At 72.2% G+C, this 55,438-nt stretch carries 55 protein-coding genes and 2 pseudogenes (1 of these 57 cut by a window edge); 35 read left to right on the top strand and 22 right to left on the bottom strand.

The features are described 5' to 3' along the window. The 7 genes from AB0M39_RS24475 to AB0M39_RS24445 form a co-directional block, all read left to right on the top strand. Window positions 1-291: the 3' portion of an RNA methyltransferase gene (locus AB0M39_RS24475; RefSeq protein WP_365367807.1), read on the top strand. It extends 549 nt beyond the left edge of the window; only the last 291 of its 840 coding nucleotides appear in the window; its start codon lies off the left edge, out of view; its stop codon occupies window positions 289-291. Window positions 292-390: 99 nt separating this feature from the next. Further along, window positions 391-1,512, top strand: a complete 1,122-nt coding sequence (locus tag AB0M39_RS24470; RefSeq protein ID WP_365367805.1) for an ATP-binding protein — start codon at window positions 391-393, stop codon at window positions 1,510-1,512. Window positions 1,513-1,627: 115 nt separating this feature from the next. Next, window positions 1,628-2,755 (top strand): phenylalanine--tRNA ligase subunit alpha, encoded by a 1,128-nt coding sequence (gene pheS, locus AB0M39_RS24465; protein WP_365367803.1) that lies wholly within the window; start codon window positions 1,628-1,630, stop codon window positions 2,753-2,755. Further along, window positions 2,755-5,265: a phenylalanine--tRNA ligase subunit beta gene (gene pheT / locus AB0M39_RS24460; RefSeq protein ID WP_365367801.1), complete on the top strand. Its 2,511-nt coding sequence runs from the start codon at window positions 2,755-2,757 to the stop codon at window positions 5,263-5,265. Before pheS ends, pheT begins: the two co-directional genes overlap by 1 nt. A gap of 244 nt (window positions 5,266-5,509) precedes the next feature. Next, on the top strand, window positions 5,510-6,544 hold the full coding sequence (locus AB0M39_RS24455) for a PP2C family protein-serine/threonine phosphatase (protein ID WP_365367799.1): 1,035 nt from the start codon (window positions 5,510-5,512) through the stop codon (window positions 6,542-6,544). A gap of 303 nt (window positions 6,545-6,847) precedes the next feature. Next, window positions 6,848-8,188 (top strand): transcriptional regulator, encoded by a 1,341-nt coding sequence (locus AB0M39_RS24450; protein WP_365367798.1) that lies wholly within the window; start codon window positions 6,848-6,850, stop codon window positions 8,186-8,188. A 51-nt stretch (window positions 8,189-8,239) separates the two neighbouring features. Continuing rightward, window positions 8,240-8,770: an NUDIX domain-containing protein gene (locus tag AB0M39_RS24445; RefSeq protein ID WP_365367796.1), complete on the top strand. Its 531-nt coding sequence runs from the start codon at window positions 8,240-8,242 to the stop codon at window positions 8,768-8,770. Between the two features lie 72 nt (window positions 8,771-8,842). On the opposite strand, the gene AB0M39_RS24440 is transcribed toward AB0M39_RS24445, so the two are convergent. Both AB0M39_RS24440 and AB0M39_RS24435 read right to left on the bottom strand, forming a co-directional pair. Beyond that, window positions 8,843-9,100 carry a hypothetical protein gene (locus AB0M39_RS24440; protein WP_365367794.1) on the bottom strand — a complete coding sequence of 86 codons (258 nt, stop codon included), beginning with the start codon at window positions 9,098-9,100 and terminating at the stop codon, window positions 8,843-8,845. A gap of 132 nt (window positions 9,101-9,232) precedes the next feature. Then, complete coding sequence (locus AB0M39_RS24435) at window positions 9,233-10,093, bottom strand: 3-hydroxybutyryl-CoA dehydrogenase (protein WP_365367792.1); 861 nt, start codon at window positions 10,091-10,093, stop codon at window positions 9,233-9,235. A 197-nt stretch (window positions 10,094-10,290) separates the two neighbouring features. Between AB0M39_RS24435 and AB0M39_RS24430 the strand changes: the two genes are divergently transcribed. After that, on the top strand, window positions 10,291-11,508 hold the full coding sequence (locus tag AB0M39_RS24430; RefSeq protein ID WP_365367790.1) for a family 10 glycosylhydrolase: 1,218 nt from the start codon (window positions 10,291-10,293) through the stop codon (window positions 11,506-11,508). Between the two features lie 155 nt (window positions 11,509-11,663). On the opposite strand, the gene AB0M39_RS24425 is transcribed toward AB0M39_RS24430, so the two are convergent. Continuing rightward, window positions 11,664-11,855, bottom strand: a complete 192-nt coding sequence (locus AB0M39_RS24425; protein ID WP_365367788.1) for a DUF1918 domain-containing protein — start codon at window positions 11,853-11,855, stop codon at window positions 11,664-11,666. 139 nt (window positions 11,856-11,994) lie between these two features. After that, entirely contained in the window at window positions 11,995-12,891 is an 897-nt protein-coding gene (locus AB0M39_RS24420) for a DMT family transporter (RefSeq protein WP_365367786.1), read from the bottom strand. On the opposite strand from AB0M39_RS24420, the gene AB0M39_RS24415 reads away from it, so the two are divergent. Both AB0M39_RS24415 and AB0M39_RS24410 read left to right on the top strand, forming a co-directional pair. After that, on the top strand, window positions 12,890-14,326 hold the full coding sequence (locus tag AB0M39_RS24415) for a PLP-dependent aminotransferase family protein (protein WP_365367784.1): 1,437 nt from the start codon (window positions 12,890-12,892) through the stop codon (window positions 14,324-14,326). The genes AB0M39_RS24420 and AB0M39_RS24415 overlap by 2 nt on opposite strands. Before the next feature lie 235 nt (window positions 14,327-14,561). Beyond that, window positions 14,562-15,137, top strand: a complete 576-nt coding sequence (locus AB0M39_RS24410) for a histidine phosphatase family protein (RefSeq protein ID WP_365367782.1) — start codon at window positions 14,562-14,564, stop codon at window positions 15,135-15,137. A gap of 43 nt (window positions 15,138-15,180) precedes the next feature. On the opposite strand, the gene AB0M39_RS24405 is transcribed toward AB0M39_RS24410, so the two are convergent. Together AB0M39_RS24405 and AB0M39_RS24400 are read right to left on the bottom strand one after the other, a co-directional pair. Continuing rightward, on the bottom strand, window positions 15,181-16,422 hold the full coding sequence (locus AB0M39_RS24405) for a sigma-70 family RNA polymerase sigma factor (RefSeq protein ID WP_365367780.1): 1,242 nt from the start codon (window positions 16,420-16,422) through the stop codon (window positions 15,181-15,183). Window positions 16,423-16,865: 443 nt separating this feature from the next. Continuing rightward, a complete protein-coding gene (locus tag AB0M39_RS24400; protein ID WP_365367778.1) occupies window positions 16,866-17,228 on the bottom strand; it encodes a YciI family protein in 363 nt (120 codons plus the stop codon). A 199-nt stretch (window positions 17,229-17,427) separates the two neighbouring features. Between AB0M39_RS24400 and AB0M39_RS24395 the strand changes: the two genes are divergently transcribed. Together AB0M39_RS24395 and AB0M39_RS24390 are read left to right on the top strand one after the other, a co-directional pair. After that, window positions 17,428-19,650, top strand: a complete 2,223-nt coding sequence (locus AB0M39_RS24395; protein ID WP_365367776.1) for an NADP-dependent isocitrate dehydrogenase — start codon at window positions 17,428-17,430, stop codon at window positions 19,648-19,650. A gap of 188 nt (window positions 19,651-19,838) precedes the next feature. After that, window positions 19,839-20,276, top strand: a complete 438-nt coding sequence (locus tag AB0M39_RS24390; protein WP_365367774.1) for a MerR family transcriptional regulator — start codon at window positions 19,839-19,841, stop codon at window positions 20,274-20,276. A 12-nt stretch (window positions 20,277-20,288) separates the two neighbouring features. Here the strand turns inward: AB0M39_RS24390 and AB0M39_RS24385 are convergent, their stop codons facing one another. Then, the gene (locus AB0M39_RS24385; protein ID WP_365367772.1) at window positions 20,289-21,131 is read right to left on the bottom strand and encodes a LysR substrate-binding domain-containing protein; all 843 of its coding nucleotides are present in this window, start codon (window positions 21,129-21,131) and stop codon (window positions 20,289-20,291) included. Between the two features lie 57 nt (window positions 21,132-21,188). On the opposite strand from AB0M39_RS24385, the gene AB0M39_RS24380 reads away from it, so the two are divergent. The 5 genes from AB0M39_RS24380 to AB0M39_RS24360 all read left to right on the top strand — a co-directional run bounded on the left by AB0M39_RS24380 (window position 21,189) and on the right by AB0M39_RS24360 (window position 25,332). Continuing rightward, a complete protein-coding gene (locus tag AB0M39_RS24380; RefSeq protein ID WP_365367770.1) occupies window positions 21,189-21,581 on the top strand; it encodes a DUF5997 family protein in 393 nt (130 codons plus the stop codon). A 180-nt stretch (window positions 21,582-21,761) separates the two neighbouring features. Next, window positions 21,762-22,643: a hypothetical protein gene (locus tag AB0M39_RS24375; protein WP_365367768.1), complete on the top strand. Its 882-nt coding sequence runs from the start codon at window positions 21,762-21,764 to the stop codon at window positions 22,641-22,643. A 212-nt stretch (window positions 22,644-22,855) separates the two neighbouring features. Continuing rightward, window positions 22,856-23,005, top strand: a complete 150-nt coding sequence (locus tag AB0M39_RS24370; protein ID WP_365367766.1) for a hypothetical protein — start codon at window positions 22,856-22,858, stop codon at window positions 23,003-23,005. Further along, window positions 23,005-24,735: an RNase A-like domain-containing protein gene (locus AB0M39_RS24365; RefSeq protein ID WP_365367764.1), complete on the top strand. Its 1,731-nt coding sequence runs from the start codon at window positions 23,005-23,007 to the stop codon at window positions 24,733-24,735. Before AB0M39_RS24370 ends, AB0M39_RS24365 begins: the two co-directional genes overlap by 1 nt. A 27-nt stretch (window positions 24,736-24,762) precedes the next feature. After that, window positions 24,763-25,332, top strand: a complete 570-nt coding sequence (locus AB0M39_RS24360; protein WP_365367762.1) for a hypothetical protein — start codon at window positions 24,763-24,765, stop codon at window positions 25,330-25,332. Between the two features lie 91 nt (window positions 25,333-25,423). On the opposite strand, the gene AB0M39_RS24355 is transcribed toward AB0M39_RS24360, so the two are convergent. The 4 genes from AB0M39_RS24355 to AB0M39_RS24340 all read right to left on the bottom strand — a co-directional run bounded on the left by AB0M39_RS24355 (window position 25,424) and on the right by AB0M39_RS24340 (window position 28,764). Then, window positions 25,424-26,527, bottom strand: coding sequence for a PP2C family protein-serine/threonine phosphatase (locus tag AB0M39_RS24355; protein ID WP_365367760.1), 1,104 nt, complete (start codon window positions 26,525-26,527; stop codon window positions 25,424-25,426). Between the two features lie 141 nt (window positions 26,528-26,668). Beyond that, window positions 26,669-27,286 (bottom strand): hypothetical protein, encoded by a 618-nt coding sequence (locus AB0M39_RS24350; protein ID WP_365367758.1) that lies wholly within the window; start codon window positions 27,284-27,286, stop codon window positions 26,669-26,671. Then, on the bottom strand, window positions 27,268-27,981 hold the full coding sequence (locus AB0M39_RS24345; protein WP_365367756.1) for a DUF6215 domain-containing protein: 714 nt from the start codon (window positions 27,979-27,981) through the stop codon (window positions 27,268-27,270). Before AB0M39_RS24345 ends, AB0M39_RS24350 begins: the two co-directional genes overlap by 19 nt. Window positions 27,982-28,176: 195 nt before the next feature. Next, window positions 28,177-28,764: a TIGR03086 family metal-binding protein gene (locus AB0M39_RS24340; RefSeq protein WP_365367754.1), complete on the bottom strand. Its 588-nt coding sequence runs from the start codon at window positions 28,762-28,764 to the stop codon at window positions 28,177-28,179. Window positions 28,765-29,088: 324 nt separating this feature from the next. Here AB0M39_RS24340 and AB0M39_RS24335 point away from each other — a divergent pair, with 324 nt between their 5' ends. Then, window positions 29,089-29,655 (top strand): hypothetical protein, encoded by a 567-nt coding sequence (locus tag AB0M39_RS24335; RefSeq protein WP_365367752.1) that lies wholly within the window; start codon window positions 29,089-29,091, stop codon window positions 29,653-29,655. 200 nt (window positions 29,656-29,855) lie between these two features. After that, entirely contained in the window at window positions 29,856-30,956 is a 1,101-nt protein-coding gene (locus tag AB0M39_RS24330) for a hypothetical protein (protein WP_365367750.1), read from the top strand. On the opposite strand, the gene AB0M39_RS24325 is transcribed toward AB0M39_RS24330, so the two are convergent. The 3 genes and pseudogenes from AB0M39_RS24325 to AB0M39_RS24315 form a co-directional block, all read right to left on the bottom strand. After that, the gene (locus AB0M39_RS24325) at window positions 30,953-31,168 is read right to left on the bottom strand and encodes a hypothetical protein (RefSeq protein WP_365367748.1); all 216 of its coding nucleotides are present in this window, start codon (window positions 31,166-31,168) and stop codon (window positions 30,953-30,955) included. The two genes, AB0M39_RS24330 and AB0M39_RS24325, sit on opposite strands and share 4 nt — an antisense overlap. Then, a pseudogene (locus AB0M39_RS24320) lies at window positions 31,149-31,496 on the bottom strand (transposase family protein); the annotation flags it as partial. The gene AB0M39_RS24325 and the pseudogene AB0M39_RS24320, both read right to left, overlap by 20 nt. A gap of 192 nt (window positions 31,497-31,688) precedes the next feature. After that, window positions 31,689-32,318 (bottom strand): helix-turn-helix domain-containing protein, encoded by a 630-nt coding sequence (locus AB0M39_RS24315; RefSeq protein ID WP_365367746.1) that lies wholly within the window; start codon window positions 32,316-32,318, stop codon window positions 31,689-31,691. Window positions 32,319-32,399: 81 nt separating this feature from the next. On the opposite strand from AB0M39_RS24315, the gene AB0M39_RS24310 reads away from it, so the two are divergent. Genes AB0M39_RS24310 through AB0M39_RS24300 form a run of 3 tightly spaced genes read left to right on the top strand, consistent with a single transcriptional unit; the run spans window position 32,400 to window position 35,056 of the window. Then, window positions 32,400-33,152: an MBL fold metallo-hydrolase gene (locus AB0M39_RS24310; RefSeq protein ID WP_365367744.1), complete on the top strand. Its 753-nt coding sequence runs from the start codon at window positions 32,400-32,402 to the stop codon at window positions 33,150-33,152. Window positions 33,153-33,175: 23 nt separating this feature from the next. Beyond that, window positions 33,176-33,820 carry an NAD(P)H-binding protein gene (locus tag AB0M39_RS24305; RefSeq protein ID WP_365367742.1) on the top strand — a complete coding sequence of 215 codons (645 nt, stop codon included), beginning with the start codon at window positions 33,176-33,178 and terminating at the stop codon, window positions 33,818-33,820. Window positions 33,821-33,823: 3 nt separating this feature from the next. Then, window positions 33,824-35,056, top strand: a complete 1,233-nt coding sequence (locus tag AB0M39_RS24300; protein WP_365367740.1) for a multidrug effflux MFS transporter — start codon at window positions 33,824-33,826, stop codon at window positions 35,054-35,056. Between the two features lie 23 nt (window positions 35,057-35,079). On the opposite strand, the pseudogene AB0M39_RS24295 reads toward AB0M39_RS24300, so the two are convergent. Beyond that, window positions 35,080-35,289: pseudogene (locus AB0M39_RS24295) on the bottom strand (hypothetical protein); the annotation flags it as partial. Window positions 35,290-35,405: 116 nt separating this feature from the next. Between AB0M39_RS24295 and argC the strand changes: the two are divergent. From argC to AB0M39_RS24270, 5 genes are read left to right on the top strand one after another with little or no spacing between them, the layout of a single operon-like run. Further along, complete coding sequence (gene argC / locus AB0M39_RS24290) at window positions 35,406-36,434, top strand: N-acetyl-gamma-glutamyl-phosphate reductase (protein ID WP_365367738.1); 1,029 nt, start codon at window positions 35,406-35,408, stop codon at window positions 36,432-36,434. Next, window positions 36,431-37,609: a bifunctional glutamate N-acetyltransferase/amino-acid acetyltransferase ArgJ gene (gene argJ, locus AB0M39_RS24285; protein WP_365367735.1), complete on the top strand. Its 1,179-nt coding sequence runs from the start codon at window positions 36,431-36,433 to the stop codon at window positions 37,607-37,609. The genes argC and argJ overlap by 4 nt, the downstream gene beginning before the upstream one ends. Then, the gene (gene argB / locus AB0M39_RS24280; protein ID WP_365367733.1) at window positions 37,606-38,511 is read left to right on the top strand and encodes an acetylglutamate kinase; all 906 of its coding nucleotides are present in this window, start codon (window positions 37,606-37,608) and stop codon (window positions 38,509-38,511) included. The genes argJ and argB overlap by 4 nt, the downstream gene beginning before the upstream one ends. Further along, entirely contained in the window at window positions 38,508-39,719 is a 1,212-nt protein-coding gene (locus AB0M39_RS24275) for an acetylornithine transaminase (RefSeq protein ID WP_365367731.1), read from the top strand. The genes argB and AB0M39_RS24275 overlap by 4 nt, the downstream gene beginning before the upstream one ends. A 7-nt stretch (window positions 39,720-39,726) precedes the next feature. Then, window positions 39,727-40,275, top strand: a complete 549-nt coding sequence (locus AB0M39_RS24270; RefSeq protein ID WP_365367729.1) for an arginine repressor — start codon at window positions 39,727-39,729, stop codon at window positions 40,273-40,275. 135 nt (window positions 40,276-40,410) lie between these two features. On the opposite strand, the gene AB0M39_RS24265 is transcribed toward AB0M39_RS24270, so the two are convergent. The 4 genes from AB0M39_RS24265 to AB0M39_RS24250 form a co-directional block, all read right to left on the bottom strand. Then, a complete protein-coding gene (locus tag AB0M39_RS24265) occupies window positions 40,411-41,145 on the bottom strand; it encodes an FAD:protein FMN transferase (protein ID WP_365367820.1) in 735 nt (244 codons plus the stop codon). Between the two features lie 38 nt (window positions 41,146-41,183). Beyond that, on the bottom strand, window positions 41,184-42,035 hold the full coding sequence (locus AB0M39_RS24260; RefSeq protein WP_365367727.1) for an FMN-binding protein: 852 nt from the start codon (window positions 42,033-42,035) through the stop codon (window positions 41,184-41,186). A 38-nt stretch (window positions 42,036-42,073) separates the two neighbouring features. Further along, entirely contained in the window at window positions 42,074-43,441 is a 1,368-nt protein-coding gene (locus tag AB0M39_RS24255; RefSeq protein ID WP_365367725.1) for a ferredoxin reductase family protein, read from the bottom strand. A 109-nt stretch (window positions 43,442-43,550) separates the two neighbouring features. Further along, complete coding sequence (locus tag AB0M39_RS24250; RefSeq protein WP_365367723.1) at window positions 43,551-44,288, bottom strand: L,D-transpeptidase family protein; 738 nt, start codon at window positions 44,286-44,288, stop codon at window positions 43,551-43,553. Window positions 44,289-44,567: 279 nt separating this feature from the next. On the opposite strand from AB0M39_RS24250, the gene AB0M39_RS24245 reads away from it, so the two are divergent. Both AB0M39_RS24245 and argH read left to right on the top strand, forming a co-directional pair. Continuing rightward, entirely contained in the window at window positions 44,568-45,761 is a 1,194-nt protein-coding gene (locus AB0M39_RS24245; protein WP_365367721.1) for an argininosuccinate synthase, read from the top strand. Between the two features lie 112 nt (window positions 45,762-45,873). Further along, window positions 45,874-47,301, top strand: a complete 1,428-nt coding sequence (gene argH, locus AB0M39_RS24240; protein ID WP_365367719.1) for an argininosuccinate lyase — start codon at window positions 45,874-45,876, stop codon at window positions 47,299-47,301. Window positions 47,302-47,339: 38 nt separating this feature from the next. On the opposite strand, the gene AB0M39_RS24235 is transcribed toward argH, so the two are convergent. Next, window positions 47,340-47,846 carry an HAD domain-containing protein gene (locus tag AB0M39_RS24235; RefSeq protein WP_365367717.1) on the bottom strand — a complete coding sequence of 169 codons (507 nt, stop codon included), beginning with the start codon at window positions 47,844-47,846 and terminating at the stop codon, window positions 47,340-47,342. Window positions 47,847-47,961: 115 nt separating this feature from the next. Further along, complete coding sequence (locus AB0M39_RS24230; RefSeq protein ID WP_365367715.1) at window positions 47,962-48,534, bottom strand: CGNR zinc finger domain-containing protein; 573 nt, start codon at window positions 48,532-48,534, stop codon at window positions 47,962-47,964. Window positions 48,535-48,572: 38 nt separating this feature from the next. Here AB0M39_RS24230 and AB0M39_RS24225 point away from each other — a divergent pair, with 38 nt between their 5' ends. From AB0M39_RS24225 to AB0M39_RS24215, 3 genes are read left to right on the top strand one after another with little or no spacing between them, the layout of a single operon-like run. Next, a complete protein-coding gene (locus AB0M39_RS24225) occupies window positions 48,573-49,814 on the top strand; it encodes an MFS transporter (RefSeq protein ID WP_365367713.1) in 1,242 nt (413 codons plus the stop codon). Between the two features lie 34 nt (window positions 49,815-49,848). Next, the gene (locus AB0M39_RS24220) at window positions 49,849-50,400 is read left to right on the top strand and encodes a TetR/AcrR family transcriptional regulator (RefSeq protein WP_365367711.1); all 552 of its coding nucleotides are present in this window, start codon (window positions 49,849-49,851) and stop codon (window positions 50,398-50,400) included. Then, window positions 50,397-51,938, top strand: coding sequence for an MFS transporter (locus AB0M39_RS24215; RefSeq protein ID WP_365367709.1), 1,542 nt, complete (start codon window positions 50,397-50,399; stop codon window positions 51,936-51,938). The genes AB0M39_RS24220 and AB0M39_RS24215 overlap by 4 nt, the downstream gene beginning before the upstream one ends. Window positions 51,939-52,077: 139 nt before the next feature. Here AB0M39_RS24215 and AB0M39_RS24210 read toward each other — a convergent pair whose 3' ends face one another. Then, window positions 52,078-52,749 carry a lysophospholipid acyltransferase family protein gene (locus tag AB0M39_RS24210; protein ID WP_365367707.1) on the bottom strand — a complete coding sequence of 224 codons (672 nt, stop codon included), beginning with the start codon at window positions 52,747-52,749 and terminating at the stop codon, window positions 52,078-52,080. Between the two features lie 241 nt (window positions 52,750-52,990). On the opposite strand from AB0M39_RS24210, the gene AB0M39_RS24205 reads away from it, so the two are divergent. The 3 genes from AB0M39_RS24205 to AB0M39_RS24195 all read left to right on the top strand — a co-directional run bounded on the left by AB0M39_RS24205 (window position 52,991) and on the right by AB0M39_RS24195 (window position 55,321). Continuing rightward, entirely contained in the window at window positions 52,991-54,145 is a 1,155-nt protein-coding gene (locus AB0M39_RS24205; protein WP_365367705.1) for a glycerophosphodiester phosphodiesterase, read from the top strand. An 84-nt stretch (window positions 54,146-54,229) separates the two neighbouring features. After that, on the top strand, window positions 54,230-54,781 hold the full coding sequence (locus AB0M39_RS24200) for a sigma-70 family RNA polymerase sigma factor (RefSeq protein WP_365367703.1): 552 nt from the start codon (window positions 54,230-54,232) through the stop codon (window positions 54,779-54,781). A 36-nt stretch (window positions 54,782-54,817) separates the two neighbouring features. Then, window positions 54,818-55,321 carry a GNAT family N-acetyltransferase gene (locus AB0M39_RS24195; protein WP_365367701.1) on the top strand — a complete coding sequence of 168 codons (504 nt, stop codon included), beginning with the start codon at window positions 54,818-54,820 and terminating at the stop codon, window positions 55,319-55,321. Window positions 55,322-55,438 lie beyond the last annotated feature (117 nt).

Genomic DNA, 55,438 nt, shown 5'->3' with positions numbered 1-55,438 from the left:
GTGGAGCAGGCCGTGCAGGGGCTGCGCGCCGCGGGCGTGCGGGTGCTCGCCGCCGACGGGGCGGGCGAGGACGACCTGGACGACGAGCTCGACGCCGGCACCATGGGCGGGCCCACCGCGTGGATCTTCGGCAACGAGGCCTGGGGACTGCCCGAGGAGACCCGCGCGCTCGCGGACGCGGTCGTACGCGTCCCGATCCACGGAAAGGCCGAGAGCCTGAACCTGGCGACCGCCGCGGCCGTATGCCTCTATGCCTCGGCGCGCGCCCAGCGCGCGGGCAGTGCCCGCTGAACGGGGAGTACTCGCTCAGGGGGTCCGCTCGGTCACTTCCAGCTAGTAGGGTGACGGGCTCGGGGGCCCACTGCGCCGGCGGAGAGGTGGGAGACGGGGATGGCTGTCGGGACGAGCAGACCCGCGGAGACACACGGGTCGTCGCTGCGCCCTGACGACGGCGGCGAAGTCTTCGGCATCGACCCCGACGAGCTCCCCGACGGCCTGGTGGTCGCCGACGAGACGGGCCGGGTCGTCTGCTTCAACGACGCGGCCGTGCGCATCACCGCCGTGACCAAGGCCGACGCGCTGGGACTGCCGCTGGAGCGCGTCCTGCCGCTGGAGGACCTCAAGGGCCGCCGCTGGTGGACGCTGACCGACCCGTACGGCGGTCTCGCCACCCGGGTGGGCCAGCCCGAGCGCAATCTGCTGCTCCCCGGCGGCCGGGAGGTCCTCGTCTCCGCCCGCTACGTCCGTGAGCGGCCCACCGGCCCGATACGCCGCCTCGTCGTCAGCCTGCGCGGCACCGAGGCCCGCCGCCGCAACGAGCGCAGCCACGCCGAGCTCATAGCCACCGTCGCCCACGAGCTGCGCTCGCCGCTCACCTCGGTGAAGGGCTTCACGGCGACGCTGCTCGCCAAGTGGGAGCGGTTCACCGACGACCAGAAGCGGCTGATGCTGGAGACCGTCGACGCCGACGCCAACCGGGTCACCCGGCTGATCGCCGAGCTGCTCGACATCTCCCGCATCGACTCCGGACGGCTCGAGGTGCGCCGGCAGCCCGTCGACGTCGCGGCGGCCGTCGGACGCCACATCCAGGCGCAGATAGCCAGCGGCCAGCGCCCCGACCGCTTCTTCGTGCGCATCGATCGCCGGCTCCCCGATCTGTGGGCCGATCCCGACAAGATCGACCAGGTGCTCGGCAACCTGCTCGAAAATGCGGTGCGCCACGGCGAGGGAACCGTCACCATCGAGGTGGCGCCGGCAGCGGCGAAGGACGACGAGGAAGGCACGGCCGTCACCGTGAGCGACGAAGGCCCCGGCATCCCCGAGGAGTCGATGGGCCGTGTCTTCACCCGCTTCTGGCGGGGGAGCAAGCGCGGCGGCACGGGCCTGGGCCTGTACATCGTCAAGGGCATCGTCGAGGCGCACGGCGGGACCATCACGGTCGGTCGCGGCCCCGGCGGCGGCGCCGAGTTCCGATTTATTCTGCCCGTCGGCGCCCCGGCCTATCTCGGCTAGGCGGCCCACGGGCGCATTCGCCTCCCCACACCCCGTTAGACTCGTCCTTTGGCACCTTTGCGTCCTCGGTCGACGAGCGGGGGCCCCAGCCAGCCCATCGGAAGTACGGGAAGAGATGTCCGCACCCAATAAGTCGTACGACCCTGTTGAGGTCGAGGCACTGAAACCGGAAGAGATCGAGCGCATGCGGGACGAGGCGCTCGCCGCCTTCGCGGCCGCCGCCGACCTCGAAGAGCTCGCTCACGCGAAGGTCGCGCACACCGGCGGCGCCTCGCCGCTCGCGCTCGCCAACCGGGAGATCGGCGCCCTGCCCCCGCAGGCCAAGGCCGAGGCCGGCAAGCGCGTGGGCCAGGCCCGCGGCGCCGTCAGCAAGGCCCTGGCCGCCCGGCAGGCCGAGCTCGAGGCCGACCGCGACGCCCGGGTGCTGGTCGAGGAGGCCGTGGACGTCACGCTGCCTCACGACCGCGTCCCGGCCGGCGCCCGCCACCCGCTGACCACCCTCATGGAGCGGCTCGAGGACATCTTCGTGTCCATGGGCTACGAGGTCGCCGAGGGTCCCGAGGTCGAGGCGGAGTGGTTCAACTTCGACGCCCTGAACTTCGTGCCCGACCACCCCGCGCGCCAGATGCAGGACACCTTCTTCGTCCAGGGCCCCGAGGGCACCACGGACGACGAGTCCGGCGTGGTGCTGCGCACGCACACCTCCCCGGTCCAGGCGCGCACGCTGCTCGACCGCGAGCCGCCGGTCTACGTCGTCGTGCCCGGCCGCGTGTACCGCACCGACGAGCTGGACGCGACGCACACCCCGGTCTTCCACCAGATCGAGCTGCTCGCCGTGGACGAGGGCCTGACCATGGCCGACCTCAAGGGCACGCTGGACCACATGGTCCAGGCGCTCTTCGGCCCGGACATGAAGACCCGGCTCCGCCCGAACTTCTTCCCGTTCACCGAGCCGTCCGCCGAGATGGACATGGTCTGCTACGTCTGCCGCGGCGAGTCCGTCGGGAACCCGGACCGGCCCTGTCGCACCTGCGGCAGCGAGGGCTGGATCGAGCTCGGCGGCTGCGGCATGGTCAACCCGAAGGTGCTCGTCGCCTGCGGCGTCGACCCCCAGAAGTACAGCGGATTCGCCTTCGGGTTCGGCATCGAGCGGATGCTGATGTTCCGCCACAACGTCGAGGACATGCGAGACATGGTCGAGGGCGACGTCCGGTTCACCCGGCCGTTCGGGATGGAGATCTGATGCGGGTCCCGCTTTCCTGGCTGCGGGAGTACGTCGACCTGCCGGCGACGGAGACCGGCCGCGACGTCCAGGCCAAACTCGTCTCCGCCGGCCTCGAGGTCGAGACCGTCGAGCAGCTCGGCGCCGGGCTCAAGGGCCCCCTCGTCGTCGGCAAGGTCCTCACCATCGAGGAGCTGACGGAGTTCAAGAAGCCCATCCGCTTCTGCACCGTCGACGTCGGCATGGCCAACGGCACCGGCGAGCCGCAGGAGATCGTCTGCGGCGCGCGCAACTTCTCCGTCGGCGACAAGGTCGTCGTGGTCCTGCCCGGCGCGGTCCTGCCCGGCGACTTCGCGATCGCCGCGCGCAAGACGTACGGCAAGACCTCGCACGGCATGATCTGCTCCGGCGGCGAGCTCGGCATGAGCGACGACGGCGCCGGAATCATCGTGCTGCCGCCCGAGCACGAGGTGGGTACGGACGCCATCGAGCTGCTCGAGCTGGTCGACGAGGTCCTCGACATCGCGGTCACTCCCGACCGGGGCTACTGCCTGTCGATGCGCGGCGTCGCCCGCGAGGCGGCCATCGCCTACGGCCTGCCGCTGCGCGACCCGGCGCTCCTCGACGTGCCCGCCCCGAACTCGTACGGCTACGGCGTGCAGATCTCCGACCCGATCGGCTGCGACCGCTTCACCGCGCGCACCGTCGTCGGTCTCGAGCCCGAGGCCCGCTCCCCGATCTGGCTGCAGCGCAGGCTGCAGAAGGCCGGGATGCGCCCCATCTCGCTCGCCGTCGACGTCACCAACTACGTGATGCTCGAGCTCGGCCAGCCGCTGCACGCCTACGACCGCTCCCGTCTCGACGGGCCGATCGGGGTGCGCCGCGCCGCGCCCGGCGAGAAGCTCACCACGCTCGACGGCGCCCTGCGCGTGCTGGACGCCGAAGACCTGGTGATCACCGACAACCGCGGGCCCATCGGCCTCGCGGGCGTCATGGGCGGCGCCAACACCGAGATCGCCGACCACGACGACACCGCCGGCGCCACCACCGAGGTCGTCGTCGAGGCGGCGCACTTCGACCCCATCTCCATCGCCCGCACCGCGCGCCGCCACAAGCTGGCCTCCGAGGCGTCCAAGCGCTTCGAGCGCGGCGTCGACCCGCAGGCCGCGGCCGCCGCGGCGCAGCGCACCGTCGACCTGCTGGTGCTGCTCGCGGGCGGCACCGCCGAGGCCGGCGTCACGGAGGTCCTCGCGCCGTCCGCGCCGCGCACGATCGCCATGCCGGCCGACCACCCGGACCGCGTCGCGGGCGTCGAGTACGGCCGCGAGACCGTCGTACGCCGTCTCCAGCAGGTCGGCTGCGACGTCTACGGGCAGGACGAGCTGGTCGTCACCGTCCCGTCCTGGCGTCCCGACCTGGGCGAGCCGAACGACCTCGCCGAGGAGGTCATCCGCCTCGAGGGGTACGAGAACCTCCCCTCGACGCTGCCCACGCCGCCGTCCGGCCGCGGGCTCACCGAGCGCCAGCGGCTGCACCGCCGCGTCGGCCGCGCGCTGGCCGGCGCCGGCTTCGTCGAGGCGCTGAACTACCCGTTCCTCGGCGAGCAGATCCTCGACCAGCTGGACATCCCGGCGGACGACGAGAACCGCCGGCTGGTCACGCTGGTCAACCCGCTCTCCGACGAGGAGCCCGCGCTGCGCACCACGCTGCTGCCCGGGCTGCTCGGCGCGCTGCGCCGCAACGACGGGCGCGGCAGCCACGACCTGGCGCTCTTCGAGACCGGACTGGTCTTCCGCGCTCCCGCGCAGGAGGGCATCGCGGTACGGCTGCCGGTCCACCGCAGGCCCACCGACGAGGAGATCGCCGGACTGAGCGGAGTGCTGCCCGTGCAGCCCCGCCATGTCGCGGCCGTCCTCGCCGGCGCCCGCGAGCAGGCCGGCTGGTGGGGCAAGGGCCGTCCGGCCGACTGGGCCGACGCGGTCGAGGCCGCCCGGACCGTCGCCCGCGAGGCCCAGGCGGAGCTGATCGTCCGCCAGGGCCAGTACGGGCCATGGCACCCGGGCCGCTGCGCCGAGCTCGCCGTCGTGATCGACGGTGCCGAGGAGGTCGTCGGCTACGCCGGCGAGCTGCACCCGCGCGTCGTCAAGGCGCTGGGCCTGCCCGCGCGCAGCTGCGCGATGGAGCTGGACCTGGACCGTCTCGAGCGGTCCGCCCAGGGCGCGCTCCAGGCGCCGCGGATCTCCGCGTTCCCGGTCGCCACCCAGGACGTCGCCCTGGTCGTGGCCAAGGACGTGCCGGCCGCCGAGGTCGAGAAGGCGCTCGCCGAGGGCGCAGGCGAACTGCTCGAGTCCATCCGGCTGTTCGACGTCTTCGAGGGCGAGCAGATCGGCGAGGGCAAGAAATCGCTGGCGTACGCGCTGCGGTTCCGCGCCGCCGACCGCACGCTGACGGTCGACGAGGCGTCGGCCGCCCGCGACGCGGCGGTCGCGCTCGCGGCCGAGCGCTCGGGGGCCGCGCTGCGCGGCGCCTGACCGTTCCTGCGCAGCTGAGGGGAGCATCCGGACCACCGGATGCTCCCCTCACTCATTTGGGTGAGATCTCCTGACGTCGTTCCGTTCGGCCCGTGCCGGTGTACAGAATCGACGCGGCTGCCAAGGGCGGGCCGCCACGACGGACCGGGCCTATGAGGGGACCATCCGCATGATCCGAATCAGGGCTCGGGGTCCCCTTCGGACCTCATCGTGGAACAGGCCCGCGCGGGCGGAGCGATCGCGGGTGCGCCGGCTGCTCCCGGTGGTGCTGCCCGCCGCGTGGGGCGCGGCCGCTCTCACCTGGAAGATCGCCTGCCCGCCCCACTATCCGGAGAGCCTGGGGGAGCGGGTGTTCACCGGCGTCGTCTTCTTCACGGCCGGCAGCGGTCTGGTGCTGGGAGTGCGCCATGGACTGAACCGCGAGCTCAGAAGGGTCCGCGAAGTCGCCGACGCCGCCCAGCGGGTGCTGCTGCGCCCGCTGCCGCCCCGCCTCGACGGTCTGACGCTCGCCGCGAACCAGCTGTCGGCCAGCCGGGAGGCGTCGGTCGGCGGGGATCTGTACGAGGCGGTGGCCACCGCGTACGGCGTCCGCCTGGTCATAGGGGACGTACGAGGCCATGGCCTGGCGGCGATCGGGGCGGTGGCCGCGGTGCTGGGCAGCTTCCGCGAGGCGGCGCACGACGAGCCGGAGCTGACCGGCGTGCTGAGGCGGCTGGACCGGGCGGTGCAGCGGCATGTGCGGGAGCGGGCGACGGGCGAGCACCCCTCGGCCGGCGGGGGCGAGCCCGAGGGCCCGTCGGCGGAGGAGTTCGTCACCGTGCTGCTGCTGGAGATCGGTGCCGACGGCAGCGTGCTGGCGCTCAACTGCGGGCACCCCTGGCCGTATCGGCTGAGCCAGGGCGCGACACCGTTGGCCTCGGCGGACCCGCTGCCGCCGCTCGGGATGTTCCCGCTCCCGGCCGAGCCGCCGCTCCACCGGTGTGCCCGGCTCCAGCCCGGCGAGGCGCTGTTCCTGCACACCGACGGCGCGGCGGACGCCCGGGACGCGACGGGGAAGTTCTTCGCGCTCGAGGCCGTGCTCGGCGAGGCCGCGCTCGGCCCTCCGGTGTCGCCCGCCGCCGTGATCGCCACGGTGCACTCGCAGTTGCTGCGCCACACCGGCGGGCGGCTCGCCGACGATGTGGCGCTCGTGGTGCTGCGCAATGACCGCCCGCGGGCGCCGACGCAGTCCGGGGACACCGCCCCGCGCCGTACCCGGCCACAACCCTCCCATCGCTAGCCTTCGGCAGTATCTGTTCAGCCATGCGCGGCAATCGGCAACCGGGGGATTGCCTTACGGCCGGCGCCGCCCGCCCTGCCGCGGAGTGTCGGGCAGATCAGCAGGGCAGACGACGCGAGTGAGGGCCGCCGTACTGTACGAGGGGGAGCCGGCGGCCCGGCCGCCTCCTTGAGAGGCATTTCAGTCAATCGGTGTGAGCCGCGCGGCGGCAGAGCGCGCGCGGCACAGATGAGGGCATTCGGTTCACACCCCGTGCGAATCGTCCTCCACTAGGCTGAACCCACCGAGCCAACGGAGGGGCCCATGCAGCCCAACACCCTGCTCGACGCCCTCCTCGACGAGGCCGGCATCTCCAACGCGGGCCTCGCCGTCCGCGTCAACCACGCCGGCCGGGCCAGAGGTCTGTCGCTGCGGTACGAACACACGGCCGTGGCACGCTGGTTGAAGGGCCAGCGCCCGCGCGGCCAGGTGCCCGACCTGATCTGCGAGGTGCTCGCGAGCCGGCTGCACCGGGCCATCACGCTCGGGGACATCGGCTTCGGGGCCCCGGGAGAGTCGGAGTCGGCCCCCGGCTCGCCGCTCTCCGGCTTCGTCGAGCGGGCCACCGCGCTGTGGCGCTCCGACGAGCAGCAGCGCCCGCACATCATCGAGGCGCCGGCGGTCACCGGCACCCCCGCCGTGATGCCCGTATGGGAGTGGGAGAACCCTCCGGAGGACGCGGACGTCTCCCGCAGCGGCCAGACGCGGGTCTCGATGGCGGACATCAAGATGCTCCGGGCAGCCAGGGCGCACTACGAGCTGATGTACCGCAAGGCGGGCGGCATAGCGACCCGTTCGCGCGTCGTCGGCTTCCTGAACGCCGAGACCGCGCCCCTGCTGCGCGGCGGCTACAGCGACGCCATGGGCCGCCAGCTGCACCGGGCGACCGGCGGCCTGGTCTCGGTCGCCGGCATCTGCGCGTACGACTCCAACGCCCACGGCCTGGCCCAGCGCTACTTCCACCAGGCGCTGAGACTGGCGAAGGCCAGCGGGGACCGGGGACTTGGCGCCTATGTCATCGCGCTGCTGGTCAACCAGTCGCTGTTCATGGCCGAGCACCGGCAGGCGGTGGCCTTCGCGGAGGCGGCGCTGCGGGCCGCCGGGCGGCAGATCACCCCGGCGCTGGCCGCCGATCTGTACGCGATGCAGGCGAAGGCGTACGCGCATCTCGGCGACGGCAGCGGGGCCCTGCGGTGCATCCGGCGGGCCGAACTGGAGGCGGAGCGAATCCGTCCGGGATACGAGCCGGACGAGACGGGCTACGTCCAGCCGGGCCTGGTCAACGTACAGGTCGCCGAAGCCTTGCTCAGCCTGGGTGATCTCGCGGGGGCCCGCGAGCACGCCGACGCGGCCGTTGACACCCCCGCGCACGACCGCGGCCGGGTCCACCGCCTCGCCATGCTCAGCCAGATCGAGCTGCGCCAAGGAGACGTGGACAGGGCCGCGCAGACCGCTGCGGAGATGGTCGAGCGGGCCCGGGGGATGGAGTCGCAGCGGCTGCGGGACCGGCTGCGCGCGGTGCGCGAGCATCTGGTGGCGAGCGGCTGCACCGGCGCCGAGGAGGCGGCCGAGCTCATCGACGGAGCACTGCGCGTTCCCCTCTGACCTAGCTCCTGCTGCGATATTGCCATCTACTTGTCGGAAGGTGGCAGAAAAGTGCAGTGGACGAAATTAAGCGAACAAACTGTGTATGAAAACCGCTGGTTCAGGGTCAACCTGGCCGACGTCGAGCTCCCCGACGGGCGGCATCTGGACCACTTCCTCATCCGGCTACGACCCGTCGCCGTCGCGACCGCGGTCAACCGGGCCAACGAGGTGCTGATGCTCTGGCGCCACCGCTTCATCACCGACAGCTGGGGCTGGGAGCTCGCGGCCGGCGTCGTCGAGGACGGCGAGGACATCGCGGCCGCGGCGGCGCGCGAGATGGAGGAGGAGACGGGCTGGCGCCCCGGCCCGCTCCAGCACCTGCTGACGGTCGAGCCCTCCAACGGGCTGACCGACGCCCGGCACCATCTCTACTGGTCCGAGGACGCGACGTACATCGGGCACCCCCAGGACGACTTCGAGTCCTCGCGCCGCGAGTGGATTCCGCTGAAACTCGTGCCCGACATGATCGCCCGCGGTGAGATCCCGGCCGCCAACATGGCGGCCGGGCTGCTCATGCTCCACCATCTGCGCCTGGGCTGAACGAGGCGGCCAGGGGGTGTCATCGGTCCTGCCGGCGCCCCCTGGCGGCGAGCGGTCCGCGGGGAACGCCCGCTAGTGGCCGAGAGCCTGCCAGACCGTCACCGCCAGCGCTCCCAGCGCGGTCAGTGCGGCCATGGCGGGCAGCGGCCACCTGGTCTGCTCCATCGCCCCGACGCGTGCGGCCAGATCGTTCAGATCGCGGTCGACCTGGTCGTTGCGGTGGGCGAGCAGCGCCAGTTGCCCGTCGATGCGGGCGAGGCCGACGTCGAGGCTGCGACGCAGTTCTGCGAACTCTTCGACGACCACTAAGTGATCAGAGTCGGTGGTCACGGTGTGGCTCCTCCGGGGGAGAGTTGGGCAACGGGCCCTTGACTGAGCGGGACCGAGTCAACTCTCCCTGGTCACAAGGCGGGAGCGTGTGCGCACGGCATATGCGAGCACGCCCCGCACACTCCGTGTGAATCAGGAGTACGAGTAGAAGCCGGAGCCCGTCTTGCGGCCGAGGCGTCCCGCGTCCACCATCCGCTGCAGCAGCGGGGGAGCGGCGTACAGCGGCTCCTTGAACTCCGAGTACATCGAGTCGGCGACCGAGGCGACGGTGTCCAGGCCGATCAGGTCGGAGAGCTTGAGCGGACCCATGGGGTGGGCGCAGCCCAGCTCCATGCCGTTGTCGATGTCCTCGCGGCTCGCGATGCCCGACTCGAACATCCGGATCGCGGAGAGCAGATACGGAATGAGCAGGGCGTTCACCACGAAGCCCGAGCGGTCCTGGGCGCGGATCGGGTGCTTGTCCAGCACCTGCTGCACCACGGCCTCGGAGCGCTTGATCGTCTCCTCGGAGGTGGTGAGCGCCGGGATCAGCTCGACGAGCTTCTGGACCGGGGCCGGGTTGAAGAAGTGGATGCCGATGACCTGGTCGGGCCGGGAGGTCGCGACGGCCAGCTTCACCAGCGGGATGGACGAGGTGTTCGACGCGAGGATCGCGTCCTGGCGGGTCACCACCTGGTCGAGCACCTGGAAGATCTCGGTCTTGACCTGCTCGTTCTCCACGACGGCCTCGATGACGAGATCGCGGTCGGCGAACTCCCCGAGGTCGGTGGTGAAGCTCAGCCGCGCCAGCGTCGCGTCGCGCTCCTCCTCGGAGATCTTCCCGCGTTCGGCGGCCTTCGAAAGAGAGTTGTAGAGCCGGGTGCGACCGATCTCCAGGGCCTCGCCCGTGGTCTCGGCGACCTTCACCTCGAGGCCGCTGCGGGCGCACACCTCCGCGATGCCCGCGCCCATCTGGCCGCAGCCCACCACCCCGACGCGTGCAATGTCGGCCATTGAGTCCGTCACCTCGTGCCTTTCGCTGATCCTTCGTGCGGCAGGTCCCCCGTGTGATCCCGGCGCCCGCCTCGACCCCACGACGTTACTCCGCTTGCGCCGATGCAGGAGGGCCAGGGGCGGGCATGCTCCTTCGGAACGCCCCTGGCCGACGGGCACAGAAGGGATGACAAATGCGGCATTTCTGTAGAAGAGGCATGGTCGTGACCGCCGTCGCGGCGCTGGCCGCGCTCGCGGCGACAGGGGACACGGCCGCGGGCGGAGCGGGCAGGGGCCGGCGCGCGGCCCGCCAGGAGTTCCGCGGGATGTGGCTGGCGAGCGTGGTCAACCGCGACTGGCCGTCCAAGCCGGGCCTGCCCGCCGCCGAGCAGCGCGCCGAGCTCCTCGCGCACCTCGACTGCGCCGTCGAGCGCAGGCTGAACGCCGTGGTCTTCCAGGTCCGGCCGGCCGCGGACGCCCTGTGGCCCTCACCACACGAGCCCTGGTCCGAATACCTCTCCGGCACACAGGGCAAGGACCCCGGCTGGGACCCGCTGGGCACCGCCGTGGAGGAGGCCCACAAGCGAGGGCTGGAGCTGCACGCCTGGTTCAACCCGTACCGCGTCGCGGTGCACGGCGACCCGTCCCGCCTGGTGGCAAGCCATCCCGCGCGGGTGCACCCGGAGTGGGTCCTCGCCTACGGCGGGAAGCTCTACTACAACCCCGGCATCCCCGCCGTCCGCAGCTTCGTCCAGGAGGCGATGCTCGACGCGGTCAGCCGCTACGACGTGGACGCGGTCCACTTCGACGACTACTTCTACCCGTATCCGATCCTCGGCCAGGTCTTCGACGACGACGCGACGTTCGTCGAGCACGGCGGGGACTTCCCCGACAAGGCCTCCTGGCGGCGCGACAACATCGACAAGCTGGTGCAGGAGACCGCCGCGGGGATCAAGGCCACCAGGAGCGGCGTCCGTTTCGGCATCAGCCCCTTCGGGGTCTGGCGCAACGCCTCCACCGACCCGCTCGGCTCGGCGACCCGGGCGGGCGTGCAGACCTACGACGATCTGCACGCCGACGTCCGCAAGTGGGTCACGGAGGGCTGGATCGACTACGTCACCCCCCAGCTGTACTGGAGCATCGGCTTCGAGCCCGCCGACTACGCCGAGCTGGTGCGGTGGTGGGACGCGGTGGCCGCGGGCTCCGGCGTCCACCTCTACATCGGCGAGGCGCTCTACAAGGCGGGCGACCCTGCCCAGAGCGCGCCCTGGAACGACCCGGCCGAGCTGTCCCGCCACCTCACGCTCGCCAAGACGTTCGCCGAGCCGCTCGGCCACTGCTTCTTCTCGGCGAAGGAGGTCAGGGCCGATCGCATCGGGGCGATGGCCAAAGTGGTGGCCGACCACTATCCGACCCCAGTGCTTCCGCCGAGCTGAGCGAGCCGGGCCGTGAGTCGAGCCGAGGCAGGTGGCCTGATCGCCGAGCTGGGTCAGACGGGCCGACTCAGACGGGCCGATTCAGATGGACTGATTCGGACGCGCTGAGCCGGCGACGGGCCGAGCCAGGACGGACGGCGGCGGGACAGGCTGTGTCAGACGGCTTCGTGCGGCTGTACGACGGTGTCCGGGCCGGGGGACATCACGGTCTCGTGCCCGTCCTCGAAACGGACGCGGAACGGGGGGTTGCCCTCGGGCCCCAGCACCTCGACGACTTCGGCGATCCGGTCGTGCTGGCCCACGGTCCTGCCGTGCGTCAGCAGATGGTCGCCCACGTTCGCATGCATCGGGAGTGACCTCCTCGATCGGGATGGTCCGTGTTCTGAGTCTAAGGCCGCAGCCTGGAGTTGCACCCTCACCGCAGCCCGGAGTCGCACCCGCACCGCAGCGGGAGTCACGCCCGCACTGCAGCCCGGAGTCGCGCCCTCACGATCGGGCTCGCTGGGTGACCGCGATGCACACCAGGACGGCTGCGGCGGCGACCGGGGCGGCCGGCGCGAGCTCCTCGTCCAGCAGTGACACCGACCACACCAGAGTGAGCAGCGGCTGGGCGAGCTGGAGCTGGCTGGCCTTCGCGATGCCGATCGAGGCCATGCCGCTGTACCAGACGTACAGCCCGAAGAAGGTGGACCCGGCCGCGACCCAGGCCAGCCCGATCACCCCGTGCGCGGTCAGCCGCACGGGCTCGAAGGCCAGGGCGACGGCCGAGCCGGCCATCGCCAGGGGGAGCGTGAGGACCAGCGCCCAGCCGATCACCTGCCAGCCGGGAAACTCCCGGGCCAGCCTGCCGCCCTCGGTGTAGCCGGCCGCGCAGACCACCAGCGCGCCGAAGAGGTAGACGTCGCCGCTGTGCAGCGCGCCGCCGCTCTGCTGGACGGTGAACGCGATCACCACGGCCGCCCCGGCGAGCGCGGCCAGCCAGAACGTGCGGGACGGCCTGCGCCCGGTCCGCACGGCGGCGAACGCGGCGGTCGTCAGCGGGACCAGCCCCACCACCACGGCCGCGTGGGAGGTGCTCGACGTCTGGAGCGCCAGCGTCGTCAGCAGCGGGAAGCCGACGATCACGCCCGCCGCCACCACCGCGAGGCCCGCCCAGTGCCGGCGCTCGGGCAGCGGCGCCCGCAGCGCCAGCAGGAAGCCGCCGGCGACGAGCGCGGCGAGCACGCTCCGTACGGCCACCAGACTCCACGGGCCGAAGCTCTCCAGGCCCCAGACGGTGGAGGGGAACGTGAGCGAGAAGGCGACGACGCCCAGCCCGGCGAGGAGGGTTCCGTTGCTCACCGCTATCGTGGTGGGGCGGGTAGCGCTATCCTGTGCTGTCATGCAAGAGCGTAGCAGTGTGGCTGACCTGGTGAATGCGCTGAAGCGCGAGCTGGACCGCTACTCACTGGGTGGAAAGCTGCCGTCCAGCCGGGCGCTGGTCGAGCGCTACCGCGTCTCCCCGGTGACGGTCTCCCGCGCGATCGCGCAGCTCGCCGCCGAGGGGCTGGTCGTCACCCGCCCGGGCGCGGGCGCCTTCCGGGCACAGCCTCGAGCCGCCGCCCCGCCCACGGGCGACACCTCCTGGCAGGAGGTCGCCCTCAGCGCCGACGCGGCGGCCGACGTCGTCCCGCGCGCCGTGGACGCCTCCGGGGTCCTGGTCACCCTTGCCGCGCCGGCGACCGGGGTCGTCGAGTTCAACGGCGGCTACCTCCACGCGTCCCTCCAGCCGGAGCGAGCGATGTCCGCCGCCCTCGCACGCGCCGGACGCCGGCCCGGGGCCTGGAGCCGGCCGCCCGTCGACGGGCTGCCGGAGCTGCGCGAATGGTTCGCCCGCGGTCTCGGCGACGGCGTCGGCCCCGCCGACGTGCTGGTCACCGCCGGCGGGCAGGCCGCCCTCGCCTGCGCCCTGCGCGCGCTGGCCCCGCCCGGCGCCCCCGCGCTCGTCGAGTCGCCCACCTACCCGGGCATGCTCGCCATCGCCCGAGCGGCCGGGGTGCGGCCGGTGCCGGTGCCCGCGGATGCCGGGGGAGTCCGGACCGACCTGCTCGCCGCCGCCTTCAAGGCCACCGGCGCCCGGGTCCTGGTCTGCCAGCCGCTGTTCCAGAACCCGACCGGCTCGGTGCTCTCGCCCGATCGGCGGGCCGAGGTGCTGCGCATCGCGCGGGAGGCGGGCGCGTTCGTCGTCGAGGACGACTTCGCCCGCCGGCTGGTGCACGAGGACGCGGGCCCGCTGCCGCCGGCGCTCGCCGCGGACGACCCCGACGGGGTGGTCGTCCATGTCAGCTCGCTCACCAAGGCGACCTCGCCGAGCCTGCGCGTGGGGATGCTGGCCGCCCGAGGGCCGGTCCTGGAGCGGCTGCGGGCCATCCATGTCGTCGACAGCTTCTTCGTGCCGCGCCCCCTCCAGGAGGCGGCGCTGGAGCTCGTGGGCTCCCCCGCGTGGAACCGTCATCTGCGCACCGTCGCCGCCGAGTTGAAGGCGCGCCGGGACGCGATGACCGCCGCGCTGCGGCTGTCGCTGCCCGAGCTCGCCCTCCCGCACATCCCGTCCGGCGGCTACCACCTCTGGCTGCGGCTGCCCGACGGCGCGGACGAGGCGGCGCTGGTCTCGGCGGCCCTGCGGGCGGGCGTCGCCGTCGCGCCCGGCCGCCCGTACTTCAGCGCGGAGCCCCCGGCTGGGCATGTGCGCCTCAGCTTCGCGGGCGTGGCGGGCCTGGCGGAGATCGCGGAGGGCGTGCGGCGGCTGCGGGTCGCGTGCGACGAGGCGCTGGGCTGAGGGCGCGATCGTCGACGGGGGCGGGGGAGGCCGTGAGCGAATCCCGGGGAGGGGAGGCGCGGGCGGCGAGTGGATCCGGCGGGGGAGGGGGCGGCGAGCGAATCCGGCGGAGGAGCGGGCGGCGAGCGAATCCGGTGGGTGAGATTCCGGTGGCGGAACGGCGTTCCGTCGTCGGTCTCCCCGGCGCCCAATTTCTCCCCTTGACCAGCGGAGCGTTCCCCTCCACGATCTCGCCATGAGTGTCCGGATCACGTTGGTGGCTGCCGCGCGCAGTTCCTCCCTGCTGGCCGAGCGCTTCGACGACGACCGGCCGCTCGACCAGGCCGGCTGGCACGAGGTGCAGCTCGCCGCGCACGCCTTGGTGCCGCTGAGCGCGGCCGAGCTGCGCTACTGCTCGCCCACCGCCCGCAGCCGCGCCACCGGCGAGGCCCTGGGCTACGCGCCGATGGCCCAGCCCGCCCTGCGCGACTGCGACATGGGCCGCTGGCGCGGCTACACCTTCGCGGAGGTGGCGGCCATGGAGCCCGACGCGGTCGACGCCTGGCTCGCCGACCCGCGCTCCGCCCCGCACGGCGGCGAGCCGCTGCTCGCCTTCATCTCGCGGATAGGGAGCTGGCTGGACACCCGGCCGGCCGACGACGGCGGGGTGATCGTGGCGGTCGCGGAGCCGGCGGTCGTACGGGCGGCACTGGTGTACGCGCTGAAGGCGCCGCCCGCCGCGTACTGGAGCGTGGACGTCCGCCCGCTGTCCACGGTCACGCTCACGGGGCTGAAGGGCCGCTGGAGCCTGCGCCTGGGCTCGGCGGCCTGAGGTGGCCTGAGGCGGCGTCGAACCGGGGGCGGCTAGGGGTGATCTAGGGAGCGTCCGGGGCGTCTGGGGGCGCCAGCGCGTCGCGGCGGCGCTGGAGGAAGTCCCGCTCCGCGTCGTTCCCGGCGAGGGCCGCCGCGGACGCGTACGCCTCGTACGCCTCCGCCGTGCGGTCCAGCCGGCGCAGCAGATCGGCGCGGACCGCGTGGAAGAGGTAGTAGCCGTCGAGCCGCGGCCCGAGCTCCTCGACCAGGGCGAGCGCGGCGACCGGGCCGTCGACCTCGGCCACCGCGACCGCGCGGTTGAGCGCGGCGACCGGGGTCGGGGCGAGGGCGAGCAGCTGGTCGTAGAGCTGGACGATCTGCCTCCAGTCCGTGGCGGACGCGGTCGGGGCATCGCTGTGCACGGCGTTGACCGCCGCCTGGATCTGGTACGGACCGGGCCGCTCCAGCCGCAGGCACCGCCGCACGATCGCCTGGCCCTCCGCGATCAGGGCGCGGTTCCAGAGAGTCCGGTCCTGCTCGGCCAGCAGGATCAGCCGGCCGTCCGGCGCGGTGCGGGCCGCCCGGCGGGCGTCGGTGAGGAGCATCAGCCCCAGCAGGCCCATGACCTCAGGCTCGTCCGGCATCAGCTCGGCGAGCAGCCGTCCGAGGCGGACGGCCTCCGCGCAGAGGTCCTCGCGGACGAGCTGTCCGCCGGAGCGGGCGGCGTACCCCTCGTTGAAGACGAGGTAGACGACGGCCAGCACGGCCCGCAGCCGGTCCGGCAGCTCCGCCTCGCTCGGAACGCGGTACGGGATCCCCGCGTCGCGGATCTTCCCCTTCGCCCGCACCAGCCGCTGCGCCATCGTCGGCTCGGCCACCAGGAACGCGCCCGCGATCTCCGCCGTGGTGAGGCCGCCCAGCAGCCGCAGCGTCAGGGCGACCTGCGCGGCCGGGGCGAGCGAGGGATGGCAGCAGGTGAAGATCAGGCGCAGCCGGTCGTCCTGCACGGGGTCCTCCTCGACCGTGTCGTCGCGCGCCTCGAGCAGCGCGGCGGCCTGGGCGTGCCGGTCGGCACGGGAGGCCTCGCGGCGGAGCCGGTCGACGGCGCGATTGCGGGCGGTGGTGATGATCCAGCCGGCCGGACTGGGCGGCGGCCCGGTCGCCGGCCACCGCTGAAGAGCGGAGGCGAAGGCGTCTTGGACCGCCTCCTCGGCGAGATCGATATCGCCGAACCGACGGACGAGCACGGCGACGGCACGCCCGTACTCCTCCCGAAAGACCCGCTCGACCCGAACGCCGGCCACGTCGCCGCCGCCACCTGCCTGCTGAACGCCGGCCCCCGGGCCCCCGACCGCCGCGGCGGTCTCGGCTGCGGCGGATTCGGACGCCACCGGCGACTCGGGCGTGTCTGGCCCATCGGGCGTCTCCGACACGCGCGGGCTCTCCGGCGCGCCGGAGCGGGAAGGCACCGGCCTGTCCGAGGCACCCGGCGTCTCAGGCGCAAGCGGTCGGTCCGGACCGTGCGGCGCGGCAGAGCCGGAAGGCTCCGGCGTCTTGGGCGTGCCCGGCCTCTCCGGCGCAGCGGGCCCCGAAGGCCCTGGCCCCTCCGACGCGCCCGACCCCTCCCGCCCCTCCGGCACCCCCGACCCCGCCGCGTTCCGCGCCGCCAGCCCGGAGCCCTCCCGGCCCCCGCCCCGGCCCACGCCCACCCCCTCCCCGCCCACCCCCTTCCGCCCCGACGCCCGGCTCATCCGCTGCTGCCGTGCTCCAGGGGGCGGACCTCGATCGGGAGGGTGATCGCCCGGGCGAGTTTTCGGCCCCATTCCAGCGCGGCGTCGAGATCCTCCGCCTGGATCACCGTGAATCCGCCGATGTGCTCCTTGCCCTCCACGTACGGGCCGTCCGTCGCGAGCACTTCGCCGCCCCCGCCGTCCTTCAGCCGCAGCACCGTCGCCGTGCTCGGCGGATGCAGGCCCCCGGCGAACACCCACGCCCCCGCCGCCCTGATCTCGGCGTTCACCGCCTCCAGGTCCCGCATGATCGGCTCCAGGAACTCGGGCGGCGGCGGGTCCCCGTCGGGCTGGTAGATGCTGAGCAGATACTGCTTCATGATCACTCCTCGGTCCGGCCGCCGGCCTCGTGCCCGCGTCTCACCCTCTATACGAACGCCTTCCGGCCGGATCGACACGCATCGCCGGGCGTATTGCCGACGTATTGCCGACACCCTGAGACGGGGGCCGGTCGAGTGATGTTCGATCAGGAGATATCTTGATGTCGAGCAATGTTGCAGACGTGGAGCGGAGCACCCGGTGACTGACTCGACCATCATCTACACACACACTGACGAGGCCCCGGCCCTGGCGACCCATTCGTTCTTGCCGGTGGTCCAGGCCTACGCCTCGACGGCCGGGGTCAGTGTGGAGACCCGTGACATCTCTCTGGCAGGGCGGATCATCGCCAGCTTCCCCGAGCGCCTCAAGGAGAGCCAGCGCATCGACGACGCCCTCGCCGAGCTCGGCGAGCTGGCCAAGACGCCCGGCGCCAACATCATCAAGCTGCCGAACATCTCGGCCTCCATCCCGCAGTTGAAGGCGGCCGTCGCCGAGCTGCAGGAGCAGGGCTACGCGCTGCCGGACTACCCGGACGACCCGCAGACCGACGAGGACAAGGACGTCCGCGCGCGGTACGACAAGGTCAAGGGCAGCGCCGTCAACCCGGTCCTGCGCGAGGGCAACTCCGACCGCCGCGCCCCCGCGTCGGTCAAGAACTACGCCAAGGCCCACCCGCACCGCATGGGCGCCTGGAGCGCCGACTCCAAGACCAACGTCGCCACCATGGGCGCCGACGACTTCCGCTCCACCGAGAAGTCCACCGTGATCGCTGAGGACGGCTCGCTCCGTATCGAGCTGGCGGCCGCCGACGGCACGACCACCGTGCTGCGCGAGTCCGTACCCGTCCTCGCGGGCGAGGTCGTCGACGCCTCCGTGATGCGTGTGGCCGCCCTGCGCGAGTTCCTGGCCGCGCAGGTCGCGCGCGCCAAGGCCGAGGGCGTGCTGTTCTCCGTGCACCTCAAGGCCACGATGATGAAGGTCTCCGACCCGATCGTCTTCGGTCACGTCGTGCGCGCCTTCTTCCCGCAGACGTTCGAGAAGTACGGCGAGGTGCTCGTCGCCGCCGGCCTGTCCCCGAACGACGGCCTCGGCACCATCCTGAACGGCCTGGGCGCGGTTCCCCACCTGGGCGACGAGATCAAGGCCTCCTTCGAGGCCGAGATCGCCCAGGGCCCGGCCCTGGCGATGGTCGACTCCGACCGCGGCATCACCAACCTGCACGTGCCGAGCGACGTCATCGTCGACGCCTCGATGCCGGCGATGATCCGCACCTCCGGCCACATGTGGGGCCCGGACGGCCAGGAGGCCGACACCCTCGCCGTCCTCCCGGACAGCAGCTACGCCGGCATCTACCAGGCCGTCGTCGACGACTGCCGTGCGCACGGCGCGTACGACCCGTCCACGATGGGCTCGGTGCCCAACGTCGGTCTGATGGCCCAGAAGGCCGAGGAGTACGGCAGCCACGACAAGACCTTCGAGATCGCCGCTGCGGGCGTCGTCCGCGTCGTCGACGCCGAGGGCGCCGTCGTCCTGGAGCAGCCGGTCGCCGTCGGCGACATCTTCCGGATGTGCCAGACCAAGGACCTCCCGATCCAGGACTGGGTCAAGCTGGCCGTCACCCGCGCCCGCGCGACCGGCGACCCGGCCGTGTTCTGGCTGGACGAGGGCCGGGCGCACGACGCCCAGCTGATCGCCAAGGTCAAGACGTACCTCGCGGAGCACGACACCGAGGGCCTGCAGATCGAGATCAAGGCGCCGGTCGACGCGATCACCTTCTCGCTGGAGCGCATCCGCCGCGGCGAGGACACGATCTCGGTCACCGGCAACGTCCTGCGCGACTACCTGACCGACCTGTTCCCGATCCTGGAGCTGGGCACCAGCGCCAAGATGCTCTCGGTCGTCCCGCTGATGAACGGCGGCGGCCTCTTCGAGACCGGCGCCGGCGGCTCCGCCCCGAAGCACGTCCAGCAGCTGGTCAAGGAGAACTACCTGCGCTGGGACAGCCTGGGCGAGTTCCTCGCCCTCGCCGTCAGCTTCGAGCACCTCGCGACGACCACGGGCAACGCGCGCGCCCAGATCCTCGCCGACACGCTCGACCGCGCGACCGGCTCGTTCCTGAACGAGAACAAGTCGCCCAGCCGCCGCGTCGGCGGTATCGACAACCGCGGCAGCCACTTCTACCTGGCGCTCTACTGGGCCCAGGAGCTGGCGAGGCAGACCGACGACGCGCAGCTCGCGGAGGCGTTCGCGGCCCTGGCCAAGACGCTCGCCGAGCAGGAGCAGACCATCGTCGACGAGCTGATCGCGGTACAGGGCTCGCCGGCCGACATCGGCGGCTACTACCAGCCCGACGTGACCAAGGCCTCGGCCGTCATGCGTCCGTCGGCGACGCTCAACCAGGCGCTGGCGACCCTCGCCTGAGGCGACGACCCGCGCGTTCCGCCCCGGCCGGCGTTCTGCTGGCCGGGGCGGACCCGTCTGCGCAGTCAAGCGGTCCGGGGCGGCCAGCACTTCGTACGGGGTTCGTCATACCGGTACGGTGGTAGAACCTGACATCAGTGTCAGGTTCAGACGCGTCGAGACGGCATGCGACGACAGGCGAGGTGGGCATGCGCATCGGAGAACTGGCTCAGCGCACCGGAGTGAGCGAGCGGTCGCTGCGCTACTACGAGAAGCAGGGGCTGCTGGCGGCCGACCGCACCCCCGGCGGCCAGCGCGAGTACCCCGAACGCGCGGTCGACCGGGTCATCCGCATCCAGGAGCTCTTCGCCGCGGGGCTGCACAGCGCCAAGATCGTGCAGCTGCTGCCCTGTATGCGGGACGCGGACGGCGGCCCCACCGAGATCGCCACCCCGATGCTGGTCGACGAGCTCACCGCGGAGCGCGAGCGCATCGACCGGATGATCACGGACCTGATCCGCTCGCGCGGCGTCCTGGACGACGTGATCGACGCGGCGTCGGGCGGTACGTCGTCAAGTGGCGCGTCGGGCACCACGTCGTCGGGTGGCGCCGGCCAGAGGGCGAGGGGCGCGCAGACGACCCCCTGACGCCCTCCCGGGTCACGGACGGCGGCGGGGCTTGCCTCGCTTGACGCTCTTAGAGCCGCCGGAGCCGCCGGAACCGCTCCGCGGGCTCTTGCCGGTCGACTTCCCGGCCGCGCCTCTGCCGCCCGGCTTCCCGGGCTGCCCAGGCTTTCCGGCCGACTTGCCGGCTCCGCCCTTGCCCGAGGCGGGCTTTCGCTGGGCGCCGCCCGCGTCGGGGCGCTTGTCCTTCGACGGCGCCGAGGCCAGGGGGCGGCCCCGCGAGCTGTTCACGGTCCGCCCGCGGACGATCCCGATGAACTGCTCCACCAGATCGGTGGTCTCCTCCTCCGGCCACGACAGCGCGACACGGGACTCGGGGGCGTTCAGGACCGGCCGGTACGTGAGGTCTTTGCGGTGGTGCAGACGGGCGAGCGACTGCGGGACGACGAGCACGCCCACGCCTGCCGCCACCAGTTCGATTGCGTCCGCCGTCGTCGGGGGGCGCTCGTTCGCCGGCAGCCCCGGGCGGCTCTCCCACTCGAGGGTGTCGTCGAGGGGGTGCAGCACGATGTCGTCGGCCAGGTCCTCGGGGGACACCTCCTCGACCGCCGCCACGACATGGTCCTTCGGGACCACGACCACGGTCGTCTCGGTGTAGAGGGGGATCGCGCTGAGGTGCGTCCGGTCGACCGGCAGCCGTACCAGTCCCGCGTCGGCGCCGCCGTCCCGCAGTACGTCGACGGCCTCTGCGGCGGGCACCGCGACGAGCGTCAGCGGTACGTCGGGCAGGCGCTCGTTCCAGATCCGCACCCACTTGGTCGGCGTCACACCCGGGACATACGCGAGCCGGAACGAAGGGGGTACTTCCGAGCCTGTCACCCCGCCAGGTTACCGGTCGTGGTCGGAGGTAGCGCACATGCTCGATACCCTTGGCGTATGACGTCGCACCAGACCGCCCAGACGATGAAGCCCGCGACCGCGGCGAAGAAGCTGGGTGTGTACCTCGAGGCCACCCCCGCAGAGTTCCAGGAGGGTGTCGTCTCGCGCACCGAGCTGAACGCACTCCAGACCGACCCGCCCGAGTGGCTGCAGGAACTGCGGCGCAACGGCCCGCACCCCCGGCCGGTGGTCGCGGCGAAGCTGGGCGTCTCCATCTCCGGTCTCGCGCGCGGCGGCGTCACGGACGCCCTCACCACGGAGCAGATCGAGGCGCTGAAGCAGGAGTCCCCCGAGTGGCTCCAGAAGGAGCGCGCCACCCAGGCCGAGGTCCGGAAGGAAGCGGCGCGCATCAAGGAGAAGAACGCGGAGCGCGACGACAAGGCGCGCTGACCGGCCGCCGCCTGCCCTGTACCCCTCGCCCCCCTCCCGCCGTCTCACGGTCCCTCGCCACCCTGCGCAGCAGGAGGTGAGAAATGCGTCGATGTGTTCGATGGGCTCGTTCTACGATCGGTGACAGCTCATCGGCCGGCTGCCGTTCCGGTCGTCGTCGAGGGGGAGCCGGGGGCGGCCATGAACTGGCGATGGGGCAGGAAGAGCAGCCGGGCGGAAGCTGAGGAGGCGCCGCCGCAGGTTGAGGTACAGGCCGAGGAGCCCGTGGAGCAGCCGGTCGCGCAGCAGGCGGAGCCGGTGATCACGCATCCGTGGGGGGAGCGGGGCGAGCAGTGGAAGCCATGGCTGCAGCGCTCGCAGGCCGGGGTGGACCTGTTCGTCTGGTGGACCGACCCCGGGAACCACATCCGCAGCCTGGTCGGCGAGGCCAGATACTGCGAGCACCTCGTCGAGCTGCTGTCCCGGGCGTCCCCGCGCGACTGCGCGGCCCTGGGGCTCGGCTGCACCCGTCGCACCGACCGCAGCTGCCGGGAGCCGGAGACCTGCCGGCTCGACCCCGTCGAGCGCACAGGCGCTGAGCTTCGCGGCCGGACGGGACCGATCCCGGGCGCCTGCGACTCGTTCTGGGACTGCTGGACCCCGTACGAGCTCAATGTGGACTTCACCGACGACGAGCGGCACCGGGCCGTGCATCTGCGCGACGACACGGGCGACCTCAGCGTGAGGCTCTGGGTGGACGGCGTGCCGGTGGCTCAGGACATCATGCTGGAACGGACCGGCCACTGGCTGGACGACCGGTTCTACGTGGTGGAGGCCGAGGGTCCGGAGGACCATCCGGAGCAGCGACTCGCGTTCGGACAGCTGGCCTGCCACATCATCTCGCTGGTCGTCCACGACGCCGAACGGGCCGCGACGCAGGTGTTCGTTCCCGGCCCCCAGGAGATATGGACCGACCCGCGGGTGCGGCGGGACGGCGACACATTGCGCCTGTACGCGGATCTGGCCGCCGCCGAGGCCGACCGCCCCGACCGCGTGGTCCCGGCGGCGCCGCCCTCGCCCTGACCGACGCCCCGTCAGACTCCGTCGGCCGCATCTCGAATTGGGTCATTGCGGAAGCACATGACGGAACCCTGGAGCTGCCGACCCCTGCTGAAAGCCGTCCTGACTCAGCGTTTCGCCCCGGCCCCCGTAATGAAGATCACGTTCCTCTTCGTTTTCGCAACTGCCGGGCAGTCGGGCGGCGTTGTTAGGGTCGGGTGACTCTAGGGGGAGTGATGGTGGAGACCGACGACCGCATAGGCGGCTGTACGAGCGGCGGCTGTACGAGTGGCGGCTTCACCGCGCCGCGCGAGGCCGTGACGGACGCTCATGCCGGCTGCGGCGCCGCCCGCCGTGCCGTCCTGCGAGGCTGGGGGGTCGTCTGATGGGCACCCCGCCCGCGCCGGCGAACGGCACGATCGACGTCAAGCCGTCCGATCTATTCCGGGTCTCCGGCGACTTCGCCACCGAGCAGTCGGACCTGCACAAGGCGGCGAACAAGCTGCTGGACGACCTCGGCGAGTACCAGGACGCCGGCGGCTTCGGCACCTCCGCCCAGGCGTTCTCCACGGCCTATATGGAGGTCGGCAACCGCTTCCTCGACGTGTGGGCGAAGAGCGTGGTGAGCGTCGGCGGCGCGGCCGTCGGCTTCACCGTCACGGCCAACAACTACGCCAAGGCGGACGCGGCGTCACACCCCTCGGGCACGCAGGCGCCGGTCACCAAGCCCCCGCCGCACGTCATCCAGACGCCCCCCGCCTACCGGAAGGTCACCGACCTCAAGTGGGGCGACGACGACGGCGGCGACGGCATCTGGGCCAGGATCCTGGAATGGGTCCCCGACGCGCTCATGGACGCGGTCCGCGCGGCCATCAAGCACGCCTATCGCATGGGCCGGGTCCCGGACGTCTATCCCTTTCCGCATCAGCACAACCTGAACACCCTGTCCGGGAACTGGGGGGCTGCCAACCGGTCCCTCGCCATCTTCGAGGGCGATCTGATCCGCTATATGAGCGGCATCACCACTCAGTCCAACAGCGAGTGGCACGACGCCATGCGGCAGTTCTGCAGCTCGCTGTGGGGCAGCACCGCCTGGGGCAAGTCCACCGCGGGCTACGAGTGGAAGCACGACAGCGCGTCGTCGCCGTCCGGGGCCACGCATCCCGTGTTCGCGGTGCTGTCCGACACCAGCAGGAAGATCAGCGACCTCCTCCGCGAGTTCGCCGAGGCGGCGGTCGAGCTGAACGCCGACGTCTACGACGAATACCTGAGAGCGGTCAAGAAGGCCGTCGCCGACGTCGACTTCAAGGACGGCGTCGACGTGAAGGACGTCAAAGGGCTCATCAAGGGAATCGGCAAGGGTCTGGCCTCCGTCGGCATGAACGTCCCGCTGAACATCGATACCGCGGGCATGAACGCGATCGTGAAGAGGTACGAGAACACGGTCGACGGACTGACCTCGCAATTCGAAGCATTGAAGAAGCCTCTGGAAGAGGCGTACCTCAGCGCTCCCACCTTCAAGGCCGAGGAGGCGCGCGCCCAGTCCTTCGGCGCACGAGCCCTCGACGACTTCAAGCCGAACCCCAAGTGGAACAGCACGGAGGACACCCAGAACGGGGTCTACAAGATCGACCTGGCGTCCCATGAGTGGCTGAACGGCGGGCACAGCGTCGACAAGCACGTGGGGCTGAGCGACCCGCAGCTGGCACAGCGGCTCCGCGACCAGGGAACCCATGCGACCGACGCCTGGCCGCACGGAAAGCCGTCGGTGAGCGCGGCCTCCTCGTTCCGGAACATGGAAGAGGCGCAGAAGTACACCCAGTACAACATCGACAAGAAGTCCGCCGACATCCAGGCCTGGCTCAAGGGGCCCCCGCCGCCGTCGGACGGGGAGACCGAGAAGTTCGTCACCAAGGGGCCCGACGCGAGCACGGGAACCAGCGTCACTAAGCAGCCGGCCAAGGACGCCAACGGAGACGAGATTCCGGGCAGCGGATACAAGCAGCACGGGGTGAACGCCAAGGCGATCGAGGCGACGAACATCAGCACGGTTCTTCGCTACGATTCCCGCGTCGACCCGCCCTTCGTCGTCCTCACCTCCATGCCCGCCCTATGACGAACCCCGGCAGGACCCTGACCTGACATGACCTCTGTTGACGAAGACGCCTGGGCGGCAGCGGCTCTGCGCCTGTTCGACGACGAGTACGTGCTCGTGGCGACCGGCCCGAGAACGCGTACGGACTGGCGGATCGACGCCCTGGCCGTCATGAACCGCCGGGCGGAAGACCCGCGCGGCTGGCTCTCCCTCGACTGGGACCGGGAGGGCCGGGAGGAGAACCCCTCCCGCCGGCCGTCCTTCCCCTTTCTGGAGCCCAGCGTCGAGCTGCTGCGGCAGCGCCTCTACCCGGTGACGCCCGAGACGGCCTCCGCTCTCCTCGTCGCGATGACGGACGACTGGTGCGAGCTCGCCAACGTCCCCGACTTCGCGGAGAACAAGGAGAGCCTTCTCGCTGACGCGGGGACGCTGCTCGCTCGGTTCGGACCGCGCTACGACTGCTACACCAACGTGACCGACGCCAAGAGCACGCAGTCGCCGGACCTTCTGAGGAAGTCGCCCGGCTGGATCTCCCTGACGGAGTACACCGCCGACTACGGGCTCGTGGTCGTCGCCGACGAGGAGATCGGCCTCTTCTGGTCGTTCAATCCCATCTGAGCGGGGAATCCCGCCAGGCCCCAGCAGGCCGGACCGTGCCCCCGGATCGGCCGCCCCTGTCTCGACGGCCAGGACGACGCGCCTGCCGTGCTCAGCGCGGTCTGTCGCGGGAGAGGTCGGCGGCCGGGCTGACCTGCACGCCGACCTCTTCGTCCGTCCGGTCGACCAGGATCATCGCCACGTCGTCCGACAGCTGGCCTCCGGTGTGGCGGACCAGCGCCTGGTGCAGCTCCTCCAGGAACTCCGACGGGGTCAGGGCGCGCAGCGCCGCCATCGCCTCGGGCAGGGCGAAGAACTCGTTGTCGGCGTTGCGGGCCTCGATCACGCCGTCCGTGTACAGCAGCAGACGGTCGCCGGGCGCGAACGGATAGGTCTCGGGCGCTTCCGGCGGCCCGGCCACGAGGTCTTCCAAGCCGAGGGGCGGCATCGGCGTGCTGGGCGTCAGAGGTTGGATCGCGTCCTGGTGCAGCAGCAGCGGAGGCGGATGGCCGCGGTTGACCAGGTGCACCACGGGCTCGCGGGGCACCTGGGCCATGAGCGCGGTGGTGAAGCCCTCGATCAGCACCTCCTGGTCGTACGCGCCCGACACCGCGACCTCGCGCCGCAGCGCGGCGCTGCAGTGGTTCATGACCTCCACCAGGTCGTCCTCGTAGTGCACGGCCTCTCGGAACGCGCCCAGCGCCACCGCGACCGCGCGTACGGCGGCCAGCCCCTTGCCTCGGACGTCCCCCACGATGATCCGGACGCCGTAGGGGGACTGCACGGCCTCGTAGAGGTCGCCGCCGACCTGCGCGCCGGTGCCCGCTGCCAGGGACAGGCTGGCCGCGTGCAGCGGGCCCAGGCGCTCGGGCACGGGCCGCAGGATGACCTCCTGGGCCGCCACGGCGATCTTGCGCACCTGGTCGAGCTCGCTCTGCCTGCGTGTGCGCACCGCGTTGCTCATCGTGACGCTGGCCACGGACACCAGGAGCAGCCCCAGAAGGTTGCCGAAGACCTGCTGGGTGCCCCAGGCGTGGTTGTAGGTGGCTGTCGCCACATTGACCGCCAGGGCGAGGCCGGCCGCGGCCAGGGTGCCCTTCGGGCCCATCGTCAGTGCCGCCAGCGCCGGCGCGGCGGTGAGGACGGGGCCGGTGACCAGGGCGTGTGCGGGCGAGAGCTCGACGGCCAGCACGGCCAGCGCGATAGCGAAGGGCACGCACTGTGCCAGTGTGAAGAGGACCCGCCTGTGACCGCCGTCCCCGGGGTGAGGAGACGAGCGGAAGAGCGACCGCATGCGTCCAGCCTGCCTCGCCGCTCATGAGTGTTCCACTCAGCGCGGCGACCTCGCCCCGCTGCCTCAGTCGTCGGCGGCGACCACGAGGGCGAGGGAGCGGGTGCGCCGGTCGACGAGGACGAGTTCGTGGAACGCGGTGTGGATCGGGCCGTAGTCGTGGTGCGCGTCGTCGGGGAGGGCTCCGAGGACGTACCGGCTCGTCGCCCGGCGTACGGGCGTGCGGACCGCCGCGTGCAGCCTCGCGTCCAGGTCCGAAGGGAGGGGAGCGCCGCCGGCTGCCCAGGCGTCGATCGTGCTGAGCGCCGTCGACGCTTCGACGCTCTGGTACGTGCCGGAGCTGATCCGGTCCGACCACCACGGGCCGTGCCGCGGCTCTGACCAGATCCCGGCGCCGTCGTAGGTGTCCCGGAACTCCGGGTGCGCGATCAAGGCGTCCAGCAGCTCCCGGTCGGCCGGCGAGCCGTCCGGGAGGCGGAAGCGCTTGATGTGGACCCATCGACGCCCATGGCCCCGGCCGCCGGGGTAGTCGAAGTCCTGGAAGTCGACGAAGCGACTGTCCCGGTAGGCGAGCGCCTGCCGCATGCCGGTCAGCGCCGCGGGGGCCGGCTCACGCGCGGCCCCCGCGGGAGCTCCGGACGCCGGGGCGGCGCCGCCCGAGGCCGTCACCGTTCGGCAGCCCACCCCGGGAGCGTCGGCAGCACCTTCTCGGCGACGCGGAGCAGCACCGTGTCGTCCGGCATCGTGCCGTCCGTGCGCCACAGGGTCAGCTCGAAGGAGCCGCCGCTGTCCTTCGCGTCCTGCGCCACGGAGACGACGCGGGCCGGGACGCCGGCGCCGGTCTCGCTGTCGCTCCCGTCGAGGCGGAAGCGGATGCTGATGGTCTGGTCCGAGTAGACGATCCCCGGGCGGCCCAGGACCCGCTGCTGCCGGCTGTCCCGCAGAAGCGAGGCGGAGTCGGTCACCTTGAGACCGTCGTAGGTGGCCGCGAGGTTCACCGTGTAGGTGTCGTACTCGATCTTGGCCGAGGGAGTGTCGATCTCCTTGCCGCTGCCGGTCTTGAAGGAGCTGTCGGAACCCCCGGCGGTCTTCGCCCTCTCGCCGGGCGTGCCCAGCAGTTCAGCGAGGTCGGGACGGTTCAGCGCCTCGCACAGCTGCAGTCCGGAGACATGCCGGGGGCCCTTCCCCGTCTTCTCCTGCTCCTTCTCGGGCTCCCCGTCCGAGCAGGTGGCGGCACGCGCCTCGCCCTTCGAGGACGCCTCGGTCTCCTGCGCCTGGAGCGCCCACAGGCCGCCGCCGAGCGCCGCGACCACCGCCACGGCCGCGACCGCCTGCCCCCATGCGCCCGCTTTCTTGGGCGCGTCGAAATCGTCTGCCATGACCCCCGCCTGCTGTGATCCCCCGATACGTGCTCGGGGACATTAACTCGTGTTCAACGGGCGGACAAGGAGATTGACCTTCACCGGGGCCCGAGACATCGGGCCTTGGCGACACAGAGCTCTCCAGCCGGCCTGTGCGGCCGACTGGAGAGCTCTGGAGTGTCCGACGGACTCTCCTCAGGACGACGCCGGCTGTCACGCCGCCCAGTCGGGCCGCCGTCCCAGGTACTTCAGCAGCTCCGCCACCGCGTCGTCCCCCGGCTCCTCCTGCACCACCGGTGCGAAGGCGAAGGCTCTCAGCGGTTCGACGAACTGTCTGGCCGCTGCGAGCAGTTCGGTCGCGAGCTCCGGGGTCAGCGGCGACGGCTGCCCGGTGGCGACGGCGATGTCCCAGGCGTGCACGGCCGCGTCCAGGGCGCAGGCGCTCGCGCCGAGGGCCGCGGGCATCTTGTTGGGCGGGAGCGGGACGGGCACCTCCGCCTGGTCCGCGGCCACCCGCGACCACGCGGCCGCCGCCGTGCGCACCGCCGCCTCCGCCACCGCGAGCGGTTCGTCGTCCAGCTTCCCGGAGGGCGCGAACGGGTCGTAGCCGGGGCCGGCGCCCTCGCCGAGGAACGCGGCATAGCCCAGCTGGTCGCCCGCCGCGTGCTGGAGCACCTGGAGGACGTTCCACTCCGCGCACGGGGTGGACCGCTCCCAGTCGCCCGGCGCCACGCCGCGGACGGCGGTGAGCAGAGCGTCGTGGGACTGGGCGAGGACGGGCCAGTTCGTGGATGTGCTCATGGTGCCACCTCTCCGGATCATGGTCTGGAAAGCCACACCCTGGCAGAGCCGCAGCCCCGGCGGCCACGGAATTCGCAAAAGCGCACATCAGGGCATTGGGCCGCGCGACGTACTGTCCCTCGAACTCGCCTACGGAGTCGGGCAGTCGACGGCGTCGCCCTCACCGCCGTCGCCTCCCGCATACTGTTCCGCGAAGCCCTCGCCAGCGTCCTGGGCGGAGGTATCGCCGTCGCCGGTGTGCTCGGCGCCCGCCGCCTGACTCACCCCGGCGACACACCCTGACGTAGCGTCAGAGAGGCAGCGTTGCGCACTTACGCTGACGGCATGGGCCAAGACGACAGCGAGGGCGCCGGACGTGAGCCCCTCCCGGTCGACGGCTCCGCGGCCGCGGCGGGCGACAGCCGGCAGGCCACGGCCGATCAGCTCAACTGGCTCAAGGAGCGCCTGTACGCGACCATCACCATGATCTCCGTGGTGATCGGCCTGTCGGCGGTCGAGCACGCCACTCCCGCCGGCGCCGCGGCCAGCGTGACGGCCGCCGCCGTCGGCCTCTGGCTGGCGACGCTCGTCGCCGACGAGCAGGCCCACCGCACCGTCCACGGCCGGGTGGCCACGGGTGCGGAGCTGCGCCGGATGCTGTGGGTCAGCAGCCCGCTGCTGCTGTCCGCGGTCGGCCCGCTCCTCCTGATCGGCGCCGCGGCCCTGGACGTGATGTACCTGGAGACCGCGCTGTTCACGGCGGCCGGGGTCAGCGTGGCCAGCCTGTTCGGCTGGGGCTGGTACGGCGGCGTCCGGATGGGCAACGGCACCGCGGTCGCCCTGCTGGCCGGCGCGCTCGACGCGGCGATCGGCCTGGCCGTCGCCCTCGTCAAAGCCGCCGTCAGCCACTGAACGGTCGCGCCGAGGTCGCTCGGCGGCCCACCGGGGCACCCCGTCGCGCTGTGACTGGGCACTCCCGTCGGCCAGTTGAGAGAGTGGCGCCGCCCACACCGTCCACCCAGCTGGCCTTGCCGTCAGCGCCCTGTGTCACTATGCGGAAGCGTCCCCCGGGGGGAGTGGGCCGCGGACTGACGACTGCCAGGGGGTTGGGGATGGGCGCGGGTACGGAGCCGGACGGCTCGTCCAGGTCCGACGAGGAGTGGGAGCGGTTTCTGCGCGAGTCGGTGGCGGGCGCCGCCGACGCGCCCAAGGAGCCGTCGGCGCGGGCCCGCGACGTGGCGAAGCGGCTGCGCGCAGAGCCTGGCCGCGAGGAGGGCTGGCGCACCTACACACCCGCGCGGCCCAAGCGGCGCACGGGCTGGTACGTGTTCGGGCTGCTGGTCTCGCTGGTGCTGCTGGCGGTGGCGCTCGTGCCGGGGAAGACAGTGGACCTGTTCGGTGGCGGCGACGACGCCGACTCCCCGCCGCTGGGGGCCGAGACCGCCCGCCCGACCACGGCGCCCCCGGCGGAGGCGGCCCAACGCCCCACCAAGGACGAGCCGTTCCGCGGCTCCCCGGCGGCGAGCTGGGCGAGCGGAGCGGCGGGGATCACTGTGCCGAAGGCCGGGGCGGTCGGCCGGATGAGCGCGCCCGAGGTCGAGCGGGCCCTCGCCCGCAGCCGGGACTTCCTCGTCGCCTCCAGCCTGGACCGCGAGGTGCTGCGGGGCGAGCGCCCCGAGAAGGCGATCGCACTGATCAACCCGCACCAGAAGGACGTCCAGGACCTTCTGCGAACCGGTTTCAAGACCCCGAGCGAGGAGAACGACCCCCTCCTCCTCTTCAGCCGCTTCCAGCCCTCCCGCACCCAGCTGGTAGGCGACGAGGTGAAGACCCGGGGCCGGCTCACCTACCGGGAGGGCAAGCGCGGCGCGCTCGAGGTGACCGCCGACGTCACCTTCGTCTACCCGGTCACCCGCGCGGACGCGGGCGGCGACGACGAGATCGTACGCACGATCGTCCGGCGCGAGTACGTCCTGAGCTGGGACGACCCTGACAAGGTGATCACCGAGCCGGGCACGTTCTCGATCGTCTCGTACAAGTACGACATGACCAACGGCGGCTGCGGCGCCCCCACGGGCTACTTCACCCCGCCCTTCGGCACGGACCGCCCGGAGGGCGAGTCCGGCACGGTGGTCGACCCGTACGACCGCAGCGCGCCGGTCGGGCGGGGCGAGTCCGCTGGGGACGAGTGCGGTACGGCGACGCGGTCCTAGCGGGGACGTCCCTCGGCGGCGGCCGCTCCGCCCCCAAGGGCGACGAGCGTCCAGCCGCCGATCCGCTCCCAGCGCGGCGCCAGGCCGGCCGGCCGAGGCGCCGCGCGCAGCCGGGCGGCGACGTCCGCGAGCGCCAGCCGGTAGACGCCGTCGAGCGCGCCGAGTCGGCCGCGTCCGGTACGCGGCGCCCGTCGGCTTCTGATGGTGGACACGGTCGGTCGGGAAGGTGCCGCCGAGGATCGCGTAGCCCAGGAGGCGAATCCGGGTCATGGCTGTCTGCAGGTGCTCGGCGGTCGACGCGAGCAGGGTGATCGCTTCGCGGACGTAGCGCCAGGCGGTGGCCACCCCGATCTGGAAGCCGGCTGCCAGCCGGGTGAACGTGTCGCCGTTGCGAAGGTGGGCCAGCGCCAGGAGCGCTTGACGGCCGGGTTTGAGGCGGCGCCAGTGTGATCGGCGTTGCTGGCGATGGGTGCTGATCAGGTCGGCGAGGTGGTTCAGCGATCGGGTGGACAGCGGGATCGCGGCAGGGTAGGACAGCAACGAGGCTCCCGGGAGGGGCATCTTTCTTGGTCGATTGCTTGTCTTGCCGGGAGCCTCACCCAACCCCGCGCTCTACCCCGATACGCGCCCTCAGCTGCCCAAAGCCATTTGGAAAACGCTCAATGGACCGTTTTTGAGACCGGCGCAGACTCGGTAGAGCTTGAGGTCGCAGTCTCGCGAGCGGCCGGTCGTTCAGCGGGGCAGGATGCGCAGTACTGCCTCGTGTTCGCCGCTGAGCCGCAGGCCTTGCTGTACTGCGGCGCTCAGATCGAGGTCGCCGAGCAGGGTCGCGGCCAGCAGGTGCGGCGGTCCGGTCAGGGACGCGGTGGGGTGGTCGACCCGGCCGGCGTGGGTGTGCACCGAGCCGTCCTTGACTTCGATGACCAGGTCTTCGTTGCCGTCGGCGTGCAGTTGCAGGGCGATTGCCGGCTGGTCGGGGCGGTGGTCGGTCAGTGCCCGGGCGGGCACGTCCAGCCAGTGGGTGCGGAAGGTGTCGCTGCCGGCCGGCTCACGCAACAGCGGCACGCCCCACCGGCTCAGTTCCTGCAGCACCGGCTCCAGCGTGCGGCCACGCTCGGTGAGGGAGAACAGGGTGGTGGCCACCGGCGGCGGGGCGGCCTCGCGGTGGATCAGGCCGGCTTCCTCGAGTTCGCGGAGCCGGTCGACCAGCAGGTTGCTGGCGATCCCGGGCAGCCCGTTGCGCAGGTCGGTGTGCCGGCACGGACCCAGGGCGAGCAGTTCACGGACGATCAGCAGGGTCCATCGGTCGCCGATGGTGTCCAGTGCTTTCGCGATGCCGCAGTACTGCCCGTAGGTGCGCATGCCACCACCCTACATCGTGGTGTTGAGATTCAAAACTCTCTTGTTGACTTTCTCAACAACGCCGGTCTAGCGTCGCTGCCCATGACCCCCACCCTTTCCGTACGTCGGCTGGCCTGGGCCGGCGTCGAGATCCGTCTCGGCGACACCCGCCTGCTGATCGACCCGCTCGAGAACGTCGCTCCGCTGGCGCCGGTGATGGGGCCGCCGCACCGGCCGGTCGACCCGGTCGACACCCCGCCCGGCACCCACGCCCTCATCACCCACCTGCACCCCGACCACTACGACCACGACCTGATCGCCCGGATCGCGGCCACCGGCACGATCGGCTGCCACACCCCGAGCGCGGCGGCGCTGCACGAGGCGGGCATCACCCCAGTTGCCCAGGACCTGGGCCAGTCACGGCGCATCGGAGAGCTGACCGTCACCCCGGTGACCTCGCTGGACTGGCGCGGCAACGACTGTGACCAGGTCGCCTGGGTCGTCGAAGGCGCCGGCCGGCGGGTCATCCACTGCGGCGACACCCAGTGGCACGGCAGCTGGTGGCAGATCGCCCGCGACCACGGCCCGTTCGACGTCGCGTTCGTCCCGGTCAACGGCGTCATCGCCCACTTCGAGGGCTACGCGGCCAACGTCCCGGCGACCATGACCCCCGAGCAGGGCGTCGAGGCCGCCGTCGCACTCGGCGCCGGCACCGTCTGCGCCATGCACTACGGCCTGTTCCACAACCCGCCGTTCTACACCGAACAACCCGACATCGAGCAGCGCTTCCAGCACGCCGCCGACGAGCGCGGCATCACCGCGGCCATCGTCGCCGACGGCCAGCCCGTCCTCTGACCATCAGAAACAAGGAGCAACACATGAAGATCGTCCTGTTCGGCGCCAGCGGCAACATCGGCCGGCCCACCACCGAGGAGCTACTGCGTCGCGGCCACACCGTCACCGCGGTCACCCGAGCCGGCCACGTCGACGGACTGGGGCACCAGGCCCTGACCGTGACCACCGGTGACGTCACAGACGCCACCGCGGTCGCCGGCCTCGCCGCCTCCCACGACGCCGTGCTGTCGGCCGTCGGCCCCCGGATCGGCCAGGAGGACGACCGCGCCACGATCGTCGGCGCCGCCCGTGCGCTGATCGACGGACTCCGCCGAGCCGGCGTCACCCGCCTGGTCACCATCGGCGGTGCCGGTAGCCTGCGCACGCCGACCGGCGCCCGGGTCATGGACGACCCGGACTTCCCCGCGCTGTGGAAGGCCAACGCCGAGGCCCAGTCCGAAGCGCTCGACCTCTACCGCGGCGTGCACGACCTCGACTGGACGTACGTGTCGCCCGCCGCGGTCATCGGAGCGGGCGAGCGGACCGGGGCCTACCGCAGCGCTGGGGACACCCTGCTCACCGACGACGACGGCAACAGCCGCATCTCGTACGCCGACTACGCGATCGCCTTGGCCGACACGATCGAGGGCGGCACCGCGATCCGCCGCCGCATCACCGTGGCGTACTGAGCCATGAGCAACGACGCCGCCGGCCGGCACACCCGATTCATCGTCCTGCTCGCAGCGCTCGTGGCCCTGGGACCACTGTCCATCGACGGCTACCTGCCCGGACTGCCGGACCTCGCCGGCGACCTGCGCGCCAGCGCCGCGGCCACCCAGCTCACCATCACCGCCTGCCTGGTCGGGCTGGCCATCGGGCAGCTGATCGCCGGGCCGCTGAGCGACATCTACGGCCGGCGGCGTCCGTTGCTGGCGGGCCTCGCCCTCTACACGATCGCCAGCGCGCTCTGCGCGGTGGCGCCCGACGTCCGGACCTTCGTCGGCCTACGCCTGGTCCAGGGCATCGGCGGGGCGTTCGGCATCGTCATCGCCAACGCCATGGTCCGCGACTGCACCTCCGGAACCCGCACCGCACGTCTCTTCTCCGCACTGACCTTGATCACCGGCCTGGCGCCGGTGTTCGCGCCGGTCCTCGGCGGCCAGCTACTGCGCGTCACAGCCTGGCCGGGGATCTTCGTGAGCCTGGCCGTACTCGGCGCCGTGATGCTGGCGGCCTCCGCCGCGGGACTGCCGGAGACCCGGTCCTCCGCGTCACGCCAGCCGCTGCCGGCTGTCGTCGGGCAGCTGCTCAGCGACCGGGTCTTCACCGGGTACGTCCTGGCCAACGGCCTGGTCTTCGCGGCGATGTTCGCCTACATCTCCGGCTCGCCGTTCGTCCTGCAGGAAATCCACGGCCTGTCACCGCAGCAGTACAGCGCCGTGTTCGCCGTCAACGCCGCCGGACTCATTGCGGCCGCCCAGATCAGCGGCCGGCTGGTGGCCCGGGCCGGCGCCCGCGTGCTGCTGCTCGCCGGTCTGCTGGGCGCGACAGCCGGTGGCGCCACGGTCCTGGGCGCGGTGCTGACACGGGCACCCCTGCCCGTGCTCCTGATCGGCCTGTTCGTCCTGGTCTCCAGCGTGGGCCTGGTCATGCCGAACGCCGCGGCCCAGGCCCTGGCCGACCACGGCGGACACGCCGGGTCGGCAGCCGCTCTGCTCGGCTTCAGCCAGTTCATGATCGGCGGGGCACTTGCTCCGCTGGCCGGCGCGGGTGGCGCCACCGACGCCTTGCCCATGGGAATCATCGTCGCCGTGCTGCCGGCGCTCGCTCTGCTCACACTCGGCGTCCTCACCCGGTCGATGCCCGGTGAGCGCACTCGCAGGCCGGCTCGCCAAGGACGTGCCGGGCACCGGCGACCGCGCTGACACATCGATCGCAGACGAGCCGGCATCCAGTGATCGAGTGTCTCGCCGTCCGGCACCAGCCACACCCGGCTACCCACCCAAGCGGGCATTTCGACTTTCTCCGGAACCCAGTCGAGCAGTTCGTACATCCCCCGCTGGGACTCTCCGAACAGTCCCTCCAGGTCGGCGCAGATGCCCCAGACGTGGCCATGCTCCGCCTCGGTCAGCGTGTACCGCAGGCTCGCGCGCGCCATCTCATCCTCATGCACAGCAGAAAGGCGTCACACACACCCCGCGTCCGCTGACTGATCTCCTGATTGCATAAAACTGCACTGCTGCGTATAGTCATGCCATCGACGAGGAGGGTTCGATGACCGTACGAGCAGCAGTGGCCGGAGCGAGCGGATACGCAGGCGGTGAACTGCTCCGTCTGCTCCTCGCGCACCCCGAGGTCGAGATCGGCGCTCTCACCGCCAACTCCAACGCGGGCCAGCGGCTCGGCGGGCTCCAGCCGCATCTTCTGCCGCTCGCCGACCGCGTGCTGGAGGCCACCACGGCCGAGGTCCTCGCCGGGCACGACGTCGTCTTCCTCGCCCTGCCGCACGGGCAGTCCGCCGCCGTCGCCGAGCAGCTCGGCGACGAGGTCCTCGTCGTCGACATGGGCGCCGACTTCCGGCTGGCGGACGCCGCCGACTGGGAGGCCTTCTACGGCTCCCCGCACGCCGGGACCTGGCCCTACGGCCTGCCCGAGCTGCCCGGCGCCCGCGCCGCGCTGCGCGGCTCCCAGCGCATCGCCGTGCCCGGCTGCTACCCCACCGCCGTCTCCCTCGCGCTCTTCCCGGCGTACGCTGCCTCCCTCGCCGAGCCCGAGGCCGTGATCACCGCCGCCTCGGGAACCTCCGGCGCGGGCAAGGCCCCCAAGACGCACCTCCTCGGCTCCGAGGTGATGGGCTCGATGACGCCCTACGGCGTCGGCGGCGGCCACCGGCACACGCCCGAGATGATCCAGAACCTGAGCGCCGCGGCGGGCGAGCGGGTCACCGTCTCCTTCACGCCCACCCTCGCCCCGATGGCGCGGGGCATCCTCGCCTCGTGCAGCGCGAAGGCCAAGCCCGGCGTCACCGCGGAGGCGGTGCGGGCCGCCTACGAGAAGGCCTTCGCCGACGAGCCCTTCGTCCGTCTGCTTCCCGAGGGGCAGTGGCCCGCCACGGCGTCCGTCTACGGTTCCAACGCCGTTCAGGTGCAGGTCGCGTACGACGAGGCCGCGGGCCGCATCATCGCGATCAGCGCCATCGACAACCTGACCAAGGGCACCGCGGGCGGTGCCGTCCAGAGCATGAACCTCGCCCTCGGACTCGACGAGTCCATCGGGCTTTCCACGATCGGAGTCGCACCGTGAGCGTCACGGCAGCCCAGGGATTCACGGCGGCGGGCATCGCCGCCGGGATCAAGGAGAACGGCAACCCGGACCTGGCCCTCGTGGTCAACCACGGCCCGCGCTCCGCCGCCGCGGGCGTCTTCACCTCCAACCGCGTCAAGGCCGCGCCCGTGCTCTGGTCCGAGCAGGTGCTGAAGAGCGGCGAGCTGACCGCCGTCGTCCTCAACTCCGGCGGCGCCAACGCCTGCACCGGCCCCCAGGGCTTCCAGGACACCCACGCCACCGCCGAGAAGGTCGCCGAGTCGCTCAACAGCGCGGGCCACGACGAGACCGGCGGCCACGGCGCCGGCACGGTCGCCGTCTGCTCCACCGGCCTGATCGGTCTGCTGCTGCCGATGGACAAGCTGCTGCCCGGCGTCGACGAGGTCGTCGCCCAGCTCAGCCCGCACGGCGGCGAGAAGGCCGCCATCGCCATCAAGACCACCGACACGGTCCACAAGACGTCCGTGGTCAGCAGGGAGGGCTGGACCGTGGGCGGCATGGCCAAGGGCGCGGGCATGCTCGCCCCCGGCCTCGCCACCATGCTCGTCGTCCTCACCACCGACGCCGACGTCGACAGCGACGCACTGGACAAGGCGCTGCGCGCCGCCACCAAGGTCACCTTCGACCGCGTCGACTCCGACGGCTGCATGTCGACCAACGACACGGTGGTGCTGCTCGCCTCCGGCGCCTCCGAGGTCGCCCCGGAGTACGAGGTGTTCGCCGAGGCCGTACGGGCCGTCTGCGACGACCTCGGCCAGCAGCTGATCCGCGACGCCGAGGGCGCCAGCAAGGACATCCGCATCGAGGTGGTCAACGCCGCGACCGAGGACGACGCCGTCGAGGTGGGCCGCTCCATCGCCCGCAACAACCTCCTCAAGTGCGCGATCCACGGCGAGGACCCCAACTGGGGCCGGGTGCTGTCCGCCATCGGCACCACGAGCGCCGCCTTCGAGCCCGACCGGCTCAACGTCGCCATCAACGGCGTCTGGGTCTGCAAGAACGGCTCCGTCGGCGAGGACCGCGAGCTGGTCGACATGCGCTACCGCGAGGTGAAGATCACCGCCGACCTCGCCGCCGGGTCCGAGTCCGCCGTCATCTGGGCCAACGACCTCACCGCGGACTACGTCCACGAGAACAGCGCGTACTCCTCATGAGCGCCCGCAAGCACACCGCGCTGCCCAAGGCCCAGATCCTCGTCGAGGCGCTTCCCTGGCTGACCCGGCACAACGGCAAGACGGTCGTCGTCAAGTTCGGCGGCAACGCCATGATCGACGAGGACCTCAAGGCGGCCTTCGCCCAGGACATCGTCTTCCTGCGGCACGCCGGGCTCAAGCCGGTCGTCGTCCACGGCGGCGGCCCGCAGATCAGCGCCCAGCTGGACAGGCACGGCCTGGTCAGCGAGTTCAAGGCGGGCCTGCGGGTCACCACGCCCGAAGCCATGGACGTCGTACGGATGGTGCTGGCCGGCCAAGTCCAGCGCGAGCTCGTCGGGCTGATCAACCAGCACGGCCCGCTCGCCGTCGGCATGACCGGCGAGGACGCGCACACCATCACCGCCACCAAGCACCAGCCGCAGATCGACGGCGAGCTGGTCGACATCGGCCGGGTCGGCGAGATCACGAAGATCGACACCGGCGCCATCGAGGCGCTCCTGGCGGACGGCCGCATCCCGGTCGTCTCCTCCATCGCGCGCTCCGCCGACGACGGCCACGTCTACAACGTCAACGCCGACACCGCAGCCGCCGCGCTGGCCGCGGCGCTGGGCGCCGAGACGCTGATGGTCCTCACCGACGTCGAGGGCCTGTACGAGGACTGGCCGAACAGCGACGACGTGATCAGCCGGCTCACCGCCACGCAGCTGGAGAAGCTCCTGCCGGACCTGGCCAGCGGCATGGTCCCCAAGATGCAGGGCTGCCTGTTCGCCGTGCGCAACGGAGTCAACACCGCCCGCGTGATCGACGGCCGCGTCCAGCACTCGATCCTGCTGGAGATCTTCACCGACGAGGGCATCGGCACGATGGTCGTGCCGGACGGACAAGGAGGGGGAACGCAGTGACCGGCAACGAGGACCTCGCGCAGCGCTGGCAGAGCGTGATGACCGACAACTACGGCACGCCGAAGCTGACTCTGGTACGCGGAGAGGGCGCCGCGGTCTGGGACGCGCAGGGCACGCGGTACACCGACTTCGTCGGCGGCATCGCCGTGAACGCGCTCGGCCACGCGCACCCGGCCGTCGTCGAGGCCGTCTCCCGCCAGATCGCCTCCCTCGGCCACGTCTCCAACCTGTACGCCGCCGAGCCCCCGGTCGCCCTCGCCGAGCGGCTGATCCAGCTGGCCGGCCGCCCCGGACGCGTCTACTTCTCCAACTCCGGCGCCGAGGCCAACGAAGCCGCCTTCAAGCTCGGCCGCCTGACGGGCCGGGGGCACGCCGTGGCCACCGTCGGCGGCTTCCACGGCCGGACGATGGGCGCCCTGGCGCTCACCGGCCAGCCGGCGAAGCAGACGCCGTTCCTGCCGCTGCCGGGCGATGTCACGCACGTCCCCTTCGGCGACGCCGACGCGCTGCGGGCCGCGGTCACCGAGGAGACCGCGCTGCTCGTCATCGAGCCCATCCAGGGCGAGAACGGCGTCGTCGTGCCGCCCAGGGGATATCTGGAGGCCGCCCGGGAGATCACCCGGGCCACCGGGACGCTGCTCGTGCTCGACGAGGTGCAGACCGGCGTCGGCCGGACCGGCCACTGGTTCGAGCACCAGGCGCACCAGGGCGTCGAGCCCGATGTGATCACCCTCGCCAAGGGGCTCGGCGGCGGGCTGCCGATCGGCGCGACGATCGTCTTCGGCGAGGCGGCGGACCTCCTCAAGCCCGGCCACCACGGCTCGACCTTCGGCGGGAACCCGGTCGCATGCGCCGCCGGGCTCGCCGTCCTCGACACACTCGCGGCCGGCGGACGGCTGGACGAGGTGAAGCGGCTCGGCGAGAAGCTGCGGGAGGGAATCGAGTCCCTGGGGCATCCGCTCGTCTCACATGTCCGCGGTGCGGGCCTGCTGCTGGGTATCGTTCTCACGGAGTCCCTCGCGCCCCAGGTGCAGCAGGCGGCTCAGGGTGCCGGCTTCCTGGTGAACGCTCCCGCCCCCGATGTCATCCGGCTGATGCCGCCGCTGATCATCGGTGACGTGGAGGCAGACGCGTTCCTCGAAGCGCTGCCAGGCATCCTCGACGAGGGCGGCGAGGCTTCGAAGCCTGGGGAACGATCCGGAGAATGAGACGACGATGATCGAGGCGCATGAGTCCGAGCACGAGGCCGACCACGGCGGGCCTGCGGTGCCGCAGACGCGCACGGCCCGGCACCGCAGGATCGTGGACATCCTCAACCGGCAGCCGGTGCGCTCGCAGAGCCAGCTGGCCAAGCTGCTCGGGGACAACGGGCTGAGCGTCACTCAGGCGACGCTCTCCCGCGACCTCGACGAGCTGGGCGCGGTGAAGATCCGCAACACCGGCGGCGAGCTGATCTACGCGGTCCCCAGCGAGGGCGGCTACCGCACCCCGCAGGCCCCGCTCGGCGAGTCGGCCAAGGAGGAGCGCATGCGGCGCCTCTCCGGCGAGCTGCTGATCTCCGCCGAGGCGTCGGCCAACCTCGTGGTGCTGCGCACCCCGCCGGGCGCGGCGCAGTTCCTGGCCTCGGCCATCGACCAGGCCGAGCTCCACGACATCCTCGGCACCATCGCCGGCGACGACACGCTCATGCTGATCAGCCGCGACCCGGTGGGCGGCCAGGCGCTCGCGGACCATCTGCTGCGTCTGGCGCAGAACGACCGCTGACACCAGCCCCGACACGAGCGCTGACACGACCGGACGGCCGGGCGGGCCCCTCCACCCGTCCGGCCGTCCGGCTGTCCGCCCCCAGGAAGGGCCCGGCCGTCCGCTCGGCCGCCGCCCCCGCCCCGGTCTCCTGCGTCAGGCCGCCACCTTCGCCCCGTGCCGCGCGAACCCGCTGGTCTGCCAGGTGCCGCCGTCGCCGGTGACCGCGAAGCCCTCCGTGTCGGGCAGCTCCTCCAGCCAGTCGCGCGCCCGGTCGCCCATGGCGTAGGCCGCCGTCGCGCGCACGTCCGCGCGGGTCAGGCCGGGGCACACGACGGTCATCGAGGCGATGGCCACGGCCGGGGGCCGGCCCGTGTGCGGGTCGAGGATGTGGCAGCCGCGCTCGGCGGGCCCCGACGTCGCCACGGCCAGGCTCCGATGCGCCTCGATCACCGTGACCAGCCCGCCCGGCCGCAGCGGGTCCGAGACGCCCACGCGCCAGGGGCCGCCGTACAGCTGGACGTCCCCGCCGCCGTTCAGGCAGACGGCCTCCGCGCCGGAGGAGGCGAGCATGCGCACCGCGCGCTGCACCGCCCAGCCCTTGACCAGGCCGGTCGGGTCGAGGCCGCCGGCGTACCGGGTGCTGAACCAGCCGTCGCTCTCGGCCTCCGCCTCCTCGCACCCCTGGAGGACTTCGGCCATCTCCGGAGCGCACTCGGCCAGCGAGAGCTCGCCGCGGGCCAGCCTGTTCAGCTCGCTGTCCTGACGGTACGTCGAGAAGGTCTCGTCCGCGTGGTGCAGGCTCGCCACCGCGGCGACCAGTCCGGCCCGCACGCGCTCCGTGTCGCTCTCGGCGGCGACGCGCACGTCGAAGGAGAACACCGTGCCCATCGCGTGCTCGACATGGCGCAGCCGCGCCTGGCCGGCGGTCACAGCCCGGCCTTGTCGAGGGCGCTCTGCAGGGACTTGGTGTAGCCCTCGCTGGTGAACGTGGCGCCGGAGACCGCGTCGACCTGTGCGCTCTGGGCCGCGACGGCCGCCTTGTTGAGCTGGGGCACGGCGCGTGCGGCGATCTTCCGGCTGTTCTCGTCGGAGTTGGGCGCCTTCACGGCGTCGGCCGCGGTGACCTTGCCGCCGCTGACGGTGATCTGGACCTGGACGTCGCCGTACTGAGTGCTCGCCACGTCGCCGACGACCGTCTTGGGCGCGGCGGGCGCGGCAGGCGCCTCGGGAGCGGGCGCCTCAGGTGCGGCGGGGGCCTCGGGCTCGGCGCCCGCTCCGCCGCCCGTGGCCGCTCCCGGATCCGTGCCCGCGCCGGCTCCGGCGCCCGCCTCGGCGCCCGGGGCCTGCGCTCCCGCGCCCTTGGCCTTGTCGAGGGCGCTCTGCAGGGACTTGACGTAGCCCTCGCTGGTGTAGGTCGCGCCCGAGACCGTGTCGATCTGCGCGCTCTGGGCGGCGACGGCCGCCTTGTTGAGCTCGGGCACCGCCCGCGCGGCGAGCTTCCGGCTGTTCTCGTCGCCGTTCGGCGTCTTCACCGCGGCCGCGGCCGTGATCCGGCCGCCGTCCATGGTGAGCTGGACCTGGACCGGGCCGAACTGGGTATCGGCCTCGTCCCCGAGCACGGTCTGGCCCCCGGCGGCCTGCACACCGCCCGCGGCCGCCGAGGAGCCCGGCGGCGCGGCGCCGCCGGCCTGTGCCGACGACTCGGCCACCGTCGTGCCCGGTTGCTTCAGCGCGAGCAGCAGCACGACGGCCGATGTGGTGCCCGCGATCCCGATCATGATCCGACGCAGCGGATGTTTCCTCTTCAAGGACGGCCTCACATCTCGAACGACTCATGGTGGATGCGGCGGGCCGGCACGCCCGCCGCGCGAAGTGCCTTGTACGACTCGTCCGCGAGGCCGGGCGGCCCGCAGAGGAAGACGTCGTGCTCGTCGATGTCCGGCAGCACCTTCTGCAGACGCTCGGTGCTGATCTCGGGCCGCGCTCCGTCGGGCCCGTTCACGGCGTACATCAGCCGCGCGCCCCGCTCCTCGGCGATCTCCTGCAGCTCGTTCCACAGAGCCAGGTCCTGGGTCGCGCCCGCCCGGTAGAGCAGGGTCAGATCCCCGGGCCCGCCGGGCAGCGTCTCGAACAGAGCCCGCAGCGGGGTGATCCCTGCGCCGCCGGCGATCAGCAGAACCTTTCTGCGGCTCCGCCGGCCGGCGGTCATCGCGCCGTACGGGCCCTCGGCCCAGACCCGCGTCCCCGGCTCCAGCCGGGACAGCGCCGTGCTGTGCTTCCCGACGGCCTTGACCGTGATGCGCATCAGATTCGGGCGCGGGGGAGCGGACAGGGAGTACGGATTGGCGCTCCAGCGCAGTCCCGAGGTGAGGAACCGCCAGCGGAAGAACTGCCCCGCCTCGGCGCCGAGCCGGTGCAGCCGCCGCCCGCTGATCAGCACCGAGACCACGCCGGGCGCCTCGTTCACGACGGACTCCACCCGCATCCGGTGCCGCATGTTGAGCCGCACCGGCGCGAGGACCCGGTACCAGACGAGCAGCGCGCCCACGGCGCCGTACATCACGTACCAGACGGTCCTGGCGGTCGGGTTCGCGACGAACTCGGCGCCGGTCGCCAGCTGGTGCCAGAAGGTCAGATAGACGGCGGCATAGGTGAGGAGATGCAGGTAGTACCAGGTCTCGTAGCGCATCCGGCGCCGCACCGCGCCCGCCGAAACGAAGCCGACGATCAGCAGGAGCGCCGTGCCGATCGTCGCCTTGATCATCTCGGGGAAGTCGACGACGACGGTGACGGTCTGCTCGACGACGCCCGTACGGGCCTGCACGGCGTAGCCCCAGACCGTCAGCACGACATGCGCGACGACGAGGCTGATGGCGTACCGCCCGGTCATCGCATGCCAACGGGTCGCCCGGTCGGAGCCCACACCGCGCTCCAGCGCCGGCACCCGGGCCATCTGGAGCACCACGAGCGCGATCGTGTAGCCGCCGAGCAGACCGGTGATCCGGCCGGCGCCGATCAGCCACTCGGCCGTGCTCATCCGCACTATGTCGGTGTTCTCCCACCACAGCCACAGCACGGCCGTCGCCCCGGCCCCGGCGAGGGCAAGCAGCACCGTCGCCGGGTTCCGGCGGGGCCGGATGGCGCGCATGGTCTGGCGTCTGGCGGCCCGACCACTCTGAATCATCGTCACGGCTGCTCCTCGACTGCGCTCCGTTCGCGTCGTTGGATACGCAGACGAGCCGTGAGAAGTTCAATCCGTGCGGCTCTTGTATCAGCCGCGAGCCGGCGGCGCCTCAGTAACGGGTGAGGGCGGTGGGTCCCCAGGCCGTTCCGATCGCGATGTGCGGATCGCGGGCGGGGTCGGCCCAGTCGAGGATCCGCGCCATCGCCCGGCGCGGCACCGAGACACAACCGGCGGTCGCGCCACGCCCGTTGACGTGCAGAAAGATGCCCGCGCCCCGACCGCGCACCGGGCGGTGGTAGTTGAAGCCGATCACCAGGGCGTGGGCGTACTGCTCCCGGTATGTCACCAGGTGCTCCGACTCCGAGGCGCGGCAGTCGGCGGGCAGGCCCTCCACCCAGCGGTTGTAGGAGCGGGACCGGTTGTCCTGGCACCACCAGGACTTCTTCGTCACCCGGCGGTAGGCGTGGCCCACGCCCTTGGGCGCGGGGCTGATGCCGAAGGCGTACGGGAGGTCGTACAGCCCGGTCGGCGTGGTGAAGGTGCCCTGCTTGCGGCGGCTGCCCTCGGTCAGGCCCTTCGACCCGAACCGCGCCTTGGCGGCGCCGGCCGCCGTCCAGCTTCCGTCGCGGCGCCGGTCCCACCAGATCAGCCAGCCGGACGTGGCGCCCGGGCCGGTCGCCAGGGCCGTGAGGAGTTGGGAGCCGCCGCCCGTGTCGGCCATCCGCTCGGGGAGCGAGCCCCACAGGGCGGCGGCGGGAGCGGGGGCCGGGGCGGGAGCGGGGGCTGCCGCGACCGTGCCCGCCGCGAGCAGCAGCAGGACGGAGCCGAGTGCGAGAGCGGGGCGCATGGCTCAGGACCGTATGCGCGCCCCGCGCCCCCGGCCGCGCGGACCGATCCGGCCGCGCCGGTGACTGGGCCACCCGTGGGCGCCTCGCTGCGCCGGACGGGGGTCGGGGCGGGCGCCGGCGGCCGGGCCCGTCCGGCCGCAGGGTCGGTCGGTGCGCGCGGGCGGGGAGGGGGCCGGACTCCGTGGGGCGTCTCCCGTCCGTCTCCGGTCGCGTTGACGAAACATACGGTGGAGTGCATACTTATTCCGTCAGTGACCGCCACCGCGAAGGAGAAACCCGTGACCGAGCGCGTCGTACTCGCCTACTCGGGCGGCCTGGACACCTCCGTCGCCATCGGCTGGATCGCCGAGGAGACGGGCGCCGAGGTCATCGCCGTCGCCGTGGACGTCGGCCAGGGCGGCGAGGACCTGGACGTCATCCGCAAGCGCGCGCTCGCCTGCGGTGCGGTCGAGGCCGAGGTCGCCGACGCCAAGGACGAGTTCGCCGAGGAGTACTGCCTCCCGGCGATCAAGGCCAACGCGCTCTACATGGACCGCTACCCGCTGGTCTCCGCCCTCTCCCGGCCCACGATCGTCAAGCACCTGGTCGCCGCCGCCAAGAAGCACGGCGCCGGCGTCGTCGCCCACGGCTGCACCGGCAAGGGCAACGACCAGGTCCGCTTCGAGGCCGGCATCGCCGCGCTCGGCCCGGACCTCACCTGCATCGCCCCGGTCCGCGACTACGCGATGACCCGCGACAAGGCCATCGCGTTCTGCGAGGAGAAGCAGCTCCCGATCGCCACCACCAAGAAGTCGCCGTACTCCATCGACCAGAACGTCTTCGGGCGGGCCGTGGAGACCGGCTTCCTGGAGGACATCTGGAACGCGCCGATCGAGGACGTCTACGAGTACACCTCGAACCCGGCGGAGCACCGCGAGGCCGACGAGGTCGTCGTCTCCTTCCAGCAGGGCGTCCCGGTCGCGATCGACGGCGAGCCCGTCACCGTGCTCCAGGCGATCCAGCAGCTCAACGAGCGGGCCGGCGCCCAGGGCGTCGGCCGGATCGACATGGTCGAGGACCGGCTCGTGGGCATCAAGTCCCGCGAGGTCTACGAGGCGCCCGGCGCCATCGCGCTGATCACCGCCCACCAGGAGCTGGAGAACGTCACCGTCGAGCGCGAGCTGGCCCGCTACAAGCGGCAGGTCGAGCAGCGCTGGGGCGAGCTGGTCTACGACGGCCTGTGGTTCTCCCCGCTCAAGCGCGCGCTGGACGGATTCATCGACGAGGCCAGCCAGCACGTCACCGGCGACGTCCGGATGACCCTGCACGCCGGCCGCGCCGTCGTCACCGGCCGGAAGTCGGACCAGTCGCTGTACGACTTCAACCTCGCCACCTACGACACAGGCGATACCTTCGACCAGTCGAAGGCGCAGGGCTTCATCGAGATCTTCGGTCTCTCCTCGAAGATCGCCGCGAAGCGCGACCTCGTCTGATCTCAGACGTTGAACCAGCCGCCTCCCTGTCTCCCCCTCGGGGGCCGCCGGGCCCGCCAGGGCCTCGGAGCGGGAGGCGGCCGCACATCCACCCTCTTGAGGAGCATGAGCTGTGAGCAGCAACAACGGTGACGTCCGGCTCTGGGGCGGCCGGTTCGCCGACGGCCCGGCCGAGGCGCTGGCGAAGCTGTCCGCCTCGGTCCACTTCGACTGGCGGCTGGCGCCGTACGACATCGCCGGCTCGCGCGCCCACGCGCGCGTGCTCCACAAGGCGGGTCTGCTGACGGCCGACGAGCTGGAGCGCATGATCGCGGGCCTCGACCAGCTGGAGGCGGACGTCCTCGCGGGCGAGTTCGTCGGCACGATCGCCGACGAGGACGTCCACACCGCGCTGGAGCGCGGCCTGCTGGAGCGCCTCGGTCCCGACCTCGGCGGCAAGCTGCGCGCCGGGCGGTCCCGCAACGACCAGGTCGCCACGCTCTTCCGGATGTATCTGCGCGACCACGCCCGGATCGTCGGCGGTCTGATCGCCGAGCTCCAGGACGCGCTGGTCGGCCTCGCCGAGGCGCACCCGGACGTCGCCATGCCGGGCCGCACGCACCTTCAGCACGCGCAGCCCGTCCTCTTCGCCCACCACGTCCTCGCCCATGTCCAGTCGCTGTCCCGGGACGCGGAGCGGCTGCGGCAGTGGGACGAGCGCACGGCCGTGTCGCCGTACGGCTCCGGGGCGCTGGCCGGCTCCTCGCTCGGGCTCGACCCGGAGGCGGTGGCCAAGGACCTCGGCTTCGAGCGCGGCAGCGCGGGCAACTCCATCGACGGCACCGCCTCGCGCGACTTCGTCGCCGAGTTCGCCTTCATCACGGCGATGATCGGCGTGAACCTCTCCCGCATCGCGGAGGAGATCATCATCTGGAACACGAAGGAGTTCTCCTTCGTGACCCTGCACGACGCCTTCTCGACCGGCTCGTCGATCATGCCGCAGAAGAAGAACCCGGACATCGCGGAGCTGGCGCGCGGCAAGTCGGGCCGGCTGATCGGCAATCTGACGGGTCTGATGGCGACCCTGAAGGCCCTGCCGCTCGCGTACAACCGCGATCTCCAGGAGGACAAGGAGCCGGTCTTCGACTCCTGCGACCAGCTGGAGGTCCTGCTGCCCGCCTTCACCGGCATGATGGCGACGCTCACGGTCAACCGGGAGCGGATGGAGGAGCTCGCACCGGCCGGCTTCTCGCTGGCCACCGACATCGCCGAGTGGCTGGTCAAGCAGGGCGTGCCGTTCCGGGTCGCGCACGAGGTCGCGGGCGAGTGCGTGAAGGTGGCCGAGGCGGAGGGCAAGGAGCTCGACGAGCTGACCGACGACCAGTTCGTCAAGATCTCCGAGCATCTGACCCCCGAGGTCCGCACGGTCCTCAACGTGCCGGGCGCGCTGGCCTCCCGTGACGGCCGGGGCGGCACGGCCCCCTCGGCGGTCGCCCGCCAGCTGGTCGAGGTCAAGGCCGACCTGGTGATCCAGCACGCCTGGGCCACCGCCAAGCAGTAGCCCTCAGTACGTCGCAGTCGGCATCGGCCCTCGGTACGTCACAGCGCCGCCGCCCAGTCCGCGAGGGCGTCGAAGTCCGGCCGGAGCAGTCCGAGCCGGGGATCGATGGTCAGCAACAGGGCGGCGGCCAGGTGCTGTTGTTCGACGTACTCGTGGTCCATGGACGTGATGTCGTCGTCGATCCAGGCGAACGGCCGCCCGGCCGCGTACTCCAGGATGTACTGCGTCTTCCAGAAGGTCCCGCGAGGGGCCCTGCCGTGCATCCGCGGCCAGTCGACGAACGGCAGCTCGGGCAGCCCGAGCTGCGGGCCTATCAGCAGGTTGGCGTCGTCCTTCCAGGTGGTCGCCCAGACCAGCTCGTACCACTCGGCGAGCGCCAGCAGCTCCGCCCCGTGGTCCGGGTTGAGCCAGACGCGCAGCGGCTTGGGCCCCGTCCAGCCCGAGGGGTTCATCCGGTGGGTGGTGTACCCCTCGGGTCTGCGCTGGGCGCGGGCGGCATAGGGATTGAGCGGCCCGTCGACGTCGATGAGCAGCAGCGGCTTCAAGGGTTCTCCAGTTCATTGCCGGGAGCGGCGGTCTCATGGGCGGGAGCGGCGGTTCATGGGGTGGAGCGGCGGTCTCATGGGCAGGAGCGCCGGCTCCATAGGCGGGAGCGCCGGGTCATGGGCGGGAGCGGCGGTGTGCGGCCACGCGTTCGCGGGTCGCGCACCGGCGCGAGCAGTAGCGGCGCACGGGCCCGCTGCCCTGCGACAGAAAGACGTTCTGGCAGCTCGGCGACGCGCAGACGCCGCCGGGCGGACGCTGGCGGTCCCAGACGAGAACGGTCAGCGCCAGACAGGACGACGCCAGGAACCACTCGCCCCACGGCGCGTCGTCGTCGCCGTCGAGATGCGGATGCCACGGGGTCCGGCCCTCGTGCGAGGTGAGGCGGAACGCCCCCGCGGTCCTCGGCAGCAGCCGGTTCAGCGCCTTCGCCGCCGAGTCGACGTCCTCGGCCGCGAACACCTCGCGCAGCAGCAGGGCGGCGGAGCGCAGCGCGCCGAGGTCGGCGGGGGAGAGCTTCAGCGGGCCGCTCTCGCCGTGGGCGCGCAGCACGCCCGCGACCTCGTCCGCGTCCGGTCTCTCCGTGGACAGCACATTGACCAGGGCGGCGGTGCGCCCGGCGTTGGCCAGCACCGAGTGCCGGGTGGACCAGTCGTCAGATGAGGACGGCACCCGGCCAATGTAACGCATCTAGTCAACTTTTGAGTTACCTGCGTAACGTCATCCGCATGAGAAAGCGTTACGCGCTGGGCTGGTACGTCACCGGGGCCGCCGTCGCCCGGACCGGCGACGAGATGTCGGGCCCGGCTCTGCTGCTGGCCGGACTCGCGGTCACCGGATCCGCCTCGTCGGCGTCCGCGCTGCTCGCGGGGCTGATGGTCTCCGCCGCCGTCGGCGGCCCGGTCTTCGGCGTGCTCCTCGACCGGTCGCCCCGGCCCGGCCGGCTGCTGACCTGGGCGCTCGCCGCCTATGTCACGGCGCTCGCCGCGATCCTGCTGGCCCTCGGGCGCCTCCCGATCGCGGTCCTCGTCCCGGTCGCCGCCCTCGCGGGTCTACTGGGGCCGGCCCTGTCCGGCGGCTGGACCGCCCAGCTCCCGCGCGTCGTCGCCGCCGGATTGCTGCCGCGCGCGAACGCGTACGACGCCATGACCTTCAACCTCGCGAGCCTTCTCGGCCCGGCGCTGGCGGGCGTGGTGGCCGGGCTGGCCGGCGCGAGCGAGGGCGTGCTCGTCTCCCTCGTGCTGATCTGCCTCGCCCTGCCCATGGCCTGGGCGCTGCCCCCGGCGGCTGGTGCGGCTCCGGGCGCGTTGCTCCCGGCGGCTCGTACGGCTCCGAGCGCGCCGCCCGCGCCGCCCCCGCCGGTCCTCGCCGACCTCGCCGCCGGATTCCGGGCCATCGTGCGCATCCGGCCGCTGGCCCGCGCCACGGCCGCCTCCGTGATCGCCTGCGTCGCCGAGGGCGTGCTGGTCGTCTGCTGCCCGCTGCTCGGGGAGCGGCGCCTGGGCGAGGCGGGCTACGGGGCGATGCTGCTCTCCGGCGTCGCCGTCTCGGCGCTCGCGGCCAACGCGGCGCTCGCCCGCCGCCCCGGCCTGATCCGCCCGGACACCGTCGTCTGGGCGGGCGCCCTCGTCCTCGCCGCGGCCCTCGCGCTCGCCGCGACCGGGAGCACCGCCCTGCTCGTCGTGGCCGTCGTGCTGGCCGGCGTCAGCGAAGGCCCCCGGCTCACCGCCCTGTTCGCGATACGCCACCGCGAGTCGCCCGAGCGGCTGCGCGGCCAGATCTTCACCACGGGGGCGTCGTTGAAGCTCACCGGGTTCGCGGTGGGCGCGGCCGTCGCGGGCCCGCTCGCCGTCCGGTCGCTGCCGGGCGCCCTGCTCGCGGGCGCGGGATGCGCGCTGCTCGCCGCCCTGAGTCCGGCGCTGGTGCGGTCCCGCACGGGCGGCCTTGTGGGCCGATCCCGTCCTGAATGAGACATCCATGTCTCACGTGGTCTATCGTTGTCTCATGACAGTCGATCGTGACCAGGTGCTGCGCACAGCCGCCGCGCTGCTCTCCCGCAAGTCGACGGCCACCATGGACGAGGTGGCCCGTGCGGCGGGCATCGGTCGCGCCACCCTGCACCGGCACTTCGCCGGCCGGCACTCGCTCGTCAAGGCCCTGGAGAGCCTCGGCATCCAGGAGCTCGAGGCGGCCCTCGACGCCGCCCGGCTGGAGGAGGGCACGGCCGAGGAGGCGCTGCGCCGGCTGATCGGCGAGCTCGAGCCGGCAGCCCCGCTGCTCGCCTTCCTGGTCACCGAGAACCAGCTGTTCGAGGGCGACGAGCGGAACGAGGGCTGGAACCGGCTCGACGCCCGTGTCTCCGCTCTCTTCCGGCGCGGCCAGGAGCAGGGCGAGATCCGGATCGACCTCACCCCCGCCTGGCTGACCGAGGCGCTCTACGGCCTGGTCGGCGCCTGCGCCTGGTCGGTGCAGGACGGGCGGGTCGCGGGCAAGGACTTCCAGTACATGATCGTCGAGCTGCTGCTCGGCGGAGCACGACGGAGCGTGAACCAGTGACCAGCACCGACCAGAAGGCGACCGTGGACGGGGCGATACGCGCCCCCGGCCGCTGGCTCGCCCTCGCCGTCCTCGTCCTGGCGGTCCTGCTCGTGGCCGTCGACGCGACCGTGCTCGGCCTCGCCACCCCGTTCCTCAGCGAGGACCTGCAGCCCACGGGCACCCAGCTCCTGTGGATCGGCGACGTCTACTCCTTCGTCATCGCCGGTCTGCTCGTCTCCATGGGCAGCCTCGGCGACCGGATCGGCCGCAAGAAGCTGCTGCTGATCGGCGCGATGGCCTTCGGCGCGGTGTCCGTGCTCAACGCGTACGCCACCAGCCCGGAGATGATGATCGTCGCGCGGGCCCTGCTCGGCGTCGCGGGCGCGACGCTGATGCCGTCCACCCTCGCGCTGATCCGCAACATCTTCCACGACCCCAAGGAGCGCAGCGTCGCCGTCGGCATCTGGGGCGCCGCCGCCTCCGCCGGCGCGGCGGTCGGACCGGTCGTCGGCGGCTTCCTCCTGGAGCACTTCTGGTGGGGCTCGGTCTTCCTGATCAACCTGCCCGTGATGGCGGTGCTGGTCGTGGTCGGCGTGAAGCTCCTGCCGGAGTCCCGCGACCCCAACCCGGGCCCCTGGGACCTCGTCAGCGTCGTCCTCTCGCTGGTCGGCATCGTCGCGGTCGTCTACGCGATCAAGGAGGCGGCGGTCCACGGCTTCACGGCGGACGTCGCGGCCGCCGGCGCGATCGGCGCGGGCGCCCTGTACTGGTTCGTACGACGGCAGCTGACCCTGCCCTCGCCGCTGCTGGACGTACGGCTCTTCCACCACCGGGGCTTCTCCGGCGCGGTCCTCGCCGACCTGCTGACCATCCTCGGGCTGTCGGGTCTGGTCTTCTTCCTCTCGCAGTTCCTCCAGCTGGTGCAGATGCGCACGCCGCTGGAGGCGGGACTGATCGAACTGCCCGCGGCGGTCGGCGCGGTGGGCGCGGGCCTGATGGCCGGTCACCTCGCCCGCCGGGCCTCCGTGCGCAGCGCGGTCTCCGGCGGTCTGACGGCGGTCGGCCTCGCCCTCGCGGCGTGCACGGCGATCACGGCCTCCACCGGGATCCTGGCGCAGAGCCTCGCCCTCTTCCTCGGCGGCATGGGCGCGGGCCTCGCCTTCACCGTGACCGCGGACGTCATCCTCTCCAGCGTGCCCAAGGAGCAGGCGGGCGCGGCCTCGGCGGTGTCGGAGACCGCGTACGAACTGGGCGCGGCGCTCGGCATCGCCCTGCTGGGCTCGGTCGTCACCAGCCTGTACCGGGGCTTCGACACCCCGGCGGGCGTCCCCGCCGACGCGGCCGCGGCCGCGCACGAGTCGCTCGGCGGCGCCGTCGAGGCGGCGAAGTCGCTGCCGGGGGAGGAGGGCGCCGCGATGCTGTCGGCCGCTCAGGACGCCTTCACCGGCGGCTTCCAGACGGCGGCGGGGGTCGGCGCGGCCGTGCTCTTCGCGACCGCGGTCGCCGCCTGGTTCCTGCTGCGCGGCCAGAAGCTGGAGGACGGCGTCGAGCACTGACGCCCCCGGCGCGCATCACGACGACACGCGGACGAGAGATCCGAGAGAGACGACACGTGTGCAGACGCGCGTAACAAGAGAGAAGGGCCCCGACCGGAGACTGCCGGTCGGGGCCCTTCTCGTCACGTCGTCCAGGCCGTCAGGCCGCCTTCGCCTTGGTGGCGTACATGTCCACGTACTCCTGCCCGGACAGCCGCATGACCTCCGTCATCACCGAGTCCGTCACCGCCCGCAGCACATAGCGGTCGCGGTCCATTCCGTCGTACCGCGAGAACTCCATCGGCTCGCCGAAGCGGAGCGTCACCTTGCCGGGGCGCGGCAGGCCGGCGCCGCCCGGCTGGAGCTTGTCGGTGCCGATCACCGCGAACGGCACGACCGGCGCGCCCGTCATCAGGGTGAGCCGGGCGATGCCCGTACGGCCCCGGTAGAGCCGGCCGTCGGGGGAGCGGGTGCCCTCGGGGTAGATGCCGAAGATCTTGCCCTCCTCCAGCACCCGGCGGCCCGTCATCAGCGCCGCGACGCCGCCGTTCGCGCCGTCGCGGTCGACCGGGATCATGCCGCAGCCGGTGAAGAACCAGGCCATCGCGCGGCCCTTGAGGCCCTTGCCCGTGACGTACTCGTCCTTGCCGATGAAGTACACCGGACGGTCGCACACCAGCGGCAGGATCATCGAGTCGATGAAGGTGAGGTGGTTGCCGGCGAGGATGACCGGACCCGTCCCGGGGATGTTCTCGGCCCCTTCGACGCGTGGGCGGAACATCACGCGCAGAATCGGCCCGAGCACTGCCTTGATGAGCGTCAAGCGGGACAACGGGTCCTCCGGTGTCGTGGACGGTCGGATACGGCCGAGGGGCCGGGCCGGCGCGAAGTCTGTGCAGGTGAGGACCATACTCGCGGGTCAGCTCTGATCGCACATCGGGTTCACTGATCGGATACGCAGTGTTGACCTGTGTTTCTGCCGAATTCGTCCAGGGTCTGCCATGCGTAAGGCGTAGTTGCCTACGATCGGGCATCGCTTGACAGGTGCGGGACATCACACAAAGGGACGACGAATGACACAAGGTGCGAGCAGGACCCCCGGACGCCGGACCGTGCTCGGAGCGGCGGTGCTGGGCACGGCCGCGATCGGCGTCGGCGGCGCCACGGCGGCGCGGGCCGACGAGCGCCACGACGGCCACGGCCCCGCGGCGTACAGGCAGCTGCCCGTCCCCACTGTCATCGCCCACCGCGGCGCGAGCGGCTACCGGCCCGAGCACACCATCGGCGCGTACCAGCTCGCCCTCGACATGGGTGCGCACGTCATCGAGCAGGACCTGGTGCCCACCAAGGACGGCCATCTCGTATGCCGTCACGAGAACGACATCACGGGGACCACGAACGTCGCCGACCACCCGGAGTTCGCCTCCCGCAAGACCACCAAGTCCGTCGACGGCGTCAGCCTCACCGGCTGGTTCACCGAGGACTTCACCCTCGCCGAGCTGAAGACGCTGCGCGCCAAGGAGCGCATTCCGGGCACGCGCCAGGAGAACACCCTCTACGACGGCCGCTGGGCCGTGCCCACCTTCGAGGAGGTGCTGCGCTGGGCGGAGAAGGAGGGCCGCCGACGCGGGCGCCCCGTCTGGCTGCACGCCGAGACCAAGCACCCCACCTACTTCCGCTCCATCGGCCTCGGCCTCGAGGAGCGGCTCGCCAAGCTGCTGCGCCGCTATGGCCGCCACCGCGCGAACTCCCCGCAGTTCCTCCAGTCCTTCGAGCCGACCAGCATGCGGCGCATGGCCGGGCTCGTCGACACCCCGCGCGTGGTGCTGCTGTGGACGCCGGACGACCGGCCGTGGGACTTCCGCGAGTCGGGCGACCCGCGCACGGTCGCCGACCTGGTCAAGCCCGCGGGCCTGAAGTGGATCGCCTCGTTCGCGCAGGGCATCGGCCCGCTGGCGGACCTGGTCATCCCCAAGGACGCGAACGGCAGGCTCACCCAGCCGACCACGCTGGTCCGCGACGCCCACGCCCGCGGTCTGATCCTCCACCCCTACACGCTGCGCAACGAGAACTCCTTCCTGCCCGCCGACTTCCGGCGCGGCACGGACCCGAACGCGTACGGCGACGCGTTCGGCGCCTTCCAGGCGTACCTCGCCACCGGCGTCGACGGGATCTTCACCGACAACCCGGACACCGGTCTGCTGGCCGCCGCCGACTTCCGCGGCTGAACGAAGGTTTGGCCCGTCCGCCCGTACGGGTGACTGTGCCGTCGTTCGGCAACCGCCGCCGTGCGACGGCACGTCCCGCCGGGCATGACGCTTCTCGATGACGCCACCGCGCAGCTCGCCGGCACCCCCGCCCATGTGGTGAGCGCCCTGCGCCCGCTGGTCAACGCCGAGGCGACGGCCGAGGCCCCGGGGGCGGCCATGGACGCAGGCGACCTCGAACAGGCGGTGTGGGTACGGCTCCTCGAACAGCTCGGCGGCGACGGCCCGCCGCCCGACGCCGCCCGCTGGGTGAAGACCGCCGTCCGCGCGGAGGCGCGCCGCGCCCGGCGCACGGCCGCCAGGGAGCTGCCGTACCGCTGCGAGCCGACCGACCCCGCGGGCGGCCCCGAGCGCGCCGCCCTCCGGTCGGAGCGCCGGCGCACTCTGCTGGCCGCCGTCGCTCGCACACCCGGAAACTGCCCGAGGCTCCTGGCTGCGATGTTGTCGCCGGAGGACCCCACCTACCGAGAAATCGCAGGGACGTTGGGAATCTCACAAGGAAGTCTGGGACCGATGCGTTCCCGTTGCCTGGGATGCCTGCGCAGAATGCTTGCGGCAGAGGTTGCGGCTCCTGAACACGGGGGAAAGGAGCGGTAGACAACCGGCGGACAGGTGAGCGGGAGGCATGCGCACATGGGCATGAGCGTGACCATCTCAGCGGCGGCAGAGCAGGACGCGGAGCACATCCTCAAACTGCAGTATCTGTGCTACCAGAGTGAGGCAGAGCTCTACGGCGACTACGGAATCGAGCCCCTCACCCAGTCCCTGGACGACCTCCGCGCCGAGATAGCGCAGGGGCACGCCCTGGTGGCCCGGCTCGGCGACGAGGTCATCGCCTCCGTACGGGCCAAGCTCGACGAGGGCGGCACCGCCCGGATCGCCAAGCTCATCGTCCATCCCCGCCTCCAGCACCACGGCTTGGGCGGACGGCTCCTCGACGCGATCGAGCAGCACTTCGCCGGGGACGCGGCGGCCAAGCGGTTCCAGCTCTTCACCGGCCACCGCAGCGAGGGAAATCTGCGGCTGTACCGCAGCCGCGGCTACGCGCCGGTCGGCAGCGAGCAGGTCGGCCCGCGGCTGACGCTCGTCACGCTGGAGAAGGAAGCCTCTGCGGGCGCGTACGCCACGAGCGCCTAGCGCCGCGGCGCATGTCCTCTTCGTGTCCATTGCTCGGTCGCTGCTGGCACGGCTCGGGGGCGCGAGGCAGGCTTGACCGCATGATTCGTACAGCTGTGCTTGCCGATGTCCCTGTGA

Source organism: Streptomyces sp. NPDC051907, assembly GCF_040681075.1.
In the GTDB taxonomy this organism is placed as follows: domain Bacteria; phylum Actinomycetota; class Actinomycetes; order Streptomycetales; family Streptomycetaceae; genus Streptomyces.
Note: the sequence above shows the minus strand (reverse complement) of the source record. Positions and strands in the feature narration are given on the sequence as shown.

Coding starts and splice junctions, on each gene's coding strand:
- argC (WP_365367738.1), top strand. CDS start 35,406: ATGACCGTACGAGCAGCAGTGGCCGGAGCGAGCGGATACGCAGGCGGT.
- AB0M39_RS24435 (WP_365367792.1), bottom strand. CDS start 10,093: ATGGCCGACATTGCACGCGTCGGGGTGGTGGGCTGCGGCCAGATGGGC.
- AB0M39_RS24360 (WP_365367762.1), top strand. CDS start 24,763: ATGACCTCTGTTGACGAAGACGCCTGGGCGGCAGCGGCTCTGCGCCTG.
- pheT (WP_365367801.1), top strand. CDS start 2,755: ATGCGGGTCCCGCTTTCCTGGCTGCGGGAGTACGTCGACCTGCCGGCG.
- AB0M39_RS24305 (WP_365367742.1), top strand. CDS start 33,176: ATGAAGATCGTCCTGTTCGGCGCCAGCGGCAACATCGGCCGGCCCACC.
- AB0M39_RS24365 (WP_365367764.1), top strand. CDS start 23,005: ATGGGCACCCCGCCCGCGCCGGCGAACGGCACGATCGACGTCAAGCCG.
- AB0M39_RS24300 (WP_365367740.1), top strand. CDS start 33,824: ATGAGCAACGACGCCGCCGGCCGGCACACCCGATTCATCGTCCTGCTC.
- AB0M39_RS24470 (WP_365367805.1), top strand. CDS start 391: ATGGCTGTCGGGACGAGCAGACCCGCGGAGACACACGGGTCGTCGCTG.
- AB0M39_RS24225 (WP_365367713.1), top strand. CDS start 48,573: ATGAGAAAGCGTTACGCGCTGGGCTGGTACGTCACCGGGGCCGCCGTC.
- AB0M39_RS24260 (WP_365367727.1), bottom strand. CDS start 42,035: ATGATCGGGATCGCGGGCACCACATCGGCCGTCGTGCTGCTGCTCGCG.
- AB0M39_RS24250 (WP_365367723.1), bottom strand. CDS start 44,288: ATGCGCCCCGCTCTCGCACTCGGCTCCGTCCTGCTGCTGCTCGCGGCG.
- AB0M39_RS24335 (WP_365367752.1), top strand. CDS start 29,089: ATGGGCCAAGACGACAGCGAGGGCGCCGGACGTGAGCCCCTCCCGGTC.
- AB0M39_RS24195 (WP_365367701.1), top strand. CDS start 54,818: ATGGGCATGAGCGTGACCATCTCAGCGGCGGCAGAGCAGGACGCGGAG.
- AB0M39_RS24345 (WP_365367756.1), bottom strand. CDS start 27,981: ATGGCAGACGATTTCGACGCGCCCAAGAAAGCGGGCGCATGGGGGCAG.
- pheS (WP_365367803.1), top strand. CDS start 1,628: ATGTCCGCACCCAATAAGTCGTACGACCCTGTTGAGGTCGAGGCACTG.
- AB0M39_RS24370 (WP_365367766.1), top strand. CDS start 22,856: ATGGTGGAGACCGACGACCGCATAGGCGGCTGTACGAGCGGCGGCTGT.
- AB0M39_RS24315 (WP_365367746.1), bottom strand. CDS start 32,318: ATGCGCACCTACGGGCAGTACTGCGGCATCGCGAAAGCACTGGACACC.
- AB0M39_RS24255 (WP_365367725.1), bottom strand. CDS start 43,441: ATGATTCAGAGTGGTCGGGCCGCCAGACGCCAGACCATGCGCGCCATC.
- AB0M39_RS24265 (WP_365367820.1), bottom strand. CDS start 41,145: ATGGGCACGGTGTTCTCCTTCGACGTGCGCGTCGCCGCCGAGAGCGAC.
- AB0M39_RS24205 (WP_365367705.1), top strand. CDS start 52,991: ATGACACAAGGTGCGAGCAGGACCCCCGGACGCCGGACCGTGCTCGGA.
- AB0M39_RS24375 (WP_365367768.1), top strand. CDS start 21,762: ATGAACTGGCGATGGGGCAGGAAGAGCAGCCGGGCGGAAGCTGAGGAG.
- AB0M39_RS24270 (WP_365367729.1), top strand. CDS start 39,727: ATGATCGAGGCGCATGAGTCCGAGCACGAGGCCGACCACGGCGGGCCT.
- AB0M39_RS24430 (WP_365367790.1), top strand. CDS start 10,291: ATGGTCGTGACCGCCGTCGCGGCGCTGGCCGCGCTCGCGGCGACAGGG.
- AB0M39_RS24425 (WP_365367788.1), bottom strand. CDS start 11,855: ATGCATGCGAACGTGGGCGACCATCTGCTGACGCACGGCAGGACCGTG.
- AB0M39_RS24200 (WP_365367703.1), top strand. CDS start 54,230: ATGACGCTTCTCGATGACGCCACCGCGCAGCTCGCCGGCACCCCCGCC.
- AB0M39_RS24220 (WP_365367711.1), top strand. CDS start 49,849: ATGACAGTCGATCGTGACCAGGTGCTGCGCACAGCCGCCGCGCTGCTC.
- argB (WP_365367733.1), top strand. CDS start 37,606: ATGAGCGCCCGCAAGCACACCGCGCTGCCCAAGGCCCAGATCCTCGTC.
- AB0M39_RS24450 (WP_365367798.1), top strand. CDS start 6,848: ATGCAGCCCAACACCCTGCTCGACGCCCTCCTCGACGAGGCCGGCATC.
- AB0M39_RS24410 (WP_365367782.1), top strand. CDS start 14,562: ATGAGTGTCCGGATCACGTTGGTGGCTGCCGCGCGCAGTTCCTCCCTG.
- AB0M39_RS24380 (WP_365367770.1), top strand. CDS start 21,189: ATGACGTCGCACCAGACCGCCCAGACGATGAAGCCCGCGACCGCGGCG.
- AB0M39_RS24330 (WP_365367750.1), top strand. CDS start 29,856: ATGGGCGCGGGTACGGAGCCGGACGGCTCGTCCAGGTCCGACGAGGAG.
- AB0M39_RS24415 (WP_365367784.1), top strand. CDS start 12,890: ATGCAAGAGCGTAGCAGTGTGGCTGACCTGGTGAATGCGCTGAAGCGC.
- AB0M39_RS24390 (WP_365367774.1), top strand. CDS start 19,839: ATGCGCATCGGAGAACTGGCTCAGCGCACCGGAGTGAGCGAGCGGTCG.
- AB0M39_RS24400 (WP_365367778.1), bottom strand. CDS start 17,228: ATGAAGCAGTATCTGCTCAGCATCTACCAGCCCGACGGGGACCCGCCG.
- AB0M39_RS24310 (WP_365367744.1), top strand. CDS start 32,400: ATGACCCCCACCCTTTCCGTACGTCGGCTGGCCTGGGCCGGCGTCGAG.
- AB0M39_RS24230 (WP_365367715.1), bottom strand. CDS start 48,534: ATGCGTTACATTGGCCGGGTGCCGTCCTCATCTGACGACTGGTCCACC.
- AB0M39_RS24420 (WP_365367786.1), bottom strand. CDS start 12,891: ATGACAGCACAGGATAGCGCTACCCGCCCCACCACGATAGCGGTGAGC.
- AB0M39_RS24340 (WP_365367754.1), bottom strand. CDS start 28,764: ATGAGCACATCCACGAACTGGCCCGTCCTCGCCCAGTCCCACGACGCT.